This window comes from Nostoc sp. DedSLP04, from assembly GCF_034530775.1.
Lineage (GTDB): Bacteria > Cyanobacteriota > Cyanobacteriia > Cyanobacteriales > Nostocaceae > Nostoc.
The window spans coordinates 22,240-65,948 of the sequence record NZ_JAVRCL010000048.1 but is presented as its reverse complement, the minus strand read 5'-3'; the positions used below and the strand labels follow the sequence as shown (position 1 = coordinate 65,948).

Below are 43,709 nucleotides of genomic sequence, written 5' to 3'. Positions count from 1 at the left end.
ATTTTTATTTCTGTATCATTTTTCCATAACTTTTGTTTTAAGGACATGTCTAATATCTTTATAACGCTATATTTGACAGTACCGTTATGCCAGATGGAAGCATAAAGGATGATGAGTGCTAGTAAACAGGCTCAAGAATCTCTCCCTAACCTTCACTTAATGTTCCAATTTTCTTAAAAAGTCTGTCAACAAATTCTTGTTTTGAAAAGTAGCTCGAATGGTATCGCTATTATTATAATCAACGATAACTTCAAATTTTTCAAATTCTCCAACTGGACTGTCAATCTTAAGTGTATCCAGTCCACTAATTGCATCATCAATACTATCAAATTCGTATCTCTTTCCGAAAAGCGGAATTAAAACTATATTACTAATGTAACGCTCAAGACAATTTCTAAGCGTTTCCATAAACCTATCTACTTCTTCTTGACAAACTCGTATCAAAGCCTGTCGCAGTTTTTCTTTATCTGAACTAGTAAGACTATCAAGTTGTCTAAAGGCTGTAGTATAGCTTTCATCAGGAGTATCCTCATCAAAAGCAACATCAAAATCAATTACTTTAAATGCTGATACTACACCTTTATAGGGGATATAAATAACTGCAAAGCCATTATTTTTTAGTTGTTCTAACGCTGGCTTTGTGAAATCTCCAGCTAATACTACCCCATAAAAGGGTGCAGATAGATGATGAAGCTCAATAATTGGTAATATCGCCCCTTGAATTTCCTGAGCTTTATTCTTTGAGTGCTTCGTATATCTACGCCATGCAGATTCAATAAATGCAACAGGTCTGCCAAGCTTCTTATCCGTGCCATCGACTTCAATCACAAAATCTAGATCGTGCTTATTTCCGTACTTATCCTCCCAAGTAACCTTTTTACCACTTTTAGCTGGACGCGATCGCTGCCAGTCAAGATAGTAGTTTTTGACTTGAGCAAATTGCTCTAGTCGAGGTTTCAGAATATCATAAAGTACGATATCTTCAAGAAGTTTGCCTAGTTGCTGACCAAACTTATGTGATGGTGACTGCGCCATAATCTAACTTTCTATCCAAAGCCTTCCTTCATGTAAAGGAATATTATGTTTTCTGTTTTTCCACTTGACATTACGTTCTCTAATTTTCTCAAAAGACCATAAACAAAACCCTGCCTCATTTGCTAATTTTCCCAACCACTGCTCAACTGGAACATACACCCCATAAGGGGCCGAATCTCCAACTACAAAGCAAATCTTGCAATCAGATGTTGTAACTCGACGAAGGGCATGGAATACAGACCCCATATCAATAAAGTATGCGGCGATCATTGTGTGATAAGCTTTGTTGCCGGCTTTAGTCTCTCGGACTTTTTCTAGCTCTTTACAAACAGGAATTAGCTCATCTCGAATTGGCTCAAGGAGAGGATCAGTTATTAAAGCATCCAATTGCAATCGATCCTTTGACACATGTTGCGAACTTGAACGAATCAGAAACTTGCGAACTGTATCATGTAAATCCCCCCAAGAGTTAACCTCACCCCAAAAGGTCATTTCGAGACGCATGGTATCAGCATAATCATAGTTATTTGCATACGGTGGAGAGGTTATTACTAAATCTATTGACTTATCGGGAATACTTTCTAAAATCCTTGCATCTTCTCTAATAAAAGTAGCTTGGCTTGCTGTTCTAACAGACTGCATACAACGCATATCTTCTAACATCAAAGCGACTTGAGTATCTAGTGCATTAAGTGGTTTAGAAATCTTGGCTTTTCGTTTGTTTGGAAGAATATATTGCCACTGCGCCGTGCCTACATAGCTTGACAATCGTAAAGTAGCAGAGATTGCTAGAAAAGTGAGATCCTGTAACTCTTCTGATAGGGCTGGGGCTAGCTCTAAATAAACTTGCTTGATTTTGAAGAGATATATTAATATATCCTCGGTGTAACATTTATTTAGTAACGCTGGCATTTGGTCTGGAAGCTTTGGCTGAAGACTAGCAGCAAGATTTTTAATTTCAGCGATCGCTTCCAAAAACTCATCGGTATTTATCTCCCATGAGAGCTTCCCTTGTGCAAGCCGATAAACAAAAGGGTGCGCTTCAATGCCGTAGGAATTCACACCAAGTTTATCAGCAGCAATACAAACAGTGCCCGATCCTGCAAATGGATCGAGGACAATTTTCGGTTTCAGTTCTGCGATTACTCCTTCAACCCAAGTTGCTGAAAATCCAGCAGAATACCTAAACCATCTATGAATAGGTAATTTCATATTGTCAGTAAATGTGCCTGTTCTTTCTGTAATAGCTCTTGATTGAAAATCATTGCGAAGTTCAGGCATCAAATTTAAAAGCTGAAGTTAATAGGGCTTACTAATTTTAAATTAGTATTGACTAAACTCATAAAAAATCAGGACTGAGAAATATATCTCAGTCCCGATAAAAAAGCGGGCTAACCGCTATTTATATGGTTAACCCGTGCAGCTTTGGGAACGCGCAGAGAAATTGTTATTGCAATACCAACTTCACATTGGCGTTTTGCAAACCGCGCTGTTTTACTTCAGCCAAAGTTTTGTTAACGGCATACTTTTGGTTGATTGAGTTGATCAACTCGGTTTGGTTGTGCTTCTTAGCAACGCCCCACAGGTCAGCGATTAGGTCAAAAGAACCATCGCCATTGCGAGACCAGCCGAGGTCATATTCGCCTTCCAACACGGCAACGATGTCAGAACGGACACGCTGACCGTTATAACCACGGACATCAGCTTCAGTCTTTACGCTGATACCGAGGTCGCGCAAGGAAGCCTTGAGGATTTCGGCATCGGTGATTTTGGTACGCAGGGTGCTAAAGTGAGACATTTGGGTTTCCTCCAATGAGAAGATTGAGAAAAACGACAACGGTTTGTTTTGGGCGAAGCCGCGCTTAACAGGATGCGGCTTTTCTTATAACTGCTAGCATTTTCAGCTAGCCTTTCCCCCTGGGATGGCAGAGGAAAGCTTTTAAAACTCCATTCGCTGATATTCAGCTACGGAGGATGCTGCGGGGCGTGCGCGCTGTCTGGCCCAATCTCTCAGAGCCGTTACTTGTTCTTGCATCGTTCGAGACAGCGGCAATGTTGCCTTCAGTGCAGCAATAATATCTAGTTGGGTGAACTCCCGATCTTGGGCAAAAGCTTCATACATTGCCGCAACGATCGCTTGCTCTATTTCTGCCCCAGAAAAGCCATCAGACATCTTGGCTAATTGCTCAAGATCGAATCGAGAGATGTCTTCACGGCGTTTGGTCAGATGAATATTGAAAATCTGTTGACGTTCTTCCGGTGTTGGCAGATCGACAAAGAAAATTTCATCAAAGCGTCCTTTCCTCAAGAACTCGCCAGGTAAGCGTTCTACTCTGTTGGCTGTTGCCATCACGAACACTGGTGATTTCTTATCTTGCATCCATGTGAGGAAAGAGCCGAAGATTCTACTTGAAGTTCCCCCATCAGAATCAGAGGAACCTCCACTACCAGCAAAGGATTTATCTAATTCATCGATAAACAAAATCGCTGGAGAAATAGATTCTGCTGTTTTCAGGGCGTTTCGCAAGTTTGCTTCACTTCGTCCCACCATTGAGCCGTCGTAGACTCGCCCCATATCTAACCGCAACAGTGGTAAACCCCACAGTCGGGAAGTAGTTTTAGCAATTAATGATTTACCGCAACCCGGAACTCCTAAAATTAACATCCCCTTTGGTTGAGGCAAACCATACTCTCTCGCTCTTTCTGTAAAAGCGTTAGAGCGTTGCTTGAGCCATCTTTTTAACTCTTCTAAGCCACCTACAGCATCAATAGTTTCATCTTCTTCAATGTATTCTAAGATGCCATTGCGCCGGATTAGTTGCTTTTTCTCAGATAAAACGATGTCTACTTCATCTTCCGTTAAACGCTCTTTAGTTACCTGTGCCTTACGGTAGACTTTCTCCGCTTCATCTTTAGTTAGACCCAAAGCAGCTCTAAGAAGTTTTTCTCTGGCTTCTGTTGTCAGTCGCCGACCACGATTTTGCTCTATATGGTGAGTTAAGACTTTATTCAACTCAGCCATATCTGGCAATGTAAAGTCGAGAACGACAACTTCTTTTTCCAGTTCTATAGGTACTTGCTGCATTGGAGACATCAGAACGATGTTCTTTTGCATACCTTTGAAACTAGCGATCGCATCACGTAACGATCTGTTAGTTGCAGGCGCATCTATAAAGGGATGTAAATCTTTAAGAATAAATATACTTGCTTCTTTCTGCCGGATAATCCACTCAATCGCCGCTTCTGGAGACACGGTATTATGTTGGGTAACATTCCGGGGTTGACCGTACTCAACAATCCCGTGTGTTACTGTCCAAACAAATACCCGACGCTGGGGCTTTAACAACTGGGCGATAGTGGAAATTGCTTGCTCGGCCCGCTCTTCCTCGGAGGTAACAAGGTAGATTAAAGGGTATTGAGCTTGAATTAGGATCTTGAGCTCTTCGTTCATACTTCGACCTACTTGAGACCTTATAGAGACAGTAGAGACATTGCTTCTGGTAAAGACAACCGAATCATGAATATCTATCTAGCAAGGAACTAACTCTTCCTCACCCTTGGGATTGGTTTTATCTTCATCCATCTCATCGAGAGAAAGATGCTCTTGACCAACTACTCCTGGTTGATTGCCTAAAGTAACCAGTTCCCCATCACGTAAGACTAGTGAGCTATCACAAGTTGGGCATGAATAAACTCTATGAGTCCGCCCATAAGAAGAGTCTTCTAACTCGTCAACCAATTCTTGATTGGATAGGTAAAAACCAAGGGCACGTTCGGCAAGTTCTGACATTGGCTCGGAATCAACTGCTGAACGAATCTTCAGTTTTCTGTGCAACTCTGGCGATAAATACAAAGTGACCTTTTGCTTAGTTTGCGTTTGCATATAACTCTTTAACGGTCTTACCCGGGTATGTATATCAAGTTATCGGTTCTTTTATTGGTTGTCAAGACAGTAAAACGTTTTAACGTCTATTTCGTTACATTTATTTATATTTTGGGTTGCTGGCATCATCATTAGTGGCTCTAGCCCTTGAAATTGAGCGATAAATCGCTCACTACGAATCTCTTAAAATTGATGTGGCAGATTACTAGTTAGCTGATTGAGAATAGTGCAAGATCAGAGTTTCTGGTATTTCCTGGTATTTCTATGAAATCAGTGACTTTGGCAAAATGTGTGATGTAAATGACTACTGCTAATAAAACCTGTAGTTTGGAGCGAAGAATTTATCGGTTTGCCGTCAGCGTTAGCGGAGTTATTGCCGTGTTAATAATTTTGTGGGGTTGTACTGCAAATAATTTTAACGCTGGAGCGATCGCCTGGAAAACTTATAGCAACTCCCGTTATGGCTTTGAATTTCCGTATCCGAGTAACTGGATTTCTTTAGCAGCATCAGAAAATGGTGATGGAATTGCGTTGATTTCACCCCAGAACAAAACGGTGGAAATTCGAGGGTGGGCAAGTCAGCAGCTACCGAATTCGATTGTTACAAACCAAGAATCAGAGAAAAAGCTCAAACCCAACTTTCAAACCGCCCAAGGAGTATCTGGGGTGCTGGTTGTAGAAGTTGATCGACTAGTAGGTTCAATGACACTGACACTAACTCAGAGTCAAGTGAAATACTATTTGCGCGGACGAAGCAAGAGCCAAGATTTTCAAGAATACTATCGTTTGTTTTATTACATTGCCCAGGAGTATCGGATTTTAAAGTTTTAATTGGGCATGGGGCATGGGGCATGGGGCATGAGGGAGATGAGGGAGCAGGGGAGGCAGGGGAGGCAGGGGAGGCAGGGGAGGCAGGGGAAGAAGAATTATTGATTATTGACCAATTCCCAATTGACCAATGCCCAATGCCCAATGCCCAATGCCCAAAATCCACATCTCCCCCAGAATGATGATTGAGAGGGTACAGAAACCTGATAGATTTAGCTATCAGCGAGTAAAAACTGGTGAAGATGAAAGTCCTGGTTATTGGTGGTGATGGATATTGCGGTTGGGCAACTGCTCTTTACCTTTCCAATCGAGGTTATGAAGTTGGAATTTTAGATAGTTTGGTGCGGCGGCACTGGGATAACGAACTTGGTGTTGAAACTCTCACTCCGATCGCACTAATTCAACAACGTCTCCAGCGCTGGCAAGATTTGACAGGTAAATCTATCGATTTGTTCATCGGCGATATTACTAATTACGAATTTCTCCATAAAACATTACAGCAATTTCAGCCAAATGCTCTGGTGCATTTTGGTGAACAGCGTTCGGCGCCATTTTCCATGATTGACCGAGAACATGCAGTTGTTACCCAGGTTAATAATGTCGTTGGGACGTTGAACTTGCTGTACGCTATGCGGGAAGATTTCCCCGATTGTCATTTGGTGAAGCTGGGGACGATGGGCGAATACGGTACACCCAATATTGATATTGAAGAAGGGTATATCACCATTGAACACAATGGACGCAAGGATACCCTACCTTATCCCAAGCAGCCCGGTTCAATGTACCACTTAAGCAAAGTCCATGATAGTCATAACATCCACTTTGCTTGCCGGATTTGGGGATTGCGGGCAACTGATTTAAATCAGGGTGTAGTTTATGGCGTCTTAACCGAAGAAACGGGGATGGACGAACTATTGATTAATCGGCTGGATTACGATGGTGTGTTTGGTACTGCACTGAACCGCTTTTGTATTCAAGCAGCAATTGGACATCCGTTAACTGTCTACGGTAAAGGTGGACAAACTCGCGGATTTTTGGATATTCGGGATACAGTCAGATGTGTGGAATTAGCGATCGCTAACCCTGCCGAGGCTGGTGAATTCCGCGTATTTAACCAATTTACCGAACAATTCAGCGTCGGCGACTTGGCATTGATGGTGAAAAAAGCTGGTAACGCTATGGGATTGAATGTAGAAATCAATCACTTAGATAATCCCAGAGTCGAGAAAGAAGAACATTATTTCAACGCTAAAAACACTAAATTACTCGATTTAGGTTTACAGCCTCACTTGCTCTCTGATTCTTTACTCGATTCTCTGTTAAACTTTGCTATCAAGTATCAGACGCGAGTCGATCATAAGCAAATTCTGCCCAAAGTCTCTTGGCACAGAAATTAAGGTAAACCCCAGTAAATCGTGGGTCTAAAATTAGTCGTCATATTTTAGCACAATATGACGACTAACCAGTTATTATTTATCAGGCGTATCATCCAGCTACTACTAAATTTGCCGTTGACTATAGTTATTTTGACTGTGCAGAGTTGATTACACCACGCGAGAGAGTCTATTCTGTGTTTGATACCGAAACGCAAGCAAAGCTGAGATTATCTGCCTGGACTGAATAATTTTTTATGAGAATTGCCCTATTTACCGAAACCTTTTTACCCAAGGTTGACGGCATTGTAACGCGCCTGCGCCATACTGTCGATCATCTCCAGCGCAGTGGTAATCAAGTGCTGGTGATTGCCCCTGATGGAGGCATCACAGAACACAAAGGCGCTAAAGTTTACGGCGTTACTGGTTTTCCTCTGCCATTGTATCCAGAATTAAAGATGGCACTTCCTCGCCCAGCCATTGGGTACGCTTTAGAAAAATTTAAGCCAGATATTATTCATGTCGTGAATCCAGCAGTTTTGGGTTTATCTGGCATATTTTATAGCAAAATCCTCAAAATACCCTTAGTAGCGTCTTACCATACCCATTTACCCCAATATCTCCAGCATTACGGCTTGGGGATGCTTGAGGGTTTTCTTTGGGAACTGCTCAAAGGCGCTCATAATCAAGCTGCTTTGAATCTCTGTACCTCCACAGCAATGGTGGAGGAATTGACAGCACATGGTATTGAACGTGTAGATTTATGGCAGCGTGGGGTAGATACAGAATTATTTCATCCCGATTTAGCTAGTGTAGAGATGCGATCGCGTCTATCACAAAATCATCCAGAAAGTCCATTACTACTTTACGTTGGGCGACTTTCGGCTGAAAAAGAAATTGAGCGTATCAAACCAATCTTAGAAGCAATTCCCGAAGCGCGGTTAGCATTGGTTGGAGATGGCCCCCACCGTGAAGCATTGCAAAAACACTTTGCTGGCACAAACACTTATTTTGTTGGCTATCTTATGGGGCAAGAGTTAGGCTCTGCCTTTGCGAGTGCTGATGCCTTCATCTTTCCTTCCCGGACAGAAACACTAGGCTTAGTACTACTAGAAGCGATGGCTGCTGGCTGTCCCGTGGTAGCAGCCCGTTCCGGGGGAATTCCTGATATTGTCACAGATGGGGTAAATGGATATCTTTTTGAGCCAACAGCAGATATTCAAGGAGCGTTAGCTGCTACTGTTCGACTCTTAGAACAAAAACAACAACGAGATATCATCCGTCAAAATGCCCGCCAGGAAGCAGAAAGCTGGGGTTGGGCAGCTGCTACCAAGCAGCTACAAGATTACTATCAAAAGGTGATATTTTCTGAACAGTTGGCAAAATAAGGGACTGGGTACTGGGGACTGGGGACTCGGTACTAGAGGAGATGGGGGAGAGTAGGGAGCAAACAATAGAGGTGCAGAGAGAGGCAAATGAGCAGAAAAACAATCCCCAATCCCCATTACCCCTTATCCCCAGAGGGGGCCCCACCTTCCCCAATCCCCATTACCCCTTATCCCCAGAGGGGGCCCCACCTTCCCCAATCCCTAAAATTACCATGACACTCCCCAACTCTGGCAGCGTCTTGGCTACATTAACTGAACTGACTCAAGTTAATCGTGCTCATGCCCTACTGCGTCGCGTCAAAGACTTATCTGTTAATGAATTTGTTTGCTTACTCGACTTTATAACTGCTGAGTTCCAGCAATTTCTGAGAGCTATTGAATTGATCAATAATGAAGCTCTAGAAACTATGTTGGAGAAAGTATTAGAAGCTATCACACTCAAAATTGGTCAAATTCTCCAAGCAGAACATACAGCCATTTTTTTAGTTGATTATGACAAAGGTCAACTGTGGTCAAAAGTTCCTCAAGATAATACCCAAAAATTCTTAGAAATTCGTACTCCCATTACAGTGGGTATCCCTGGTCATGTTGCTAGTACAGGTCAATATCTAAATATATCTGAAACTTATACTCATCCTCTATTTAGTCCAGAACTTGAAAAACAAATGGGCTACAAAATCCGTAATATTTTATGTATGCCCGTTATCAGTAGCAAAAACCAGACTGTAGCGGTAGTGCAACTAGCTAATAAAACCGGGAATGTTCCGTTTAATCATGATGATGAAGAACGTTTTCGAGACTTTGCCGCTTCGATTGGTATTATCCTGGAAAGCTGCCAATCTTTTTATGTAGCGGCTCGGAATCAAAGAGGCGCAACGGCTTTGTTGCGGGCAACTCAGACACTGGGGCAAAGTTTAGATTTAGAAGCGACTTTGCAGATAGTCATGGAACAAGCTCGAATTTTAATGCAAGCAGACCGCAGCACACTGTTTTTATATCGTAAAGAGCTAAACGAACTCTGGACGAAAGTTGCAGCAGCAGCAGATGGCACAAACTTGATAGAAATTCGCATTCCCGCTAACCGTGGCATTGCTGGATATGTAGCTTCCACTGGTGAAGCCTTAAATATTTCCGATGCTTATAAAGACCCCCGTTTTGACCCGACTACAGATAAAAAAACTGGTTATATAACTCGCAATATCTTATGCTTACCAGTGTTTAATTCTGCAAATGAATTGATTGGCGTTACACAATTAATTAATAAGCAACAAAGCAGTTTTACTGCTTCTGATGAAGAGTTTATGCGGGCTTTTAATAATCAGGCAGGAATTGCCTTAGAAAATGCTCGGCTGTTTGAAAATGTGCTGTTAGAAAAACAGTATCAAAAAGATATTTTACAAAGTCTGTCAGATGCCGTGATTTCTACAGATATGGCAGGACAGATTGTCACGATTAATGATGCAGCCCTAGAGTTGCTGGGTTGTCCGATAGGAGACGCTAATAGTAAAAACAACAAGCTTTTGTGGGAACAAAATTTGATTGGTCGCCTAGTGTGGGAAGTTGTCCCAATTGAAAATCTCCAAATGCGACTAGAAGATAGTCTAAAAACTGGAGCTAAACATTATGTGCCAGAGCAAAGTTTGATGCTGGGAGTGCATCAAGTTATGAGTGAGGAGTTAGGAGTTAAAAGTGAAACTCAATACTTAGCATTCAGTACTCAGCACTCAATTTTAGCAGTGCGCGATCGCACCAACCCTGATATTTTTATTCCTTGGAATCAACCTCTGACTCCCCAATCTGAGTTTCTCACTTCTGATCGAGTACAAACATTAGAGCGCAATATCAATCTTACTGTTAATCCCCTGACTAACCCAGAAGGCGGTGTACGTGGTGGTTTGGTAGTCTTAGAAGACATTACTCAGGAAAAACGAATGAAAACTACCATGTCCCGCTACCTGACGCCCCATGTCGCTGAACAAGTTATGGCACTAGGGGAAGATGCTTTAATGGTAGGCGAACGCAAGGAAGTAACTATCTTGTTTTCTGATATCCGTGGCTACACAACACTTACAGAAAATCTCGGTGCAGCTGAAGTGGTGTTGCTGCTCAATCAGTATTTTGAAACGATGGTAGAGGCGGTTTTTAACCACGAAGGCACTCTCGATAAATTTATTGGTGATGCCTTGATGGCGGTATTTGGTGCGCCGCTACCATTGACAGAAAATCATGCTTCGAGGGCTGTACAGTCAGCGTTAGATATGAGACACCGCTTAGAGGAATTTAACCAACGGCGAATTATCCAGGCGCAGCCGCAAATTCGTATTGGCATTGGGATTAGTTCTGGGGATGTGGTTTCGGGTAATATTGGTTCCCGCAAACGGATGGATTACACCGTCATTGGAGATGGTGTAAATTTAAGTTCGCGCTTGGAAGCGGTAACTAAAGATTACGGTTGTGATATTCTTTTGAGTGAATTTACTTACCAATTGTGCAGCGATCGCATTTGGGTGCGCCAGTTAGATAAAATCCGAGTCAAAGGGAAACACCAGGCTGTTAATATCTACGAGTTAATTGGCGATCGGACTACCCCTCTAGATGCCAACACTCAAGAGTTTTTATTTCACTATCATACTGGACGCTCGGCTTATTTATCGCGCAACTTCTCACAAGCGATCGCCTGTTTTGAAGCCGCCAAATGCATTCAACCCCAAGATCAAGCTGTTGATATCCACCTAGAGCGTGCGCGTAATTATCAACAAACCCCGCCTCCAGAGTCCTGGGATGGTGTCTGGACAATGCTTACTAAGTAGTCATTTGTCATTAGTCATTTGTCATTTATCAGTTCCCAATGCCCCATGCTCAATGCCCCATGCCCAATGCCTAATTCCCCATTTAATCTTGAGTCTCTCCCTGGTTATCTTGAAAGGGGTCTTCGCCAATTCCTAGCTCTTTTTTTGAGCGTTTCAACTGTTTCCATAGATCCTTTATTTGTTCGTAAGCTGCACCTGGAGGTAGTTTTCCACCTGTCTCTAAGTTGCAAATGTAACTTACCCGTTGAGCAAATTCCTGGAGATTTGCATTAAAAACCAAGTTTTCTGGCTTCACCTGACCGTAGTAGCGACCGCGAGGGAAGAGAAAATCATCCTTGTTCACTATTTTTTTCTCCATTTATTCAATTCACCTTGTGTTTGGGTTTCTGAAGCTGAATTACCAGCTAACCTAATCTTTACTTTTGTCAGATTGGGGTAAATCAGATCGTCCGACTCCTTTTCCAATTGTCGATCGGGAATTGGTTAATTCAGATTTTGATACTAGAGGATAAAGCTTAAGATACTTTGTGTTGTAAATATTACAAAAAAAGTTTGCGCCAAAGTAACTAGAGAGAATATTTTATTTTCCTCCTGGTTATCAATTTATCTCATCTTCATTTATGAAGTTGAAATTGTAATTAGCTTCAGTCGAAATCTTTAGGTACAAATTATTATGACATACTAGTATGCCTAAGTAACTTATTTTATCAAAACTCATTCAAATTCTGAGCGTAAAACTACTTAAGTGAAAATACTAGATCCGAAAGCAAATTGTCCTCTGTTAAAAGTTAGAGATTTAGTTATAAATATTTGGCAACTGGCTATTAAACAGCGATCCACAAGAGAAAATTGATCTGGGTATTAGTTATTACTTATTTTTACCTGCCTCTGCTTCCTCTTAAATAATCACCAATGGCTAATAGTTAATAACTAAAGATAAAATGGTGAAGCCTCAAAGGACAATTTTTGTCCATCGCCTAAAACACTACCTGCCACCATGTCTGTTAATTCCAAGTTATACGAAGGCAAAGCAAAAATTCTTTATACAACGGACGATCCAGAAGTCTTGTTGGCTGATTTTAAAGACGATGCCACAGCGTTTAACGCCCAAAAGCGTGGCAACATCGAAGGAAAAGGAAAAATTAATTGTAGCATTTCTAGCCAGCTTTTTAAACAGTTAGAGGATTATGGTATAAAGACTCACTTTATCGATAGTCCTGCCCCGAATCAAATGCGGGTGAGAGCAGTAAAGATTTTACCCTTAGAAGTAGTGATCAGAAATATTGCTGCTGGCAGTTTGTGTCAGCAAACTGGTTTACCAGTGGGTACAATTCTGAAACAGCCTTTGGTTGAGTTCTATTATAAAAACGATCCATTAGGAGATCCTTTGTTGACACGCGATCGCCTGTACCTGCTAGAACTGGCGACTGCGGAACAAGTAGACGCAATTACACATCTTGCATTGCAAATCAATGAATTTCTTAATAACTTTTGGCAACGGTGTGGCATTACCCTAGTAGACTTCAAATTAGAGTTTGGTTTGGACTCACAACAGCAGTTACTCTTGGCAGATGAAATTAGCCCCGACACCTGTCGTTTATGGGATACCGCAGAAAAGGACTCAAACCGCCGGGTAATGGACAAAGATCGCTTTCGCCGAGACTTAGGAAATGTAGAGGATGCCTACCAGGAGGTTTTACAAAGAGTGCTAAAAGCAGTAGAAACTATAAGTTAACCAAGTAAAAACCAAAAGGTGAGAAGGAATTATATTTAACTTTTGCCTTTTGCCTTTTGCCTTGTAAAGTAAAAAAGCAAAAGAAAAAAATTATGTTTTGAAATTTTACCTTTGGCATAAGGGCATTATTGCCTTGTGATGGTGTGTGTGTGGTCGTGAAGAGGAATATAAGTAAAATGCGTTTATCTCCCGTATTGCTGGCAGCAGTAGCAATTGCAGCCCCTTTGGGTGGCTCATTGAGTGCGAATGCAGAAACCGCCAACAATTCCAAACAGTCAACAGAAGTTTTGACACTAGAAAAAAATCAACACTCAGAAAAGGACACTGGTCAGGTTAACTCTAGTAAAAGTCTAGAATCTCAACCTAAATCTACAGCAACTATAGAGGCAGAGCGTCCCCAATCCCGCGTCGTCGCAATTTACCCTGCCAACCCAGCAGCAAGCGCGGCCCCAAAGGTAATTGTGCCAACCTCCACAACGCCAAGAACTGCACAAACCCCTGAAATTAATAATCCCAGTCCTACTCAACAGCCGTCTCCGGCTCCAGACATTCCACCGCCAGAAATTCAACAACCAACGCTTTCCCCAACTCCTGAGACCACTCCAGTCCCAGAAAATGTAAATCCACCGACAACAGAACCTTTATTACCCACAACTCCAGAACCATCAGCTACTCCAGATATCCCCCCCCCAGCTAGCCAACAAAGAACACCTACGTTATTCCCAGGCGCTACTCCCAGTCCCCAGAATGTTAACCCACCGACAACTCCGGGCAATACTCCATTCCCAGGCACTACTCCCAGTCCGCAGAATGTTAATCCACCGACAACTCCGGGCAATACTCCATTCCCAGGCACTACTCCCAGTCCGCAGAATGTTAATCCACCGACAACTCCGGACAATACCCAACCCAACACAGCCCCAGAAGCCAATGACCCCCGCGTACTGGTATCGGAAGTAGTAGTTAGATCCCAAGCTGGGCAACTATCACCAGAACTGGAAAGCCAAGTTTACAGAGTAATTCGTACCCAACCAGGACAAACAACTACGCGCAGCCAACTGCAAGAAGATATTAACGCTATCTTTGGTACTGGCTTCTTCTCCAACGTCCAAGCAGCGCCAGAAGATACCCCCTTGGGAGTGCGGGTAAGCTTTGTTGTCCAACCTAATCCCGTCCTCAGCAAAGTAGAAGTGCAAGCCAATCCTGGCACTGGTGTCCCTTCTGTACTACCAGCAAACACTGTGGATGAAGTCTTTCGGGAGCAGTATGGCAAAATTCTCAATTTGCGTGACTTGCAAGAAGGCATCAAGCAGTTAAACAAGCGGTATCAAGACCAAGGTTACGTCCTAGCTAACGTAATTGGAGCGCCACAAGTCTCTGAAAGCGGAGTTGTTACCTTACAAGTAGCAGAAGGGGTAGTAGAAAATATTAGAGTCCGGTTCCGCAACAAAGATGGACAGGAAACAGACGAAAAAGGACAACCAATTCGCGGACGGACACAAGAGTACATCATTACCCGAGAAGTGGAGTTGAAGCCAGGACAAGTATTCAATCGCAACACAGTGCAAAAAGACCTACAGCGCGTGTATGGATTGGGACTGTTTGAAGATGTGAATGTGTCTCTTGACCCTGGTACAGACCCCAGCAAGGTGGATGTAGTAGTGAATGTAGCCGAACGCAGCAGCGGTTCTATTGCGGCTGGGGCAGGGATTAGTTCTGCTAGCGGACTTTTTGGAACAGTTAGCTATCAACAACAAAACCTGAACGGTAGGAACCAAAAACTGGGGACAGAAATACAGGTGGGAGAACGGGAACTGTTGTTTGACGTGCGGTTTACCGACCCTTGGATCGCAGGAGATCCTTACCGGACTTCCTACACAACCAATATTTTCCGTCGCAGTTCTATTTCGTTGATTTTCGATGGTAAAGATGAAGATATTAGGACGTTTGATCCGGGTAATCCCACCGATGTAGATTCTCAGGATCGCCCCCGGATTCTCCGTGTAGGTGGTGGTGTTACCTTTACCCGTCCCCTCTCTGCAAATCCCTATAAAACTTCTGTCTGGACTGCCTCAGCGGGTTTACAGTATCAACGAGTTTCTGCTCGTGATGCTGACGGCAATCTGAGAAAAACAGGAGCGGTATTTGATGATGATACTGGAAACCGCCTCAGTGATGAAATTCCACTGACCCTCTCTAGCGGCGGTCAAGACGATTTACTACTGTTGCAAGTAGGGGCACAGCGCGATCTCCGTAATAACCCCCTGCAACCCACTAGTGGTTCTTATCTCCGCTTTGGAGTCGATCAGTCAGTCCCTGTGGGGCTAGGCAACATCTTCCTGACCAGATTCCGGGGTAGCTACAGCCAATATTTACCCATTAAGCTGATTAGCCTCAGCAAAGGGGCACAAACCTTAGCATTTAACCTGCAAGCAGGAACCATCATTGGAGACTTACCTCCCTACGAAGCTTTTACCCTTGGGGGTAGTAACTCCGTCCGGGGTTATGAAGAAGGAGCATTAGGTAGTGGACGCTCTTATGTGCAAGCATCAGTTGAGTATCGGTTTCCAGTTTTTTCAGTAGTCAGCGGGGCACTATTTTTCGATCTCGGTAGTGACCTGGGAACTAGTACTAGGGCTGCTGAAGTGTTGAACAAAAATGGCAGTGGCTTTGGCTATGGTCTTGGCGTTCGCGTCCAATCTCCACTGGGGCCGATTCGGATTGACTACGGTATCAACGATGATGGTGACAGTCGGATTAATTTCGGTATTGGCGAAAGGTTTTAATTAGTCATTTGTCATTGGTCATTAGTGAATCACAAAAGACAACTGACAAAGGACAAAGGACAATTAACTTTTTTGGATTAGCTTGCTAATTGTTACATTTACCTCAATACTGTTCCGATAAAGGGATTAATGACATTTTTCAGGGAATATCAGGGATTTTACCAAAACAGACGATGAACAATACTAAAGGAAATATATTAACTTTTCGGCTATGCGACAGCACACTCTAGCAGCCCAAATCACCCAAATAGGGGTGGGACTGCATAGCGGTGTGAATACCCAGGTGCGGATATTACCAGCCGAAGCGGGAAGTGGACGCTACTTTGTGCGGGTGGATTTACCGGATTTGCCAATAATTCCAGCCCAAGTTGCAGCAGTTAGTCACACTGTTCTCTCAACTCAGTTGGGTAAAGGTGAGGTACATGTTCGCACGGTAGAGCATTTGTTGGCAGCACTTTCGAGTATGGGTGTGGATAATGCCCGAATTGAAATTGATGGCCCAGAAGTCCCACTTTTAGATGGTTCAGCAAGTGTGTGGACAGCTAATATTGCCCAAGTTGGCTTAGTCTCACAACTCGTTAACAACCAAGTTCCCTGGGCTATTACAGAACCAATATGGGTCTATCAAGGGGATGCCTTTGTATCTGCCCTTCCAGCAGCAGAAACCCGCTTTAGTTACGGTATTGATTTTGACCTGCCCGCTATTGGTAATCAATGGCATAGTTGGTCGCTAACTCCTGAACTAGAAAAAACTTCTGCTAGCTTTGCTGCGGAAATCGCTCCTGCTCGTACTTTTGGGTTACTGCATCAAATTGAACACTTACAAAAAACAGGGTTAATTAAAGGTGGCAGTTTGGATAATGCACTCGTTTGTGGCCCAGAAGGCTGGCTAAATCCACCGTTGAGATTTGCAAATGAGCCAGTCCGTCATAAAATCTTGGATTTAGTAGGAGATTTGAGTTTACTAGGAACTTTTCCTCGTGCTCATTTTTTAGCGTATAAAGCCAGTCATAATTTACACATTCAACTGGCTCAGAAAATTTTAGATTTTGGACTTCGGCTGCGCTCAGTCGAACGATTTTAGATTTTAGATTCGATCTAAAGTTTACATCCAGGATTATTAAGGCTTTGGATATACGCTTGCCTACTCAACTTTTAGATAAAAAATCAACTACACGGCCAATGTCAATCCTCACTGAAGTGAATACCATCGATACGACTACACCTACATCTACCGAACCACAAGGTATAAATGAGATTACAATCAGTTCTGAGATTAAAACAACTTTCACATCTGAAGAAATTCAGAAATTACTACCCCATCGCTACCCATTTTTACTTGTAGACAAAATCATTGACTACGTGCCAGGTAAAAAAGCTGTTGGAGTTAAAAATGTCACTATCAACGAACCCCATTTTCAAGGACATTTCCCTGAACGTCCACTGATGCCAGGGGTGTTAATTGTTGAAGCAATGGCACAAGTTGGAGGCATTGTCCTAACTCAAATGTCTTCGGTAGAAGGCGGGTTGTTCGTCTTCGCTGGTATCGATAAAGTTCGCTTTCGTCGCCAGGTCGTGCCGGGGGATCAACTACTAATGACGGTGGAACTGTTATGGGTAAAACAACGTCGTTTCGGTAAGATGCAAGGTCGTGCCGAAGTTGATGGTCAACTTGCTTGTGAAGGAGAATTAATGTTCTCTTTAGTTAGCTAAAAGTTTGCTTTCGTGGTATGGGTATAGCCGTGAAATGCCCTTGCTGAATCCTAAAACAGGATAACAGTTAAAAAATCCACAATAGCATCTGAGTAATTTCTTGATTTTCGCCGCCCTCTCTACGAGACGCACTCACAAACACACTTAACTTGCTTTGCCCGACACTTTCGTTCACTGAAATATTTCACGCTCAACAACGCCAGTCGCCTCAATGGGGCGGTAGTCGGTACAACTCTCTTAAGCAGAGTAACGCGCTGCCTCAGAAACCCCGCCTGGCGCTGGATTATTAAGACAGTTCTGGAGATTCACCCTTGAAAACGCTAATTCATCCAACTGCTGTAATTCATCCGAAATCGGAACTCCACCATACAGTGCAAGTCGGTGCCTATGCTGTGATTGGAGCGCATGTTAAAGTGGGCCCTGAAACAATAATCGGCGCTCATGCAGTGCTAGAGGGGCCTTGTGAAATTGGGGCGCAAAATCAGATTTTTACTGGTGCAGCCATCGGTATGGAACCCCAGGATTTGAAGTTTGTAGGAGAACCAACCTGGGTGAAAATTGGTGATAATAACTTGATTCGTGAGTACGTTACCATTAACCGCGCTACCGGTGCTGGTGAAGCTACGGTAATTGGCGATGGTAATCTTTTGATGGCTTATGTCCATGTGGCTCATAACTGCGTCATTGAAGACCAAGTAGTGATTGCTAACTCTGTGGCGTTGGCGGGTCATGTCCATATAGAATCACGCGCTAGGCTAAGTGGGGTTTTAGGTGTCCACCAATTTGTGCATATTGGTAGACAAGCAATGGTGGGAGGTATGGCACGTATTGACCGGGATGTGGCCCCATATATGCTGGTGGAAGGAAATCCAGCGCGGGTGCGAACCCTCAATCTTGTCGGACTCAAACGGTCTGGTATGGACTCAGCAGATTTGCTTTTGCTGAAAAAAGCCTTCCGCATTCTCTACCGTTCTGATTTGTCTTTTAAGGATGCTTTGGAACAGTTGGAATTGTTAGGGGATAGCGAAGAATTGCAGCATCTGCGACGCTTCCTTCTACTTTCTCAGATGCCTGGAAGACGTGGCTTGATTCCCAGTAAAGGGAAAAAAGGCGCAAGTGATGAATCGTGAGATGTAAGATATATCATGTCTGTCGAATTACCCATAATCACCCCACCCCCAACCCCTCCCCGCAAGCGAGGAGGGGAGCAAAAGCGTAGCTGATGAGGTGGGATTATGAGGAATTGTGGTTAATTTTCCAGACATCATAATTTATGAGTTATGAGTTGATAAATTGAATTTTTAACTCCTAACTCCTCATTTTTAGTAATTACCAATTATCAAATGCGGATATTTATCAGCACTGGCGAAGTATCTGGCGATTTACAAGGGTCGCTACTAATTTCAGCGCTGAAGCGTCAAGCTGCGGCGATTGGGTTGGAATTAGAGATTGTGGCGCTGGGTGGCGAAAAAATGGTAGAGGCTGGGGCAATTTTGCTGGGAAATACCAGTAGTATTGGCTCAGTGGGTATTCAAGAAGGGCTGCCTTATATTTTACCAACTCTTCAGGTGCAACGACGGGCGATCGCTTCCCTAAAGCAAAATCCACCTGACTTGGTAGTGCTGATCGATTATATGACTCCCAATCTGGAAATTGGGACTTATATGAAACAGCATCTGCCAGATGTGCCTGTGGTGTATTACATTGCTCCGCAAGAGTGGGCTTGGTCAATAAGTTTGCGAAGAACTAACCGGATTGTTGGTTTTACAGATAAGCTGTTGGCAATCTTTCCACAAGAAGCCCGTTACTTTCGCGAGAAAGGCGCAAAAGTTAGTTGGGTGGGACATCCTTTGGTTGACCGAATGCAAGAAGCTCCTAGTAGGGAAGCAGCTCGTGCAACATTGGGGATTGCACCAGAAGAAATTGCGATCGCACTCCTCCCCGCCTCTCGCCGTCAAGAACTAAAATATCTTTTACCAATTATTTTTCAAGCTGCCCAAACTATTCAAGCTAAATTACCTGAAGTTCGTTTCTGGATTCCCCTATCGCTAGAAGTCTATAGACAGCCAATCGAAGAGGCTATTAAGCGTTACGGTTTACGGGCGACAGTTCTATCAAGTCAACAAATGGAAGTTTTTGCTGCGGCTGATTTAGCCATTAGCAAATCTGGTACTGTCAATCTAGAACTCGCTCTGTTAAATGTGCCACAGGTTGTAGTTTATCGCCTCAGTCGTTTGACTGCGTGGATAGCTCGGAAAATCCTCAAAGGTTCTATAACCTTCGCATCGCCACCTAATTTAGTAGTGATGAAGCCGATTGTGCCAGAATTTTTACAAGAGCAAGCCACAGCAGAAAATATTACCCAAGCAGCAATGGAACTGCTACTCAATCCCAGTCGCAGAGAGCAAACTTTGCTAGATTATGAAGAAATGCGTCAAAGTTTGGGAGAAGTTGGGGTTTGCGATCGCGCTGCTCAAGAAATTTTGCAAATGCTATGAGGGACTGGGGACTGGGGACTGGGGACTGGGGACTAGGAACTGGGAAAATTTTGTATATTTAATACTCTATACTTAATACCCAATTCCCAATCTCTAATACCTAATACCCAATCCCCAGTCCCTAATCCCTTTAGAGGTGTCATGGCTTATGAGATGAAAAAACAACGAGCGATCGCAGTTGATTTATTCGCTGGTGCGGGCGGTATGACTCTTGGCTTTGAGCAAGCTGGTTTTGATGTGCTGGCGTCTGTGGAAATCGACCCGATCCATTGTGCAACACATGAGTTTAACTTCCCTTATGCGAGAGTGTTATGTAAAAGTGTTGTGGATACTACCGGGGAAGAAATTAGGAATCGGTCTGAAATTGGCGATCGCGAAATTGATGTGGTTATTTGTGGCTCACCATGTCAAGGATTTTCCCTAATTGGTAAACGGGCTGTTGACGATCCTCGAAACTCTTTGGTATTTCACTTTCATCGACTGGTTATTGAACTAAAACCGAAATTCTTTGTGATGGAAAATGTCCGGGGGATAACGGTTGGCGAACATAAACAAATCCTCCAAACATTAATTAGCGATTTTAGAATTCATGGCTATAAAGTAGAAGAAAATTATCAAATTCTCAACGCTGCAAATTACGGAGTACCACAATCCCGTGAGAGATTATTTCTTATAGGTGCAAGGGAGGATGTAGAGTTAGCGAAATATCCTCAGCCGATTACTAAACAAGCTTTACTAAATAATTTAAATTCTCAAAAAATATCTGACATTCCATTGAGTCCTACAGTATGGGATGCAATTGGAGATTTACCTGAAATAGAACAATATCCAGAGTTACTAACAAGAGATTGGGTTGTTGCAGACTATGAAAAGCCTAGTAACTATGCTCTTGTACTTCGCGGGATCAAATGCCTAGATGATGATTATTCTTACAAACGAGAATATGATTTGCGAATACTTTCTTCAAGTTTAAGAACAAAACATTCTGCGGAAACCGTTAAACGTTTTCAGGAGACTCAACAAGGCGAAAGAGAAAAAATTAGTCGTTTTCATAAGCTACATCCTGGTGGTGTCTGTAATACTTTAAGAGCCGGAACAGATAAGTATAGGGGTTCTTTCACATCTCCTAGACCGATTCATCCATCTACGCCGCGCTGTATCACCGTCAGGGAAGCGGCGAGATTGCATTCTTACCCCGATTGGTTTAGATTTCATGTAACCAAATGGCACGGATTTCGACAAGTTGGTAACTCTGTACCACCGTTACTAGCAAAGGCTGTGGCGTCAGAAATTATTCGCAGTTTGAATATTTCGCCTTTTAAACCGAGTTTGGGATACAAGTTGCCAGAGGAGAAGCTATTACAATTTAATATGTCGCAAGCGGCACAATATTATCAGCGGGACTGATAAGAATACACTTTGTAATATGTGCAAGGTTAGGCTAAGTCCAAGCACGGAAGAATGTACTATCTTCCCAGACATTAGCAGCCCGCCCTGCGATCGCTGTTAATTCTTCTTTTTTAAGAGGCATAAAAGCTCTCGCTATCTTGACATTATTCTCTAATTGTGTAACCGTCTCTGCTGCAATTACACAAGAATTAACTCCAGGCTGAGACATTGTGTAACCTAAAGCTTGCTCCATACCTGTCAACCCACCTGATTTAAACAGCCGACCATAAGCCGGGACTTTCATTGCAATCACACCGACATTTTTTTCTTGAGCAACTGGTAAAACTACTGGGATAAATGGATGTGGGTGGTGTTTGTCGGCAGCATTTACAGGAATCAGTGTAGTGTGAAAAGGATAGCGACGTAACCCTTCAGCAATTACTTGAGGGTCGTGATGTCCGGTGATCCCAGCAAAGCGCACCAATTTTTGTTCTATGGCTTCTTCTAAAGCTTTAATTGCACCAGATGCACTAAAGATGGTGTCGAGTTCTTCAGAAAAAGAGACGTGATGCAACTGCCACAAATCGAGATAATCTGTATTGAGACGTTTCAGCGATCGCTCCAATTCTCGCCATGCACCATCACGATCTCTTCGATCGGTCTTGCTTGTGAGAAACACCTTTGAGCGATGGGGTGGTAGCACTTTCCCTAAATAATCTTCACTCGGCCCATAACTAGCTGCTGTATCAAAATAGCGGATACCAAGTTCCAGCGCTCTTTGAATAATTGCTGTAGCATCACCCTCTTTTCCTTCCCAGGATAGTGGCGTTTGTCCTGCTCCTCCTAACCCGAAGATCGGGAGTTTTACTTCTGTGCGTCCCAGTACCCGCTCTGGCATAGTTGCTGACGGTGTTGCGGTGTTGGTAGTATTTTGCTGTAAAGCATTAGTTGCCACAATACCTCCAGTCACAGCAATGCTGGTAATTAGGAAATTACGCCGCGTTTTTCCTTCTGTCATGATTGGGTTCGGGGGCGAATTACTTTTATTATAAATTCTAATTACGTGCGATCGCGCTACTTGCCAGCGATTGCATTTTTATCAACGTAGTTAAGATTTTTCTGATATTCTATGATTTTTTGCTGGGCTATTGCATAATTGGGGCTAGAAGATGGCACGTTTTTCATAAATGCGATCGCACCTTTCCAATGATTCACAACTGTCTTCCACTCATCTGGAGATTTTGCTGATTGAGTCAAGTTAGCTGCATTAATTGCTTGATTTACTGCCTCTCGAAATGTATCAGTTTCAAGTAACACTATCGGCGAGTCTGAAGTCACTGGTGAGGGTGTAACTAATACAGGCTTTGATGGTATTTGTGTTGGAATCTTAGAGGTTAAGGGAAGTATTTCTACGAATTTTGAAGAAAAGTATATTCCTAGAGAAATTGAAAATATTATAAAAACGAACAAAAATTTTTTATTTAAATTACGATCCTTCCGTCGAGACTCCATTATTAAATTTTGCCCATTGTTCGATAAAATATTTGATTTTGTTGTGTGCAATCCCATTTCTTCACGCAATTTATCGAGTTCTTTTTCTGTACTTTTTTCTGTCTCTAAATTAATATTTGATTTATTGGTATCTTCTTCTTTATTACCAGAATAAGCAGGTATTATTCGGTTTTTTACCAAATATTCAATTTGATAAATCAATGCCCCAGCATAAATATAGAATAGCCCAAATATTAAGATGATATTATTGATATTTTCTAGTTGTGTATAGTATTCAAGTTGTCTGTCGTAGTTAGGATTAAATAATGGTAGAAGTATTGTAGAAAACAAAGCTGCTATCAATGTAGAAATTACAATTACAAGCCAAGCGTACAATCCTTCCCACCAACTCATTAATCCTGGTAATAATCCCTGTGTTGTACCTATTTCCGGTGCCTGAATTTCTGAAATAAATCGACTAATGAGCAAGTGTAAGCAGTGATTAGTTAAAGAAATTATCGGAATTGGAGATAAGATTAACAATATTGTAAATATTAAAAATAATTCTGGGCTACGTACGAAATATACGATGTCATAACCTAGCTTTCCAGTATTTTGAACTATAAATATAATAACTCTCAAAAATAGAGTCAAAATCAATGCTTTGAACCAAGAACTAGGATAAGGAAACCATAAAGGCCAGTAAAACGTTTGTAGCTTTTGCTTAGTAACTTCCTGAGTATTCGGCTGTTTCATAACCAATAACTAAATCCAAACAACTAAGATAATATCTTCCATCTCAGGATTCCCTATTTACAGGTAAAAGCAAGATTTTCAAAATTTTTCCAATTCTATATTTTAAATTCATATAAATTTATTAAAATTATTATAAAACCTCGTATTTTAGGTTCTATCTCTGCACCTATGCGTGAAATAAATTAAATATTATCGTTCCTTGGTAATCACAGAGCTACCATTACTAATACTTACTTTTTGAATAAAAACGTTAGTAGAAGATGATAAAATATCAGTACTAATTTGATTAGCAATAAATTCAAAATCTTGGTTTGTTAATCCCTGCGCAGTATCGCCACTTAAGTTAATATAAATAGTTAGATTTTGAGGATTACTAGAAGAGTGTTCATCATCTACTGGTTCTAAATCAGCTTCTACCATGCCCAAATCAAACTCTTTACTCCAAGTCGGAAACTCCTTACCTGTTTGTTGTCCATAAATTTTGACTCTTTCAACAGATGCAGCCCCTAAAGCTGTTAACCCTTTGCGGATAAATGCAACTAAAATTTGCTGATTTAGTACTTGGGCAGATTCTAGCGTTACCTCTAAGCAAGCATCTTGGAAAGCAACTTTTGCGTTGATCCCTTTGGGGTATAAGTGGCGGTTCATCAGAGATGCGATCGCTTCTGCATCTCCCTGTTTTGCAAGTTTTAGAATATTTGGCTGTGTCATAACCAGTAAAAGAGAAAATCTAGAAAAATAAACTTATATTCTCAGGATTCCCTCTTGACAGCCTTAAGTAACACTGTAATGTAAGATATCAGCTAACCTGGGCTAAAATATTTAGTATAAAGATAGTCATTCACAGACTTTTACAAAAATATATTTTCCCTGTATCAACATCAAAAACTCTTGTTTTTGTGCTTGCCAAATTAACAGGATTAATATTAATCAGTTAATTCCAATTTTCAATATGAAGTTTTACCGAGATCGTGTTTGGCCTTCGACACTAGAAGAAGCCATAGTTATCCAAGAAACGCTGCAAAATCAAGTAATTACTGAAGATCAACTACAAGAACCTATTCAGTACGTTGCTGGTGTAGATATGGGTTTTGAAGCTGATGGAACAATTAGCCGTGCTGCTGTTGCAGTGCTGAGTTTTCCTGATTTGCAAGTAATCGAGACAAGCCTAGCACATCGTCCTACGACCTTTCCTTATGTTCCTGGGTTCCTCTCATTTCGGGAAATTCCAGCCGTACTCGATGCCCTGGAGAAAATTAACACAACACCAGATATCATTCTGTGTGATGGTCAAGGAATTGCTCATCCCCGCAGATTAGGTATAGCTAGCCATTTAGGGTTACTTATAGATATGCCGACAATTGGTGTAGCTAAGTCGAGGTTGATAGGTAAGCATGAAGAATTGGCACAAACCAAAGGCAGCACGCAACCACTAATATATAACGGTGAAACCATTGGGGCAGTTTTGCGATCGCGCACAGGAGTAAAACCTCTGTATATTTCCAGTGGTCATCGAATTAGTTTACCGACTGCGATTGACTATGTATTGCGCTGTACGCCCAAATATCGACTGCCAGAAACTACACGCATTGCTGATAAATTAGCGTCGAATAGATAAAGCTTGTTGAAGTTTCTTCTAAATGCTTGCTTCCACCGACTCAATCATGTTAGGAATCGCACAGAAAGAAGTTGAAGTAGCTAAATACCACTTACGAAGTTAGAACAATGAACGCACTAACTTTACATTGGCACGATGCAGGCCAAGATAAAACTCAGAATATTTACGAACAACAGCCAAGTCAAAATCATGGCACTGTCCGCATCGGTCGCGATCCCCTCCGGTGCGATATTGTTCTGAGTCATCCTACTGTATCTGGACTCCACGTTGAAATATTTTTTCATCACCAGCAACAGCGCTTTTATATCAGGAATTTGCGATCGCAAAATCCCCCCGTTGTCGATGGACGGCAATTAGTCCAAGGTGAAATGCCTTTAACTGAGGGTACTAGCATCTCTTTGGGACAAATAAAACTCAACGTTACAAGCGTTTCCACGGGTAGTATTCCAGCAACAATTTTGCTCCCACCCAATCCAGCACTAAATCTCGGACATCACCATCATCCACAAACACCCCCCGCACCACCGCCAGGAGTTTATGGCTTAGAATGCCCCAAATGTCATAAAGTTTCCCCAGGAGAGAATCTACAAATTGGCTGTCATTGGTGTGGGACATCTTTAGCTGCGGCTGTGAGTGTGTTGGTAGCACGGGGTAGTTGAGCAGGGGAGAAATCAATTCAAAATTCAAGTTGCGCTGGAAGCGCACCAAAGGTGCGACTCAAAATTCAAAATTGAAGATTCAATCCCCATACTCAATGCCCAATGCCCAATGCCCAATGCCCAATGACCAATGACCAATGACCAATGACAAATGACAAATGACCAATGACATACAAATCCAATTGAGTTGGGATGAACCAGCGACGGGCGAACGGCGAGAACCACTGTTAAATGTGCCGATCGCTTTTGGTCGAGAATTCGCTCGCTTACCTGCTGAACATAGAGGAGTGCGGGTTTCTCGGATGCTGCTTAACAGTAACGAAGTTTCTCGCTACCATGCCCTCATTGACTGGGAACAAGACCATTTAGTAGTGATTGACCAAGGTAGCGTTAACGGTGTCTATGTCAACGGTCAACCACAAACGCGTAGTGTTCTAGTTAATGGCGATACGTTGCAAATTGGCCCCTATCTGATTGCAGTGACATTTGGTGCTAGCGCCTCTGCACCAGATACTAGCCCCCCTTCAACGATTCACTTCAACGCAAATACCAATCGCCCAGACCCCAGCTTACCTGTACAGCCGCTAACGCCTGTGGCAAGTAATTTTCCACCATTGGCGTTTCAGGCACAAAAAGTCTCTGTGCAAGCACTTCATGCTACAGGATTACCAGTAGATGAATCTGATTATCTAGCGATCGGGGCGGGATTGGGTAGCTTCGTTTGGGCTGATTTGCTGCGAATTAGTGGTGTACGTGCTGACAAAATTGTGGCTTTGGGATTAGAGGCGGAACCTTATGCTCGTTACAAGCGCCTCTGTCTGAATTCGCAAATTCCTTTATATGAAAGACTGCGTTCTAATTCTGATTCTTGTCCCGATAATATTTGGGGTTGGCCTAGTTATGCCTTGCGTGAAGCTTGGGGAGACTTAGCCAAAGGAGAGATCAAGTCAGCATTCAAGTATTTATGGCAAGTGTTTGCTGAACCAACATTTGCAGAAACTTATACTCCTCGTGCGGGTAACGTCTTTGATTCCATAGATAGGGAAACGAAGCGCATCGGCTGGAATCAGATTTATCGCTATGGGCGAGTTAGGGTAATTCGCAAAACTGATGATGGCAGATATTGCGTAGCCTATTCTCGCGGCCCGGGAAATTATGCTTTTTTAGTTAGTCGTTATTTACATTTAGCTACTGGATATCCAGCAATTCAGTTTCTCCCAGATTTGCAAGCTTATAGGGAAAAATATCAAGATTTTACATCTGTCGTCAATGCTTATGAAGCTCACGATCGCGTTTATGAACAACTAGAGCAACATGGTGGTACGGTATTGATTCGGGGGCGGGGAATTGTGGCTTCGCGGATTGTGCAGCGAATTTATGAAGCTAGAAAGCGAAATCGAAATATTGCAGTTTTGCATTTAATGCGATCGCCTAAACCTCAAGGCAACAAATTTCAAAATACCCAGCGCCTAGTCAAAAATCATTACGAATTTCAACCCTTTAACTGGCCGAAAGCCTGTTGGGGCGGCGAACTCCGGGCAATGTTAGAAAAAGCCACCCCCGATGAACGCAAGCGTCTACTAGCAGACTGGGGTGGAACTACTACCGCCGACCGCCGAGATTGGCAGCAAATTACTGCTCAAGGGTTAAGCGAAGGCTGGTATCAAATTACCTTTGGTGAGGTTTTGGATGTAGAACGAGATGCCCAAAACCGGACTATTACCCGTATCCGAGAGCAAAGCTTTGGGGAAAAGAAATTGTTCGCTGACTTTATTGTTGATGCTACTGGACTGGATGCCAAAGTAGATGCCAATCCCCTCTTGGCAGATTTGGTGAAACATTACAATTTACCAGTGAATCATCTGGGGCGATTAACTGTAGCGAACAATTTTGAATTAGTAGAAATGCGTAGCGATCGAGGTCAAATGTATGCTGCGGGGGCGATTACTTTAGGTGGCCCTTATGCCGCAGTTGATAGTTTCTTGGGCTTGCAATACGCTGCATTAGTCGCTGTTGATGGACTCGCCGCCGCTCGTGCGCCTGGAGTTCAAAGGTTGAATGTTTTAAGTTCCTTTAGTCAGTGGTTGAAGTGGGTGTTAAATCAATCACCTTAGTATTATGAGGCAGGGAGCAGGGGGGATGGAGTATTTATCTGGTTGTTTTGAATAGCAAATCCCAACGTTGAGGATAAAAGGTGCAACGTTGAGGATAAAAGGTGCAACTTCGAGGATAAAAGGTGCAACTTCGAGGATAAAAGGTGCAACTTTGAGGATAAAAGGTGCAATTTTGAGGATAAAAGGCGCAACGTTGAGGATAAAAGGCGCAACGTTGAGGATAAAAGGTGCAACTTCGAGGATAAAAGGTGCAACGGCGAGGATAAAAGGTGCAACGTTGAGGATAAAAGGTGCAACGTTGAGGATAAAAGGCTCAACATCGAGGTTAAAAGGCTCAAAGGCTCAAATTACGGGCGATACCTTCAGCCCACCTGCGATTCAAATCGCAGGCTAACAGCATAAGTCAGTTAAAACTGACTCAAATTAACTAAAATTTAGTCCGTTTGAACGGACTTAGGCTATTAGCCTCGGAATTGATTCCGAGGCGGGATAGCAACGAAGCGAAGAATTTCCCTTTGCCAGTACCCCTACTTTGTTTTTTCGCTTGTCGGGCGTACTAAAGTTTTAACTAAACCCGTAATCGCCACAATCACAGAAGCAATTCCCCCAATCGACAATGAAGTTAAAATTGCCACTGCGAGAATAACTTCAGTAGGACTGTATCCATCTCGCATCCAGGTAGATGGATTCTCTACGGATGTTGGCGAGGTGGGGATTAATTGCGAAGTTTGAGTGGTTTGATTAGCATTGACTGGATTTGTTAAAGCAGTTTTCATGGCTGAACCTCTTCTAAATGTTTCTATGCAAATCTTATGTCTGCCCAAAGAAGAGGAAATTCCCTAGAAATTGAGACAAAGTAGAACGAAAGTAGAAATTAAGTAGAATCGAAAAGAAATCTCACAAGCTGTCTATGGAATGGGCTGATTTTTTAGCCAATGAAGCTACTGAGCGTAATTTATCCTCGGCGCAAAGGGAAGCTTTTGTAGAGCGTTTGAAGGATGAAAACTCAAATAAGAAGGAATTAAATCTTGCCATTGAACTAGGTATCGAAGAAGATACTTTCACAAAACGGATGAATGCCGTTTATAAAAAGTTCGCCAAGAGTTATCCTGAGTTAGCCACCCTTAAAGGTCGGGGTAAGCTAGAAAAGTTACGGGCTTGCCTGACAGCGAAATATAATGGCGGGCAAGATGCCCAACCAACAATTAAAGAGATTCATCACAATATTCCGCCTGCTGTTCCATTTGAAAAATTTGTGGGACGTGAGACGGAACTAGAAGAACTGCACTCCTCATTACAAACATCTCGGCAAGTTGCGATTGTAGCTGTAGCGGCTATGGGTGGAGTCGGGAAAACTGAACTCGCTACCCAATACGCCAAACAGCATTTGCAGAATTATCAAGGTGGGGTTTGCTGGTTATCAGCACAGGGAATTGATGTCGGAATTCAAATTCTCAGATTTGCTGAATTAAAATTTAAACTCATTGCACCAGATGATTGGGAATTAGCGGATAGGCTGAGATACTGCTGGCAGAATTGGGAAAAAGGTGAAGTGCTGCTGGTGTTTGATGATGTCACTGACTACAAAAAACAGGTTCAGCCTTATCTACCACCAGAATCACCCCGGTTTAAAGTATTGCTGACAACGCGCCTGGGCTTTGATAGAACTTTGCCACAATTACCTTTGGGTGTTCTCAAACCATTGGCGGCGATGAAATTATTAAAATCGCTGGTTGATAGAGAACGACTGAAAAGCGAACCTTGGGTTGCGAGAAGAATTTGTAAATTTTTAGGATATTTGCCTTTGGCGTTAGAGTTAGTAGGGCGATATCTGGATACAATGCCGGATTTATCCCTGGAAATACTGCTGAAGCGGCTAGAGAAAAAGCGACTGGAACACGAAGCAGTCGCCAGGGCAAACCCATTGATGCGTTATGAATATGGTGTGGCTGAAGCTTTTGCATTGAGTTGGGAACACTTGGATGAAAATGCACAAAGCTTAGGCTGTTGGCTGAGTTTGTATGCTTTGGCTGATATTCCTTTTTCTGTTGAGACGATAGAAGATGACGATAAACAAGAACTTTGGGAGAAAGCCATAGCTGAGTTGCGGAAACTGCATTTAATACAATGGCAAAGTAAAGGAATTTATCGTCTACATCCACTGATTCGGCTATTTTTCCAAATGAAGTTGGATGAGTCAAGTAATGCAATTGAGGTGAAAATTGCTTTTGTAGCGCAGATGGTAGAGGTGGCAAAGCAAATTCCTCAACAGCTTAACCGTGAAGATATTTTCAATTTCACTTCACATATCCCCCATCTTGCAGAAGTTGCAACCCACTTATCCGAGTATCTAAGCGATGGGGATTTAATCAGACCGTTTACAGGCTTAGGCTGGTTTTATCAAGGACAAGGACTTTATCAGCAAGCAGAACCTTGGTTGCGGCAGTGTGTAAAAATTGCTGAAAATCGCCTGGGTTCGGAACATCTCGATATTGCTACTAGCCTGAACAATCTAGCAGCACTTCATAAATCTACAGGACGCTACAGCGAAGCCGAACCCCTGTATAAGCAGGCTTTAGAACTGACAAAATGCCTGCTGGGAAACAACCATCCTATTGTCGCCACTAGCTTGAACAATCTAGCAGAACTTTACCGTTATACAGGACGTTACAGCGAAGCCGAACCCCTGTATCTGCAAGCTTTAGAGATGAGACAACGCCTGCTGGGAGAAAAACATCCCGATGTCGCCAATAGCTTGAACAATTTAGCATTACTTTACGGTTCTACAAGACGCTACAGCGAAGCCGAACCGTTGTTTCAGCAAGCTTTAGAACTAAAAAAACACCTACTAGGAAACAACCATCTCGATATTGCCATTAACCTGAATAATCTAGCAGCACTTTATAAATCTACAGGACGCTACAGCGAAGCCGAACCGTTGTTTCAGCAAGCTTTAGAACTGAGACAACGCCTGCTGGGAGACAACCATCCCGATGTCGCTAATAGCTTGAACAATCTAGCATCACTTTACTGTTCTACAGGACGCTTTAATGAAGGCGAACCTCTGTATCAGCAAGCTTTGGAACTCTACAAACGCCTACTGGGAGACAATCATCCTGATGTTGCCATTAGCCTGAACAATCTAGCAGGACTTTACTGTTCTACAGGACGCTTCAATGAAGGCGAACCCCTATTTCAGCAAGCTTTAGCAATTTGTGAGCAGACTTTAGGTGTAGGTCATCCCGATACAATTGCGGTTCGGGGAAATTATGCAAAGTTTTTAAGAGAAACATAACCCTAACGATCGCACCCTTTCACAAAACCACACCAAATTAACGCTACACCACAGTTTTAGTTTAAATATTAGCAGCGATCGCCTTCTACACACCAAATAGTACAGTCAATAATAGTGCGTAGGCGTAGCCCATCGTAGACATTGTATAGCCATTTTGAGTTCAAAGGTGCAACTTCGAGGTTCAAATGCTCCAGTGCGATCGCTTACGAACTGCAACACCACTTAATATTGTCATCAGAAATTTATTTTTATTTAGCTGGAGAGTTAAAAATGAACAACTGGTATTTTAATTTCTAGCATTTCACTTTTTTGTTAAGAAAGATGTGACTAATGCATAGCACCCCAGCATCAAATAGGGAGAATGAGATAATTATTCTAATTTCCTATTGGTTGAGGATCAAATGACTGAGCTATATGATACTATTGGCGGTGTTTACGAGCAGTTTAAAACTGTAGGCACATTGCCGATCGCCGAAAAATTTACACTATTTAAAATTCTTGGTAATTTTCAAGGAAAAACCATTTTAGACTTAGCCTGCGGTACTGGCTTTTATAGCAGATTGTTAAAAGAACAAGGAGCTGCAAAAGTTGTTGGTGTAGACATATCAGAGGAAATGGTAAACGTTGCACGCCAGCAAGAGATGAAAAATCCACTTGGAAATGAATATCAAGTGTTAGATATTGCCAAACTCCACAAAATTGGCAGTTTTGATTTAGTTACTGCGGTTTATCTTCTTAATTATGCAGAAAACAAAGAGTATCTACTACAGATGCTTTCTAATATTCGCAAAAATCTAGCGTCAAACGGGCGTTTTGTTGCCATGACGGTTAATCCGAATTTCTCTTGGAAGAAATCAAATTCAACAAAGTATGGACTTACGGTACTCAAACAAGAACCTTTGTCAGAAGGCTTTTATTCTGAAACTGAACTTCACACAAATCCACCATTTATGATTAAATACTTTGGGTGGAGTCAATCTATTTATGAATGGGCTGTAACAGAAGCTGGGTTTAAGAAGTTTTCATGGCATCCTATAGAAATTCCAAAGCAAGCAATAGAACAGTACACAGAAGATTACTGGCAAGATTTTTTAGACAATTGCTTAATCATCGGTCTAAGTTGTGAGAATTAACATGATTTTTCATGGTAACTTTTCATCCTAATACTTTGTCACATCAACTTTAAATAAAATTCAGATTTAGGAGTGGTCAAGTTCAATGTGTCGCTCAACGATGTGCTAGTGAGAATCGAGTCGGGTAGTACCGATGGTGTAAGCCTATAGTTTAGCTACCTTGCTAACTGAATAATCTAGAATCATATTAGCGCTGTCGCGCCCTATATCGGATAGCGCAATTTTAATCTCTTTCTAGAAAGAGAAATATTTCTTTATCAATGGTTTAAATTACGATTATGAACCTTAAAGACATATCCTCAAAATTTTCCCGTCGTCAAGTTGTCAAAACTGCTCTCACTTTTGTGACTGGCTTAACCACGACATCACTATTATCTTTTGCGATCGCCAAATCCACCAAGCCAGCACAAGCAATTGTTGTGCAACGACCAAATGAATTTGAACTTGAAGGTAAAGATACTAACATCAAGTATTCAATTATCAATGGAGTTTCACAGCTTGATTACAAAACTCAAACAATTTCTGAGCATTTTAGTGGCGATCAAATTCAGACATTAGCTACTGATATCGGTACGCTAGTGACGATAATTATTAGCAAACCACTAAATCCTGATTTGGGAGGAAATATAGTTAAACTGAGCTTACTTTTACCAATTATCAACCTAGCGATCGGATCGCGAGAAACTCCTGTCCAAACTGAAGCTATTTTAACTACCCAAAGAACATCAGGATTTATTCGTACTCCCCTATTTGGACAATTACAGTCATATCAAACTATAGTACTCACTGGAACTGCTAGATACCGCTAGATACGGTCTAACTTCTGAAATTAATTCTTTTGGAAAACCAATTACCAATTATCCCTTAACTTGCAATCCGATTCAGTTAAAAATATTTGTAGGTTGAGTTAAATGTTCGATCGCTTCAAGTAGAAAACAGTATTTTCAGCATTTTGTAAAAATCCAAAAGAATTTATCCAAGAAATACGAATTGCGCAGCAGTTAAATAGTATGAATTAGGTAACATTTCACAAGTTAACCCAGCAATTTCTGCTGGGTTAACTCGTCGTGCTGAATTTATTAATGCCTTATTGCGCTACCAAGTAGATTTTAATGCTATTGCGCCTGTTGTAGCAGCTTGGATTTGGGAAAGGGAGAATCACAATTATTGAGTTTGGCACTAAAAAATTCCGACTGTGCCGCTATTGTTGACGATAGAGCAGCATGGCGTTGTGGTCAAGCTTTAGGTATTAATACTATCGGAACCGGAGGCTTGCTGATATTAGCGAAAAGACGTGGACTAATCCCAAGCAATATCTCCTGGAATTCAAGCTTGGTGTGACGCTGGTTTGAGGTTATCCGATACTTTGGTCAATTTACTCAAGCAACAAACAGGAGAATAGCGATCGCTATCAATTGTAACTTCAAATAGCTTTTGCTTCCTTTTCTCTCTTCCTTCTTGTCCTCTGCGACTCTGCGGTTTGATTTTCATATTAAATAACAAAATACGCAGCCACTAAATTTAAATATTTTTATACAAATGGTACTTTTACCCCAAAGATAGAAGATTTCCTAATAGAGACAAAGCTACAATAAAAATAAATTTTACAAGCTGTTTATGCAATGGGCTAATTTTCTAGCCAAAGAAGCTGCTAATAATGGCTTATCTCTGGAGCAAACGGCAGCTTTTACAAAATATTTTCAGACAGAAAACTTAGGTAAAACTAAAGCTAAACTTGCCAGCGAATTAAACGTTGATATTGCCGCTTTCACAAAGTGGGTGGGTGAGGTATATAACAAGTTTGCCCAGAATAATCCTGAGTTAGCGACTTTCAACAATCAAGACAAACTAGAAAAGTTACAAGCTTACCTGAGCGCAAAATATAATAATAGCGAATTGGCTGTCCTCAAACCATTGGCGGCGATGAAACTATTAAAATCGTTAGTGGTTCGGGAACGACTGCAACAAGAAGCTTGGGTTGCGAGAAGAATTTGTAAATTTTTGGGATATTTACCTTTAGCGTTAGAGTTAGTGGGACGATATTTGGATAAAATGCCAGATTTGTCTCTGGAAACACTGCTAAAGCGGCTAGAGAAGAAACGAGTGGAACATGAACCAGTAGTCAATGCTAACTCATTGATGCCTGATGAATACGGTATAGTTGAAGCTTTTGAATTGAGTTGGGAACAGTTGGATGAAAATGCCCAAAGCTTCGGCTGTTTGCTGAGTTTGTGTGCTTTAGCTGACATTCCTCTATCTGTTGAGACAATAGAAGATGACAAAAAACAACAACTCAATGAGAAAGCCATAGCCGATTTACTAGAATTACATTTATTACAACAGAAAAATAAAGGAATTTATCTTCTAAATCCACAGATTCGACAACTTTTCCGAATGAAGTTGGATAAGTCAAGTGAGGCGGATGAAGCAAAAACTAAATTTGCAACCATGATGTTAGAGGTAGCAAAGCTAATTCCGCAACAGCTCAACCCTGAAGATATTCTCAACTTCACTCCACATATCCCGCATATTAAAGAAGTTGCAACTCACCTATCCGAATATCTGGGTGATAAAAATCTAATCACTCTGTTTACCAAATTAGCCTGGTTTTATCAAAGTCAAGCACTCTATCAGCAAGCAGAACTTTGGTTGCAACGGTGTGTAGAACTAACTCAAAATCGTTTTGGTTTAGAACATATCGATGTCGCCACTAGTCTGAACAATTTAGCAGTACTTTACGAAACTACAGGACGTTACAGAGAAGCCGAACCCTTGCTTGAGCAAGCTTTAGCACTGAGAAAACGTCTGTTAGGAGAAGAACATACCGATGTCGCCACCAGCCTGAGCTATTTGGCATTAATCTACGAATATACAGGACGCTATAACCAAGCCGAACCTTTGTATCAGCAAGCTTTAGAACTGTGGAAACGCCTAGTGGGAGAAGAACATCCCCATGTTGCCACGAGTCTGAACAATTTAGGAGCATTGTACTGCTATACAAGACGCTACAGTGAAGCCGAACCCTTGTTCAAGCAAGCATTAAAACTGAGAAAACGCCTGCTGGGAGAAGCACATCCCGATGTTGCCACTAGCCTGAACAATTTAGCACAACTTTACGAATCTACAGGAAGTTACAAACAAGCCGAACCTTTGTATGAGCAAGCTTTAGAACTGAGTAAACGCCTGTTGGGAAATAACCATCCCGATGTCGCCATTAGCCTGAACAATCTAGCAGCGCTCTACCGTCATACAAGACGCTACAGGAAAGCCAAACCCTTATTTGAGAAAGCTTTGAAAATTTGCGAACGGACTTTAGGTATAAGTCATCCGACAACTATGACGGTTCGGGCAAATTATGCCAGCTTTTTAAGAGAAGCATATCATTAGCGATCGCCGACCGTAATTCGTAATTCGTAATTCGTAATTCGTTAAAAAAATATATCCCTCTCCATTAGCGAAGAGGGGTTAGGATTTACTTACATCCTAAAGACTTGCGAGTTTCCACACCAGTTTTAGAATTCACACCACTTGCGTTAACACAAAGCTTTTTCACTTGTATTCCATCTAAAATTGCATTCGTAAAATCGGTACCTGTGATATCCACGCCATCAAAAGTAGAACGCAGCATCATTGCATCGGTCAACAGTGCATCACTTAAATCAGCATCCTTAAACCTTGTTAGATAGGCTATGCCTTCACTAAAATCAGCACCATGCAGATTTACTCCCTCCAATACGCTACCGTTAAATACGCCACCACGTAAGTCAGCATTGCTAAAGTTAGCATTCTCTAATTTGAGATTGGTAAACTCAGTACCAATTAAACTTTGGCCAGAGTAATCCTTGCCCTTGAGTTCATCATTACCCACAGAACGGGTAATACTAGAAGAACTTGCAGCTTGCGCCGATAGGGGAAACAAAAAAAGAACCATAGCTAAGACAAAGCTAGCTAGCAGTTGCCAATATTTCATAATCTCTTCTTAATAAATCTCAACATTTCCACCATTAACTATTAAACCTTACAGAAGGGGACAAGGGAGTGAAGAAGGGAATAGGTTACAGGGTAGAGATTATTCCCTATCACCTGTCCCCTGTCCCCTGTCACCTCTTCCCTAATCTCTCGTAGGATGATAGATGTTGAGGTGCGATCGCAATAATTAACTGTGGCTAATCAAGAAGACAACGCCCAATTTCTGGCGCGAACTCCTTTATATCAATTGGGTGTAGAACTCAAAGCACGCCTTACCAGCTTTGGCGGCTGGGAAATGCCTGTGCAATTTAGTGGAATTAGCCGCGAACACGAGGCTGTAAGAAATACAGCCGGAATGTTCGATATTTCCCACATGGGCAAATTTACCCTCCAAGGTAAAAACCTGATTTCCCAACTCCAGCCACTAGTACCTTCCGACTTGAGTCGTTTGCAAGCTGGTCAAGCACAATACACCGTATTGTTAAATCCCCAAGCGGGAATTATTGACGACATCATTGTTTATTATCAAGGTGAAGACACCAGTGGTACACAAAAGGCATTCATCATAGTCAATGCGGCAACTTCTGGTAAAGATAAAGCATGGCTATTGCAACACCTTGACTTGGATAAAGTGCAATTCCAAGACCTTTCACCAGATAAAGTCTTAATTGCCGTCCAAGGGCCAAAAGCGATTAAATATCTTCAGCCATTAGTTCAAGAAGACTTACAACCAATCAAAGCCTTTGGACATTTAGAAGCAACTCTACTAGGTAAACCTGCCTTTTTGGCCCGCACGGGTTATACCGGAGAAGATGGCTTTGAGGTGATGTTAGACCCGGATGTGGGAGTAGAATTGTGGCAAACTCTCCATAAAAGTGGTGTTATCCCCTGTGGACTCGGTGCGAGAGACACTCTGCGCCTAGAAGCAGCGATGGCACTTTACGGACAAGATATCGATGACATCACCACACCCTTAGAAGCAGGTTTGGGGTGGCTAGTTCATTTAGATACCAAAGGCGATTTTATTGGTCGGGAAGTTTTAGCAGAGCAAAAAGCCAAGGGAGTGCATCGCCGATTGGTAGGTTTGCAAACCCAAGGACGCAACATTGCCCGTCATGGCTATCAAGTGTTATCCACAGGTAAAGTTGTGGGAGAAGTTACTAGTGGCACCCTGTCACCTACACTTGGTTATCCTGTTGCATTAGGCTACGTTCCCACCCAGCTAGCAACTGTTGGTCAGCAGCTAGAAATCGAAATTCGCGGCAAAGTTTATCCAGCAGTTGTAGTTAAACGTCCCTTTTATCGGTCAAAAAATCGTGTTGCCAACTGATAAGCGCTGAGGTTTTTGAGGAATAATGTGTTGTGAGTTATTCAATCTACAGTCAGGTTCATTACCAAATATGGCTTGGATAACTATTGGGGCAATAATTTTTTTAATAAGGGAGAGGAAGTGATATGTCTTTTGAATATCCTCAAGATTTCAGATACCTGGATTCTCATGAATACGTGCGAATAGATGGTGAAATTGCCACCATTGGCATTACTGAGTTTGCCGTACATGAATTGGGTGATATCGTCTTTTTGGAACTACCAGAAATTGGCGATGCTCTTACTAGGGGAGAAAACTTTGGCACAATTGAATCAGTGAAAGCCGTTGAGGAACTTAATTCACCAGTAACAGGCACAGTTATAGAACGCAATGAAGCCTTAATTAGTTCTCCCGAAGAAGTGTCAGAAGACCCCTACGGGGAAGGGTGGTTTTTGAAAGTGCGCGTCAATGACCCTGGTGAAGTTGAAGATGCCTTGACAGCAGATGAGTATCGCGCCCAAGTAGAAGGGGAGTAAAAGTGCTGTTAGCGGATAGCTAGGGTTTAGCCCGTGCTGATTGCTGAATGGAAGAGTAAGGGAGTAGGTGAGTGGAGAAGCTAATTAATAATTACTCTTATTCACCTATCCAATATCTTCCGAATTCCCAGTCCCCAGCCCCCAGTTTAAGAGTATTTATTGCAAAATATGAAATAGTACCATCTGGAGAGTAATTTGTGGTATTGAACGCCCCTATTCTCAAGTCTCATGAGCAGCAAGTGCTGGACGAAAAAAGTCAAAATTTCAGTAGTTTTGTGCCAAGACACATTGGCCCTAACTCCGATGATATTCAGCAAATGCTTAAGGTTTTGGGGTTTCCCAGCCTGGATGCCCTAATCGACCAAACAGTTCCACAGGGAATTCGGCTGAAGCAACCGCTAAAGTTACCAGCAGCAGAAAGCGAGTATGCAGCACTGGCATCATTAAAAAAAGTTGCTGCCAAAAATCAGGTTTTCCGTTCATACATTGGTATGGGCTATTACGACAGTATTACTCCACCTGTGATTGGGCGTAATATCCTAGAAAACCCTGGTTGGTATACTGCCTACACTCCTTATCAGCCAGAAATTGCTCAAGGGCGACTAGAAGCGCTACTGAATTTCCAAACTTTGATTATCGACCTTACAGGTTTGGAAATTGCCAATGCTTCGTTACTCGATGAAGCCACAGCCGCAGCTGAAGCAATGAGCCTAAGCTATGGTGTCTCTAAAAATCAGGCAGATGCCTATTTTGTCTCTCGTGATTGCCATCCCCAAACTATCGACGTGTTGCAAACACGTGCTAAACCATTGGGGATTAAGATTATTGTTGGCGATCATCAAGCATTTGATTTCGATCGACCAATTTTTGGCGCTGTTCTGCAATACCCTGCAAGTGATGGCACTATTTACGACTACCGCGCTTTTATCGAAAAAGCCCATGCTAAGGGTGCATTGGTGACGGTAGCAGCAGATCCTCTAAGTTTAACTTTACTTACCCCTCCTGGGGAGTTTGGCGCTGATATTGCTGTCGGAAGCACTCAGCGGTTCGGTATTCCTTTGGGGTTTGGGGGGCCTCATGCGGCATATTTTGCTACGAAGGAAGAGTATAAGCGGCTAGTTCCAGGGCGAATTGTGGGAGTCTCAAAAGATGCCCAAGGGAAGCCTGCATTACGTCTCGCCTTGCAAACCCGCGAACAGCACATCCGCCGTGAAAAAGCTACTAGTAATATTTGTACTGCACAGGTGCTACTGGCGGTGATGGCGAGTATGTACGCGGTCTATCATGGGCCAGATGGACTTAAGACAATAGCTCAGAGGATACATTCCCTGACTTTGATTTTGGCAGAGTGGTTGCAGCGACTAGGTTACAGTATCAGTTCTAAACCTTTCTTTGATACGCTACAGGTCGAGTTAGGAACTAAACCTCTGCAAGAAATTTTACAAGCTGCTGAAGCCTGTCAAATTAACCTGCGTATTTTTGATACATCTACTGTTGGTATCTCGGTGGATGAGACTACCACATTGGATGATGTGCGAGATATATGCCAAATTTTTGCAGGGACAGATGAGCTACGGTTTGTTTTGAATGTCCAAGAGATGGAATGGATAACTCAGCAATCAGGTTTAAGCGGTGAACCATTTAGCCGTCAAAGCACTTATCTTACCCATCCTGTATTTAACCGTTATCACTCAGAAACTGAGTTATTGCGCTATCTGCACAAACTTGAAAGCAAGGACTTATCGTTAACGACATCGATGATTCCCTTGGGTTCTTGCACAATGAAGTTGAATGCAACTGCTGAGATGATTCCGGTAAGTTGGGAGGAATTTGGCAAGATTCATCCATTTGCCCCAGCGTCGCAAACGCAAGGTTATCAAATCCTATTCCAGCAACTTGAGGCATGGTTAGCTGAAATTACCGGGTTTGCGGGAATTTCTTTACAACCAAATGCTGGTTCTCAGGGCGAATATGCTGGACTTTTAGTAATTCGTCAATATCACGAAAATCGGGGCGAAGCACATCGCAATGTTTGTTTAATTCCCACTTCTGCACACGGGACAAACCCAGCGAGTGCGGTGATGTGCGGGATGAAGGTGGTGGCTGTTGCTTGTGACTCACAAGGTAATATTGATGTTGCTGACTTGAAGGCGAAGGCAGAAAAACACAGCAATGAATTAGCCGCCTTAATGGTGACATATCCCTCAACTCACGGTGTGTTTGAGGAGCCAATTCAGGAAATCTGCGCTGTTGTCCATAGTTATGGTGGACAGGTTTATATGGATGGGGCAAATATGAACGCCCAGGTGGGAATTTGCCGTCCTGGAGATATTGGCGCGGATGTCTGTCACTTGAATCTGCACAAAACTTTCTGTATTCCTCATGGTGGCGGTGGCCCCGGTATGGGGCCCATTGGCGTTGCATCTCATCTTGTGCCTTTTCTACCCGGACATCCTGTTGTTACTATCAACGACTCAACTCAGCACTCACATATTGGTGCTGTGGCGGCTGCGCCTTGGGGTAGTGCGAGTATCTTGGTGATTTCTTGGATGTACATCGCCATGATGGGTACAGATGGTTTAACCCAAGCAACTAAAGTAGCGATTCTCAACGCTAACTACATTGCCAAGAAACTAGAGTCATACTATCCGGTTTTGTATCAGGGGAAAAATGGTCTAGTTGCCCATGAATGTATTTTAGATTTACGATCGCTCAAAAAATCGGCTGCGATCGAAATCGATGATGTTGCCAAGCGTCTGATCGATTACGGTTTCCATGCGCCGACTGTCTCCTGGCCTGTAGGGGGTACAATCATGGTGGAACCTACAGAAAGTGAATCTAAGCAAGAGTTGGATCGTTTCTGTGATGCGTTGATTTCTATTCGTCAAGAAATTGCCGAAATAGAAGTTGGCAAGGTGGATATCCAAGATAATCTTTTGAAGAACGCACCCCACACTGCCGAAAGTTTAATTACCGGAGAATGGCAGCATCCCTATTCTCGCGAACAAGCTGCCTATCCCGCGCCTTGGACACGCGAATATAAATTCTGGCCAGCTGTCGGTCGCATTGATGCAGCCTTTGGCGATCGCAATTTTGTTTGTTCTTGTCTGCCAATGGATGCTTATTAAACTGAAGTAGGGGCGTACAGCTAGCTGTGCGCCCTGCGATAGATTATTTTTTTCGCTGGAATTTTTAAAATTGCGATCGCGTTGCTTTAATTAACTTACGTTGTCCAATAAAATCGCAGTTGACGAAGGCGATCGCTGCTGGTTAATTTGCAGTGGAATATTTTCTTGCACGAGTTGCCAAAAATGTTTAATGGGAGGAATTTGCAGACGATCTTGAGTTGTCACCATAACTACCCGTCGAGTCAAACTGGAACCATCTGCTAAACCATTAGTATTATTACTGGCTAAAGAACGAATCGCCAGGGTAGGGTCAAGATGTGCTTCCAGTAATGCTGATTGAGGTAGCAAAGCTATCAATTTCCCTTGGCGCACAACTCCCCGGAAGGCATCTAGGGTATTTACCTCTAAAGCCGACTGGAGTGTGGCTTCCATCCGCTCAAATTTATCTTGTATTAAGCGTTGCATCCCATAACCATCTTTAAAAACCACTTGGGGATAACGAATTAGCTCCGACCAAGGGACGCATTCATATTGTGCCAGGGGATGATTGGCTGCGGTTAAAACTTCTATAGGTTCATCATAAAGTACTTCTACCACCATTTCTCTACTGGTGGTTAAAAAGCGATTATTCATCACAATTGCTAAATCCACCAATCCATCTTTGAGGACTTTCAGGGCGCGATCGCTTCCCAATGAAGTCACCCGCAATTGCACATCTGGATAATCATGACAAAATTTTTGCAACACTGGTGGTAAGTAAGATCCACAGAGAGAGTGAATCACGGCAATGCAAAGCTCTGGTTGCTTTCCAGCGATTAAATCGGCTAATTCTTCTGTAGCAGTCTGCCACTCTTGACAAATTTTACGAACGCGGGGTAACAAACGTTCGCCTCCTAGTGTCAGTTTGGCATGAGTGCTTCTGTGAAACAGTTCTATTCCCAAATCTGCTTCTAATGCTTGGATTTGGCGACTAATCGTCGATTGGGTAACACCAGATGTTCGCGCTGCTTGTTGAAAGCTGCCGGTTTGGGCGATCGCTAGAAAGGCTTGCAACTGCTCTAGGCGCATTTTTATGTAGCCTGAATTACATTGATCAGTTTTATAAAGTTAACGGATTTTTATCCACAATTTAGTAGAGTTTGTTACAGCTTTTTTTCTCTGATTGACATTTAAGTAAATCAGGTTTGACTGTCTTTGTCGTCAATGATGCGCTTTGCATCGATTTTTTCGGTAAATTTCGCCCAAAAAATAATTGACTATTTTGTACTGAAATATATGAATTTTTAGATAATATTTTTAACGGTATCGTTCTGAGCCATTCTCTTGTGATTACAGAAGCTGATAGTTGAACTGTAGCGAACTATCAGTGTTTCACTTCATCATTATGCGACAGATTATCTAGCGGTTTTTAATTGACATAAAGTAATCATTTCAACTTCGCATCTCAATTACCTGAATGTTACTGTTGGTCAGGTTGGTTTTGTACAACCTACGGATACAGCTGCGATCGCGTCATATTTCCAAAAGACGTAGAGGGCACAACCTATGGCTGTGCCCTCCTAGAAGCTACGGTGTATACACAAATCTGAAGTAGATAGCTGAAAAACCCAAGGTTTTACCCCACCCTAACCCTCCCCGTATGTATTGGGGAGGGAACTAGATTTTCCTGTTTCCCCCCAATACATCGGGGGGATTAAGGGGGGTAATTCACACTTTAACCTAGAGTGTGGTGAATACTATCTAGAGCGAGAACCTGTTACTTCATCGGGATCTCTATAAGCCCGGACTTTTTCGCGATTACGCAGTCCAGCTAAACCAGCTAGACCAAGTAAACCTAGCCAACCAAAATTGAAACCGCGATCGCTAGTTCTTTCGGAAGCTGCGACACCTGTATTTCTGTTAGTACCTGTGGCATCAGTGCCAGTGCCTGTTGTTCCACTACCTGTGGTATCAGTACCCGTTGTTCCACTGCCTGTTGTTCCACTACCTGTAGCATCAGTGCCCGTTGTTCCACTGCCTGTAGTTCCACTACCTGTGGCATCAGTGCCTGTTGTTCCACCGCCCGTTGTTCCACTACCTGTAGTTCCACTACCTGTGGCATCAGTGCCTGTTGTTCCACCGCCCGTTGTCCCGGTTCCACTGCCCGTTGTCCCAGTTCCAGTGCCTGTTGTGCCAGTACCTGTAGTTCCAGTACCTAAGCCAGTGCCTGTTGTCCCGGTTCCACTGCCCGTTGTCCCAGTTCCAGTGCCTGTTGTGCCAGTAC

The 43,709-nt window shown here is 42.5% G+C and carries 37 protein-coding genes; 23 read left to right on the top strand and 14 right to left on the bottom strand.

Annotated elements, in window-relative coordinates; translation table 11 throughout:
- Positions 1–156: 156 nt before the first annotated feature.
- From RMX89_RS24035 to RMX89_RS24015, 5 genes are all read right to left on the bottom strand, one after another.
- Positions 157–1,035: a hypothetical protein gene (locus RMX89_RS24035; protein WP_322690721.1), complete on the bottom strand. Its 879-nt coding sequence runs from the start codon at positions 1,033–1,035 to the stop codon at positions 157–159.
- Between the two features lie 3 nt (positions 1,036–1,038).
- Positions 1,039–2,316: a DNA methyltransferase gene (locus RMX89_RS24030; RefSeq protein ID WP_322690720.1), complete on the bottom strand. Its 1,278-nt coding sequence runs from the start codon at positions 2,314–2,316 to the stop codon at positions 1,039–1,041.
- A 166-nt stretch (positions 2,317–2,482) separates the two neighbouring features.
- Entirely contained in the window at positions 2,483–2,833 is a 351-nt protein-coding gene (locus tag RMX89_RS24025; protein WP_094350625.1) for a DUF1257 domain-containing protein, read from the bottom strand.
- 141 nt (positions 2,834–2,974) lie between these two features.
- A complete protein-coding gene (locus RMX89_RS24020) occupies positions 2,975–4,486 on the bottom strand; it encodes an AAA family ATPase (protein WP_322671475.1) in 1,512 nt (503 codons plus the stop codon).
- A gap of 78 nt (positions 4,487–4,564) precedes the next feature.
- Complete coding sequence (locus RMX89_RS24015; protein ID WP_322690719.1) at positions 4,565–4,918, bottom strand: hypothetical protein; 354 nt, start codon at positions 4,916–4,918, stop codon at positions 4,565–4,567.
- A 300-nt stretch (positions 4,919–5,218) separates the two neighbouring features.
- Here RMX89_RS24015 and RMX89_RS24010 point away from each other — a divergent pair, with 300 nt between their 5' ends.
- The 5 genes from RMX89_RS24010 (at position 5,219) to RMX89_RS23990 (ending at position 11,317) form a co-directional block, all read left to right on the top strand.
- Positions 5,219–5,749 (top strand): hypothetical protein, encoded by a 531-nt coding sequence (locus RMX89_RS24010; RefSeq protein ID WP_322685955.1) that lies wholly within the window; start codon positions 5,219–5,221, stop codon positions 5,747–5,749.
- Between the two features lie 20 nt (positions 5,750–5,769).
- Positions 5,770–5,928: a hypothetical protein gene (locus RMX89_RS24005; protein WP_322690718.1), complete on the top strand. Its 159-nt coding sequence runs from the start codon at positions 5,770–5,772 to the stop codon at positions 5,926–5,928.
- 60 nt (positions 5,929–5,988) lie between these two features.
- Positions 5,989–7,143 (top strand): NAD-dependent epimerase/dehydratase family protein, encoded by a 1,155-nt coding sequence (locus tag RMX89_RS24000; RefSeq protein ID WP_100899423.1) that lies wholly within the window; start codon positions 5,989–5,991, stop codon positions 7,141–7,143.
- A 233-nt stretch (positions 7,144–7,376) separates the two neighbouring features.
- Positions 7,377–8,507 (top strand): glycosyltransferase family 1 protein, encoded by a 1,131-nt coding sequence (locus RMX89_RS23995; protein WP_322690717.1) that lies wholly within the window; start codon positions 7,377–7,379, stop codon positions 8,505–8,507.
- A gap of 212 nt (positions 8,508–8,719) precedes the next feature.
- Entirely contained in the window at positions 8,720–11,317 is a 2,598-nt protein-coding gene (locus RMX89_RS23990; protein ID WP_322690716.1) for a GAF domain-containing protein, read from the top strand.
- 82 nt (positions 11,318–11,399) lie between these two features.
- Here the strand turns inward: RMX89_RS23990 and RMX89_RS23985 are convergent, their stop codons facing one another.
- Positions 11,400–11,675, bottom strand: coding sequence for a hypothetical protein (locus tag RMX89_RS23985; RefSeq protein ID WP_322671481.1), 276 nt, complete (start codon positions 11,673–11,675; stop codon positions 11,400–11,402).
- A gap of 639 nt (positions 11,676–12,314) precedes the next feature.
- On the opposite strand from RMX89_RS23985, the gene purC reads away from it, so the two are divergent.
- From purC to RMX89_RS23950, 7 genes are all read left to right on the top strand, one after another.
- Positions 12,315–13,052: a phosphoribosylaminoimidazolesuccinocarboxamide synthase gene (purC, locus tag RMX89_RS23980; protein ID WP_322685950.1), complete on the top strand. Its 738-nt coding sequence runs from the start codon at positions 12,315–12,317 to the stop codon at positions 13,050–13,052.
- A gap of 176 nt (positions 13,053–13,228) precedes the next feature.
- The gene (locus RMX89_RS23975) at positions 13,229–15,838 is read left to right on the top strand and encodes a BamA/TamA family outer membrane protein (RefSeq protein WP_322690715.1); all 2,610 of its coding nucleotides are present in this window, start codon (positions 13,229–13,231) and stop codon (positions 15,836–15,838) included.
- Positions 15,839–16,049: 211 nt separating this feature from the next.
- Complete coding sequence (gene lpxC, locus RMX89_RS23970) at positions 16,050–16,922, top strand: UDP-3-O-acyl-N-acetylglucosamine deacetylase (RefSeq protein ID WP_322690714.1); 873 nt, start codon at positions 16,050–16,052, stop codon at positions 16,920–16,922.
- Positions 16,923–17,020: 98 nt separating this feature from the next.
- A complete protein-coding gene (gene fabZ, locus RMX89_RS23965) occupies positions 17,021–17,551 on the top strand; it encodes a 3-hydroxyacyl-ACP dehydratase FabZ (protein ID WP_322671485.1) in 531 nt (176 codons plus the stop codon).
- Positions 17,552–17,862: 311 nt separating this feature from the next.
- A complete protein-coding gene (lpxA, locus tag RMX89_RS23960) occupies positions 17,863–18,681 on the top strand; it encodes an acyl-ACP--UDP-N-acetylglucosamine O-acyltransferase (protein ID WP_322671486.1) in 819 nt (272 codons plus the stop codon).
- 213 nt (positions 18,682–18,894) lie between these two features.
- Positions 18,895–20,049 (top strand): lipid-A-disaccharide synthase, encoded by a 1,155-nt coding sequence (gene lpxB, locus RMX89_RS23955; protein WP_322690713.1) that lies wholly within the window; start codon positions 18,895–18,897, stop codon positions 20,047–20,049.
- Between the two features lie 141 nt (positions 20,050–20,190).
- Positions 20,191–21,456: a DNA cytosine methyltransferase gene (locus RMX89_RS23950; protein WP_322690712.1), complete on the top strand. Its 1,266-nt coding sequence runs from the start codon at positions 20,191–20,193 to the stop codon at positions 21,454–21,456.
- A 34-nt stretch (positions 21,457–21,490) separates the two neighbouring features.
- Here RMX89_RS23950 and RMX89_RS23945 read toward each other — a convergent pair whose 3' ends face one another.
- The 3 genes from RMX89_RS23945 to RMX89_RS23935 form a co-directional block, all read right to left on the bottom strand.
- On the bottom strand, positions 21,491–22,456 hold the full coding sequence (locus RMX89_RS23945; protein WP_322690711.1) for an aldo/keto reductase: 966 nt from the start codon (positions 22,454–22,456) through the stop codon (positions 21,491–21,493).
- A 56-nt stretch (positions 22,457–22,512) separates the two neighbouring features.
- Positions 22,513–23,685 (bottom strand): hypothetical protein, encoded by a 1,173-nt coding sequence (locus RMX89_RS23940; RefSeq protein WP_322690710.1) that lies wholly within the window; start codon positions 23,683–23,685, stop codon positions 22,513–22,515.
- Positions 23,686–23,874: 189 nt separating this feature from the next.
- Positions 23,875–24,396 (bottom strand): hypothetical protein, encoded by a 522-nt coding sequence (locus tag RMX89_RS23935; RefSeq protein ID WP_322685943.1) that lies wholly within the window; start codon positions 24,394–24,396, stop codon positions 23,875–23,877.
- 241 nt (positions 24,397–24,637) lie between these two features.
- On the opposite strand from RMX89_RS23935, the gene nfi reads away from it, so the two are divergent.
- The 4 genes from nfi to RMX89_RS23915 all read left to right on the top strand — a co-directional run bounded on the left by nfi (position 24,638) and on the right by RMX89_RS23915 (position 28,470).
- Positions 24,638–25,303: a deoxyribonuclease V gene (nfi, locus tag RMX89_RS23930; RefSeq protein WP_322671492.1), complete on the top strand. Its 666-nt coding sequence runs from the start codon at positions 24,638–24,640 to the stop codon at positions 25,301–25,303.
- A 107-nt stretch (positions 25,304–25,410) separates the two neighbouring features.
- Positions 25,411–25,962, top strand: a complete 552-nt coding sequence (locus tag RMX89_RS23925) for an FHA domain-containing protein (RefSeq protein WP_322685941.1) — start codon at positions 25,411–25,413, stop codon at positions 25,960–25,962.
- Between the two features lie 158 nt (positions 25,963–26,120).
- Positions 26,121–28,076: an FHA domain-containing protein gene (locus tag RMX89_RS23920; RefSeq protein WP_322690709.1), complete on the top strand. Its 1,956-nt coding sequence runs from the start codon at positions 26,121–26,123 to the stop codon at positions 28,074–28,076.
- 67 nt (positions 28,077–28,143) lie between these two features.
- The gene (locus RMX89_RS23915) at positions 28,144–28,470 is read left to right on the top strand and encodes a hypothetical protein (RefSeq protein ID WP_322690708.1); all 327 of its coding nucleotides are present in this window, start codon (positions 28,144–28,146) and stop codon (positions 28,468–28,470) included.
- Positions 28,471–28,603: 133 nt separating this feature from the next.
- Here RMX89_RS23915 and RMX89_RS23910 read toward each other — a convergent pair whose 3' ends face one another.
- Positions 28,604–28,852 carry a hypothetical protein gene (locus RMX89_RS23910; protein ID WP_322690707.1) on the bottom strand — a complete coding sequence of 83 codons (249 nt, stop codon included), beginning with the start codon at positions 28,850–28,852 and terminating at the stop codon, positions 28,604–28,606.
- A 134-nt stretch (positions 28,853–28,986) separates the two neighbouring features.
- On the opposite strand from RMX89_RS23910, the gene RMX89_RS23905 reads away from it, so the two are divergent.
- The 3 genes from RMX89_RS23905 (at position 28,987) to RMX89_RS23895 (ending at position 33,313) form a co-directional block, all read left to right on the top strand.
- The gene (locus RMX89_RS23905; RefSeq protein WP_322690706.1) at positions 28,987–31,371 is read left to right on the top strand and encodes a tetratricopeptide repeat protein; all 2,385 of its coding nucleotides are present in this window, start codon (positions 28,987–28,989) and stop codon (positions 31,369–31,371) included.
- Between the two features lie 401 nt (positions 31,372–31,772).
- Positions 31,773–32,504, top strand: coding sequence for a class I SAM-dependent methyltransferase (locus RMX89_RS23900; RefSeq protein ID WP_322671497.1), 732 nt, complete (start codon positions 31,773–31,775; stop codon positions 32,502–32,504).
- A gap of 278 nt (positions 32,505–32,782) precedes the next feature.
- Complete coding sequence (locus RMX89_RS23895) at positions 32,783–33,313, top strand: hypothetical protein (protein WP_322690705.1); 531 nt, start codon at positions 32,783–32,785, stop codon at positions 33,311–33,313.
- A 517-nt stretch (positions 33,314–33,830) separates the two neighbouring features.
- Here the strand turns inward: RMX89_RS23895 and RMX89_RS23885 are convergent.
- A complete protein-coding gene (locus RMX89_RS23885) occupies positions 33,831–33,995 on the bottom strand; it encodes a hypothetical protein (RefSeq protein ID WP_322690704.1) in 165 nt (54 codons plus the stop codon).
- A gap of 126 nt (positions 33,996–34,121) precedes the next feature.
- On the opposite strand from RMX89_RS23885, the gene RMX89_RS23880 reads away from it, so the two are divergent.
- Positions 34,122–35,891, top strand: a complete 1,770-nt coding sequence (locus tag RMX89_RS23880) for a tetratricopeptide repeat protein (protein WP_322690703.1) — start codon at positions 34,122–34,124, stop codon at positions 35,889–35,891.
- Positions 35,892–35,976: 85 nt separating this feature from the next.
- On the opposite strand, the gene RMX89_RS23875 is transcribed toward RMX89_RS23880, so the two are convergent.
- Positions 35,977–36,474 carry a pentapeptide repeat-containing protein gene (locus RMX89_RS23875; RefSeq protein ID WP_322690702.1) on the bottom strand — a complete coding sequence of 166 codons (498 nt, stop codon included), beginning with the start codon at positions 36,472–36,474 and terminating at the stop codon, positions 35,977–35,979.
- 192 nt (positions 36,475–36,666) lie between these two features.
- Here RMX89_RS23875 and gcvT point away from each other — a divergent pair, with 192 nt between their 5' ends.
- The 3 genes from gcvT (at position 36,667) to gcvP (ending at position 41,446) form a co-directional block, all read left to right on the top strand.
- Positions 36,667–37,803, top strand: coding sequence for a glycine cleavage system aminomethyltransferase GcvT (gene gcvT / locus RMX89_RS23870; RefSeq protein ID WP_322690701.1), 1,137 nt, complete (start codon positions 36,667–36,669; stop codon positions 37,801–37,803).
- Positions 37,804–37,928: 125 nt separating this feature from the next.
- Positions 37,929–38,318, top strand: a complete 390-nt coding sequence (gene gcvH / locus RMX89_RS23865) for a glycine cleavage system protein GcvH (RefSeq protein WP_289797706.1) — start codon at positions 37,929–37,931, stop codon at positions 38,316–38,318.
- A gap of 197 nt (positions 38,319–38,515) precedes the next feature.
- On the top strand, positions 38,516–41,446 hold the full coding sequence (gcvP, locus tag RMX89_RS23860) for an aminomethyl-transferring glycine dehydrogenase (RefSeq protein ID WP_322690700.1): 2,931 nt from the start codon (positions 38,516–38,518) through the stop codon (positions 41,444–41,446).
- A 90-nt stretch (positions 41,447–41,536) separates the two neighbouring features.
- Here the strand turns inward: gcvP and RMX89_RS23855 are convergent, their stop codons facing one another.
- Positions 41,537–42,514: a LysR family transcriptional regulator gene (locus RMX89_RS23855; protein WP_322690699.1), complete on the bottom strand. Its 978-nt coding sequence runs from the start codon at positions 42,512–42,514 to the stop codon at positions 41,537–41,539.
- A 668-nt stretch (positions 42,515–43,182) separates the two neighbouring features.
- The coding region (locus RMX89_RS23850) for a WGxxGxxG-CTERM domain-containing protein (protein WP_322690698.1) at positions 43,183–43,709 on the bottom strand (527 nt) is incomplete at its 5' end.

What these genes read in the sequence shown, in the direction of transcription:
- RMX89_RS24005 (WP_322690718.1), top strand. Translation starts at nt 5,770, where the DNA reads ATGGGGCATGAGGGAGATGAGGGAGCAGGGGAGGCAGGGGAGGCAGGG.
- fabZ (WP_322671485.1), top strand. Translation starts at nt 17,021, where the DNA reads ATGTCAATCCTCACTGAAGTGAATACCATCGATACGACTACACCTACA.
- gcvH (WP_289797706.1), top strand. Translation starts at nt 37,929, where the DNA reads ATGTCTTTTGAATATCCTCAAGATTTCAGATACCTGGATTCTCATGAA.
- nfi (WP_322671492.1), top strand. Translation starts at nt 24,638, where the DNA reads ATGAAGTTTTACCGAGATCGTGTTTGGCCTTCGACACTAGAAGAAGCC.
- RMX89_RS24000 (WP_100899423.1), top strand. Translation starts at nt 5,989, where the DNA reads ATGAAAGTCCTGGTTATTGGTGGTGATGGATATTGCGGTTGGGCAACT.
- RMX89_RS23920 (WP_322690709.1), top strand. Translation starts at nt 26,121, where the DNA reads ATGACCAATGACATACAAATCCAATTGAGTTGGGATGAACCAGCGACG.
- RMX89_RS23880 (WP_322690703.1), top strand. Translation starts at nt 34,122, where the DNA reads ATGCAATGGGCTAATTTTCTAGCCAAAGAAGCTGCTAATAATGGCTTA.
- lpxB (WP_322690713.1), top strand. Translation starts at nt 18,895, where the DNA reads ATGCGGATATTTATCAGCACTGGCGAAGTATCTGGCGATTTACAAGGG.
- RMX89_RS23910 (WP_322690707.1), bottom strand. Translation starts at nt 28,852, where the DNA reads ATGAAAACTGCTTTAACAAATCCAGTCAATGCTAATCAAACCACTCAA.
- RMX89_RS24010 (WP_322685955.1), top strand. Translation starts at nt 5,219, where the DNA reads ATGACTACTGCTAATAAAACCTGTAGTTTGGAGCGAAGAATTTATCGG.
- RMX89_RS24030 (WP_322690720.1), bottom strand. Translation starts at nt 2,316, where the DNA reads ATGCCTGAACTTCGCAATGATTTTCAATCAAGAGCTATTACAGAAAGA.
- RMX89_RS23940 (WP_322690710.1), bottom strand. Translation starts at nt 23,685, where the DNA reads ATGAAACAGCCGAATACTCAGGAAGTTACTAAGCAAAAGCTACAAACG.
- RMX89_RS23985 (WP_322671481.1), bottom strand. Translation starts at nt 11,675, where the DNA reads ATGGAGAAAAAAATAGTGAACAAGGATGATTTTCTCTTCCCTCGCGGT.
- RMX89_RS23945 (WP_322690711.1), bottom strand. Translation starts at nt 22,456, where the DNA reads ATGACAGAAGGAAAAACGCGGCGTAATTTCCTAATTACCAGCATTGCT.
- RMX89_RS24020 (WP_322671475.1), bottom strand. Translation starts at nt 4,486, where the DNA reads ATGAACGAAGAGCTCAAGATCCTAATTCAAGCTCAATACCCTTTAATC.
- RMX89_RS23875 (WP_322690702.1), bottom strand. Translation starts at nt 36,474, where the DNA reads ATGAAATATTGGCAACTGCTAGCTAGCTTTGTCTTAGCTATGGTTCTT.
- RMX89_RS23925 (WP_322685941.1), top strand. Translation starts at nt 25,411, where the DNA reads ATGAACGCACTAACTTTACATTGGCACGATGCAGGCCAAGATAAAACT.
- RMX89_RS23905 (WP_322690706.1), top strand. Translation starts at nt 28,987, where the DNA reads ATGGAATGGGCTGATTTTTTAGCCAATGAAGCTACTGAGCGTAATTTA.
- RMX89_RS23950 (WP_322690712.1), top strand. Translation starts at nt 20,191, where the DNA reads ATGGCTTATGAGATGAAAAAACAACGAGCGATCGCAGTTGATTTATTC.
- RMX89_RS23975 (WP_322690715.1), top strand. Translation starts at nt 13,229, where the DNA reads ATGCGTTTATCTCCCGTATTGCTGGCAGCAGTAGCAATTGCAGCCCCT.
- RMX89_RS23885 (WP_322690704.1), bottom strand. Translation starts at nt 33,995, where the DNA reads ATGAAAATCAAACCGCAGAGTCGCAGAGGACAAGAAGGAAGAGAGAAA.
- lpxC (WP_322690714.1), top strand. Translation starts at nt 16,050, where the DNA reads ATGCGACAGCACACTCTAGCAGCCCAAATCACCCAAATAGGGGTGGGA.
- RMX89_RS24025 (WP_094350625.1), bottom strand. Translation starts at nt 2,833, where the DNA reads ATGTCTCACTTTAGCACCCTGCGTACCAAAATCACCGATGCCGAAATC.
- RMX89_RS23995 (WP_322690717.1), top strand. Translation starts at nt 7,377, where the DNA reads ATGAGAATTGCCCTATTTACCGAAACCTTTTTACCCAAGGTTGACGGC.
- RMX89_RS23935 (WP_322685943.1), bottom strand. Translation starts at nt 24,396, where the DNA reads ATGACACAGCCAAATATTCTAAAACTTGCAAAACAGGGAGATGCAGAA.
- RMX89_RS23895 (WP_322690705.1), top strand. Translation starts at nt 32,783, where the DNA reads ATGAACCTTAAAGACATATCCTCAAAATTTTCCCGTCGTCAAGTTGTC.
- RMX89_RS23990 (WP_322690716.1), top strand. Translation starts at nt 8,720, where the DNA reads ATGACACTCCCCAACTCTGGCAGCGTCTTGGCTACATTAACTGAACTG.
- RMX89_RS23855 (WP_322690699.1), bottom strand. Translation starts at nt 42,514, where the DNA reads ATGCGCCTAGAGCAGTTGCAAGCCTTTCTAGCGATCGCCCAAACCGGC.
- purC (WP_322685950.1), top strand. Translation starts at nt 12,315, where the DNA reads ATGTCTGTTAATTCCAAGTTATACGAAGGCAAAGCAAAAATTCTTTAT.
- RMX89_RS24015 (WP_322690719.1), bottom strand. Translation starts at nt 4,918, where the DNA reads ATGCAAACGCAAACTAAGCAAAAGGTCACTTTGTATTTATCGCCAGAG.
- RMX89_RS23900 (WP_322671497.1), top strand. Translation starts at nt 31,773, where the DNA reads ATGACTGAGCTATATGATACTATTGGCGGTGTTTACGAGCAGTTTAAA.
- RMX89_RS24035 (WP_322690721.1), bottom strand. Translation starts at nt 1,035, where the DNA reads ATGGCGCAGTCACCATCACATAAGTTTGGTCAGCAACTAGGCAAACTT.